The organism is Phenylobacterium sp. (assembly GCF_036821595.1).
GTDB lineage: Bacteria > Pseudomonadota > Alphaproteobacteria > Caulobacterales > Caulobacteraceae > Phenylobacterium.
Window position 1 is genome coordinate 1 of record NZ_DAISJG010000019.1, and the last position, 54,983, is coordinate 54,983.

At 71.0% G+C, this 54,983-nt stretch carries 56 protein-coding genes (1 of these 56 running past the window's edge); 33 read left to right on the plus strand and 23 right to left on the minus strand.

Annotation, left to right across the window (positions count from 1 at the left end; genetic code table 11):
- Positions 1–87: 87 nt before the first annotated feature.
- The 3 genes from V7Z97_RS10910 to V7Z97_RS10920 all read right to left on the minus strand — a co-directional run bounded on the left by V7Z97_RS10910 (position 88) and on the right by V7Z97_RS10920 (position 4,072).
- On the minus strand, positions 88–546 hold the full coding sequence (locus V7Z97_RS10910) for a DNA polymerase III subunit chi (protein WP_334163451.1): 459 nt from the start codon (positions 544–546) through the stop codon (positions 88–90).
- 37 nt (positions 547–583) lie between these two features.
- Positions 584–2,446: an ATP-binding protein gene (locus V7Z97_RS10915; protein ID WP_334163452.1), complete on the minus strand. Its 1,863-nt coding sequence runs from the start codon at positions 2,444–2,446 to the stop codon at positions 584–586.
- A 177-nt stretch (positions 2,447–2,623) separates the two neighbouring features.
- A complete protein-coding gene (locus tag V7Z97_RS10920) occupies positions 2,624–4,072 on the minus strand; it encodes a leucyl aminopeptidase (RefSeq protein ID WP_334163453.1) in 1,449 nt (482 codons plus the stop codon).
- A 147-nt stretch (positions 4,073–4,219) separates the two neighbouring features.
- Here V7Z97_RS10920 and lptF point away from each other — a divergent pair, with 147 nt between their 5' ends.
- The 6 genes from lptF to rsmA all read left to right on the plus strand — a co-directional run bounded on the left by lptF (position 4,220) and on the right by rsmA (position 12,155).
- Positions 4,220–5,356 carry an LPS export ABC transporter permease LptF gene (gene lptF, locus V7Z97_RS10925; protein ID WP_334163454.1) on the plus strand — a complete coding sequence of 379 codons (1,137 nt, stop codon included), beginning with the start codon at positions 4,220–4,222 and terminating at the stop codon, positions 5,354–5,356.
- Entirely contained in the window at positions 5,353–6,456 is a 1,104-nt protein-coding gene (gene lptG / locus V7Z97_RS10930; protein ID WP_334163455.1) for an LPS export ABC transporter permease LptG, read from the plus strand. The genes lptF and lptG overlap by 4 nt, the downstream gene beginning before the upstream one ends.
- A 96-nt stretch (positions 6,457–6,552) precedes the next feature.
- Positions 6,553–8,892 carry an LPS-assembly protein LptD gene (locus tag V7Z97_RS10935; protein ID WP_334163456.1) on the plus strand — a complete coding sequence of 780 codons (2,340 nt, stop codon included), beginning with the start codon at positions 6,553–6,555 and terminating at the stop codon, positions 8,890–8,892.
- Positions 8,893–8,947: 55 nt separating this feature from the next.
- Positions 8,948–10,321, plus strand: coding sequence for a peptidylprolyl isomerase (locus tag V7Z97_RS10940; RefSeq protein WP_334163457.1), 1,374 nt, complete (start codon positions 8,948–8,950; stop codon positions 10,319–10,321).
- Positions 10,318–11,325 carry a 4-hydroxythreonine-4-phosphate dehydrogenase PdxA gene (gene pdxA, locus V7Z97_RS10945; protein WP_334163458.1) on the plus strand — a complete coding sequence of 336 codons (1,008 nt, stop codon included), beginning with the start codon at positions 10,318–10,320 and terminating at the stop codon, positions 11,323–11,325. The genes V7Z97_RS10940 and pdxA overlap by 4 nt, the downstream gene beginning before the upstream one ends.
- Positions 11,325–12,155 (plus strand): 16S rRNA (adenine(1518)-N(6)/adenine(1519)-N(6))-dimethyltransferase RsmA, encoded by an 831-nt coding sequence (rsmA, locus tag V7Z97_RS10950; protein ID WP_334163459.1) that lies wholly within the window; start codon positions 11,325–11,327, stop codon positions 12,153–12,155. Before pdxA ends, rsmA begins: the two co-directional genes overlap by 1 nt.
- On the opposite strand, the gene V7Z97_RS10955 is transcribed toward rsmA, so the two are convergent.
- Positions 12,152–12,286, minus strand: coding sequence for a hypothetical protein (locus V7Z97_RS10955; protein WP_334163460.1), 135 nt, complete (start codon positions 12,284–12,286; stop codon positions 12,152–12,154). The genes rsmA and V7Z97_RS10955 overlap by 4 nt on opposite strands.
- Positions 12,287–12,375: 89 nt before the next feature.
- Here V7Z97_RS10955 and V7Z97_RS10960 point away from each other — a divergent pair, with 89 nt between their 5' ends.
- From V7Z97_RS10960 to V7Z97_RS10975, 4 genes are all read left to right on the plus strand, one after another.
- On the plus strand, positions 12,376–13,044 hold the full coding sequence (locus tag V7Z97_RS10960; protein WP_334163461.1) for a DUF969 domain-containing protein: 669 nt from the start codon (positions 12,376–12,378) through the stop codon (positions 13,042–13,044).
- Positions 13,041–13,991, plus strand: coding sequence for a DUF979 domain-containing protein (locus V7Z97_RS10965; protein ID WP_334163462.1), 951 nt, complete (start codon positions 13,041–13,043; stop codon positions 13,989–13,991). Before V7Z97_RS10960 ends, V7Z97_RS10965 begins: the two co-directional genes overlap by 4 nt.
- Positions 13,975–14,991, plus strand: a complete 1,017-nt coding sequence (locus V7Z97_RS10970) for a DUF2891 domain-containing protein (RefSeq protein ID WP_334163463.1) — start codon at positions 13,975–13,977, stop codon at positions 14,989–14,991. Before V7Z97_RS10965 ends, V7Z97_RS10970 begins: the two co-directional genes overlap by 17 nt.
- A gap of 72 nt (positions 14,992–15,063) precedes the next feature.
- A complete protein-coding gene (locus V7Z97_RS10975; protein WP_334163464.1) occupies positions 15,064–15,897 on the plus strand; it encodes an SH3 domain-containing protein in 834 nt (277 codons plus the stop codon).
- Here V7Z97_RS10975 and V7Z97_RS10980 read toward each other — a convergent pair.
- Positions 15,894–16,160 (minus strand): hypothetical protein, encoded by a 267-nt coding sequence (locus tag V7Z97_RS10980; RefSeq protein WP_334163465.1) that lies wholly within the window; start codon positions 16,158–16,160, stop codon positions 15,894–15,896. The genes V7Z97_RS10975 and V7Z97_RS10980 overlap by 4 nt on opposite strands.
- 238 nt (positions 16,161–16,398) lie before the next feature.
- Between V7Z97_RS10980 and V7Z97_RS10985 the strand changes: the two genes are divergently transcribed.
- From V7Z97_RS10985 to V7Z97_RS10995, 3 genes are all read left to right on the plus strand, one after another.
- The gene (locus V7Z97_RS10985; protein ID WP_334163466.1) at positions 16,399–16,602 is read left to right on the plus strand and encodes a hypothetical protein; all 204 of its coding nucleotides are present in this window, start codon (positions 16,399–16,401) and stop codon (positions 16,600–16,602) included.
- Between the two features lie 229 nt (positions 16,603–16,831).
- Positions 16,832–17,296, plus strand: coding sequence for an Lrp/AsnC family transcriptional regulator (locus tag V7Z97_RS10990; RefSeq protein WP_334163467.1), 465 nt, complete (start codon positions 16,832–16,834; stop codon positions 17,294–17,296).
- Between the two features lie 266 nt (positions 17,297–17,562).
- Positions 17,563–20,592: a TonB-dependent receptor plug domain-containing protein gene (locus tag V7Z97_RS10995; RefSeq protein WP_334163468.1), complete on the plus strand. Its 3,030-nt coding sequence runs from the start codon at positions 17,563–17,565 to the stop codon at positions 20,590–20,592.
- 64 nt (positions 20,593–20,656) lie between these two features.
- Here the strand turns inward: V7Z97_RS10995 and V7Z97_RS11000 are convergent, their stop codons facing one another.
- The gene (locus V7Z97_RS11000; RefSeq protein ID WP_334163469.1) at positions 20,657–21,703 is read right to left on the minus strand and encodes an alpha/beta hydrolase fold domain-containing protein; all 1,047 of its coding nucleotides are present in this window, start codon (positions 21,701–21,703) and stop codon (positions 20,657–20,659) included.
- A gap of 30 nt (positions 21,704–21,733) precedes the next feature.
- Between V7Z97_RS11000 and V7Z97_RS11005 the strand changes: the two genes are divergently transcribed.
- The 4 genes from V7Z97_RS11005 (at position 21,734) to V7Z97_RS11020 (ending at position 26,359) form a co-directional block, all read left to right on the plus strand.
- On the plus strand, positions 21,734–22,132 hold the full coding sequence (locus tag V7Z97_RS11005) for a helix-turn-helix transcriptional regulator (RefSeq protein ID WP_334163470.1): 399 nt from the start codon (positions 21,734–21,736) through the stop codon (positions 22,130–22,132).
- A gap of 135 nt (positions 22,133–22,267) precedes the next feature.
- Positions 22,268–23,383 (plus strand): helix-turn-helix transcriptional regulator, encoded by a 1,116-nt coding sequence (locus V7Z97_RS11010; protein WP_334163471.1) that lies wholly within the window; start codon positions 22,268–22,270, stop codon positions 23,381–23,383.
- Positions 23,384–23,554: 171 nt separating this feature from the next.
- Complete coding sequence (locus V7Z97_RS11015; RefSeq protein WP_334163472.1) at positions 23,555–25,399, plus strand: FG-GAP-like repeat-containing protein; 1,845 nt, start codon at positions 23,555–23,557, stop codon at positions 25,397–25,399.
- Positions 25,400–25,423: 24 nt separating this feature from the next.
- Complete coding sequence (locus V7Z97_RS11020) at positions 25,424–26,359, plus strand: calcium-binding protein (RefSeq protein WP_334163473.1); 936 nt, start codon at positions 25,424–25,426, stop codon at positions 26,357–26,359.
- Positions 26,360–26,450: 91 nt separating this feature from the next.
- Here V7Z97_RS11020 and V7Z97_RS11025 read toward each other — a convergent pair whose 3' ends face one another.
- Positions 26,451–26,633 (minus strand): hypothetical protein, encoded by a 183-nt coding sequence (locus tag V7Z97_RS11025; protein WP_334163474.1) that lies wholly within the window; start codon positions 26,631–26,633, stop codon positions 26,451–26,453.
- A gap of 88 nt (positions 26,634–26,721) precedes the next feature.
- Complete coding sequence (locus V7Z97_RS11030; protein WP_325458499.1) at positions 26,722–27,033, minus strand: polyhydroxyalkanoic acid system family protein; 312 nt, start codon at positions 27,031–27,033, stop codon at positions 26,722–26,724.
- An 80-nt stretch (positions 27,034–27,113) separates the two neighbouring features.
- Here V7Z97_RS11030 and V7Z97_RS11035 point away from each other — a divergent pair, with 80 nt between their 5' ends.
- Positions 27,114–27,518 carry a hypothetical protein gene (locus tag V7Z97_RS11035; RefSeq protein ID WP_334163475.1) on the plus strand — a complete coding sequence of 135 codons (405 nt, stop codon included), beginning with the start codon at positions 27,114–27,116 and terminating at the stop codon, positions 27,516–27,518.
- Here the strand turns inward: V7Z97_RS11035 and V7Z97_RS11040 are convergent.
- Complete coding sequence (locus tag V7Z97_RS11040) at positions 27,515–28,174, minus strand: BON domain-containing protein (RefSeq protein ID WP_334163476.1); 660 nt, start codon at positions 28,172–28,174, stop codon at positions 27,515–27,517. The two genes, V7Z97_RS11035 and V7Z97_RS11040, sit on opposite strands and share 4 nt — an antisense overlap.
- Positions 28,175–28,287: 113 nt before the next feature.
- Here V7Z97_RS11040 and V7Z97_RS11045 point away from each other — a divergent pair, with 113 nt between their 5' ends.
- Together V7Z97_RS11045 and V7Z97_RS11050 are read left to right on the plus strand one after the other, a co-directional pair.
- Complete coding sequence (locus tag V7Z97_RS11045; protein ID WP_334163477.1) at positions 28,288–29,301, plus strand: lysylphosphatidylglycerol synthase transmembrane domain-containing protein; 1,014 nt, start codon at positions 28,288–28,290, stop codon at positions 29,299–29,301.
- 85 nt (positions 29,302–29,386) lie between these two features.
- Complete coding sequence (locus V7Z97_RS11050; RefSeq protein ID WP_334163478.1) at positions 29,387–29,605, plus strand: hypothetical protein; 219 nt, start codon at positions 29,387–29,389, stop codon at positions 29,603–29,605.
- On the opposite strand, the gene V7Z97_RS11055 is transcribed toward V7Z97_RS11050, so the two are convergent.
- From V7Z97_RS11055 to fabD, 10 genes are all read right to left on the minus strand, one after another.
- Positions 29,602–29,961 carry a response regulator gene (locus tag V7Z97_RS11055; protein WP_334163479.1) on the minus strand — a complete coding sequence of 120 codons (360 nt, stop codon included), beginning with the start codon at positions 29,959–29,961 and terminating at the stop codon, positions 29,602–29,604. The genes V7Z97_RS11050 and V7Z97_RS11055 overlap by 4 nt on opposite strands.
- Positions 29,962–30,472: 511 nt before the next feature.
- Positions 30,473–30,865 (minus strand): c-type cytochrome, encoded by a 393-nt coding sequence (locus V7Z97_RS11060; RefSeq protein ID WP_334163480.1) that lies wholly within the window; start codon positions 30,863–30,865, stop codon positions 30,473–30,475.
- 1 nt (position 30,866) lies between these two features.
- Positions 30,867–32,459: a flavin monoamine oxidase family protein gene (locus tag V7Z97_RS11065; RefSeq protein ID WP_334163481.1), complete on the minus strand. Its 1,593-nt coding sequence runs from the start codon at positions 32,457–32,459 to the stop codon at positions 30,867–30,869.
- Between the two features lie 146 nt (positions 32,460–32,605).
- Positions 32,606–33,211, minus strand: a complete 606-nt coding sequence (gene gmk / locus V7Z97_RS11070; RefSeq protein WP_334163503.1) for a guanylate kinase — start codon at positions 33,209–33,211, stop codon at positions 32,606–32,608.
- A gap of 66 nt (positions 33,212–33,277) precedes the next feature.
- Positions 33,278–34,159: a YicC/YloC family endoribonuclease gene (locus V7Z97_RS11075; RefSeq protein ID WP_334163482.1), complete on the minus strand. Its 882-nt coding sequence runs from the start codon at positions 34,157–34,159 to the stop codon at positions 33,278–33,280.
- Positions 34,160–34,161: 2 nt separating this feature from the next.
- Positions 34,162–35,214, minus strand: coding sequence for an endolytic transglycosylase MltG (gene mltG / locus V7Z97_RS11080; protein WP_442958026.1), 1,053 nt, complete (start codon positions 35,212–35,214; stop codon positions 34,162–34,164).
- Entirely contained in the window at positions 35,211–36,500 is a 1,290-nt protein-coding gene (gene fabF / locus V7Z97_RS11085; RefSeq protein WP_334163483.1) for a beta-ketoacyl-ACP synthase II, read from the minus strand. Before fabF ends, mltG begins: the two co-directional genes overlap by 4 nt.
- A gap of 86 nt (positions 36,501–36,586) precedes the next feature.
- Positions 36,587–36,826 carry an acyl carrier protein gene (locus V7Z97_RS11090; RefSeq protein WP_012522113.1) on the minus strand — a complete coding sequence of 80 codons (240 nt, stop codon included), beginning with the start codon at positions 36,824–36,826 and terminating at the stop codon, positions 36,587–36,589.
- Between the two features lie 123 nt (positions 36,827–36,949).
- Positions 36,950–37,690: a 3-oxoacyl-[acyl-carrier-protein] reductase gene (gene fabG, locus V7Z97_RS11095; RefSeq protein WP_334163484.1), complete on the minus strand. Its 741-nt coding sequence runs from the start codon at positions 37,688–37,690 to the stop codon at positions 36,950–36,952.
- Between the two features lie 11 nt (positions 37,691–37,701).
- A complete protein-coding gene (gene fabD, locus V7Z97_RS11100; protein WP_334163485.1) occupies positions 37,702–38,646 on the minus strand; it encodes an ACP S-malonyltransferase in 945 nt (314 codons plus the stop codon).
- Between the two features lie 97 nt (positions 38,647–38,743).
- Here fabD and V7Z97_RS11105 point away from each other — a divergent pair, with 97 nt between their 5' ends.
- The 8 genes from V7Z97_RS11105 (at position 38,744) to V7Z97_RS11140 (ending at position 48,330) form a co-directional block, all read left to right on the plus strand.
- Positions 38,744–39,811, plus strand: coding sequence for a zinc-binding dehydrogenase (locus tag V7Z97_RS11105; RefSeq protein WP_334163486.1), 1,068 nt, complete (start codon positions 38,744–38,746; stop codon positions 39,809–39,811).
- Between the two features lie 633 nt (positions 39,812–40,444).
- Entirely contained in the window at positions 40,445–40,996 is a 552-nt protein-coding gene (locus V7Z97_RS11110) for a DUF4402 domain-containing protein (protein WP_334163487.1), read from the plus strand.
- A gap of 66 nt (positions 40,997–41,062) precedes the next feature.
- Positions 41,063–41,587 (plus strand): DUF4402 domain-containing protein, encoded by a 525-nt coding sequence (locus V7Z97_RS11115; protein ID WP_334163488.1) that lies wholly within the window; start codon positions 41,063–41,065, stop codon positions 41,585–41,587.
- Positions 41,584–42,498, plus strand: a complete 915-nt coding sequence (locus tag V7Z97_RS11120; protein WP_334163489.1) for a fimbrial biogenesis chaperone — start codon at positions 41,584–41,586, stop codon at positions 42,496–42,498. Before V7Z97_RS11115 ends, V7Z97_RS11120 begins: the two co-directional genes overlap by 4 nt.
- Before the next feature lie 226 nt (positions 42,499–42,724).
- On the plus strand, positions 42,725–45,253 hold the full coding sequence (locus V7Z97_RS11125; protein WP_334163490.1) for a hypothetical protein: 2,529 nt from the start codon (positions 42,725–42,727) through the stop codon (positions 45,251–45,253).
- A 57-nt stretch (positions 45,254–45,310) separates the two neighbouring features.
- Complete coding sequence (locus tag V7Z97_RS11130) at positions 45,311–46,315, plus strand: DUF4402 domain-containing protein (RefSeq protein ID WP_334163491.1); 1,005 nt, start codon at positions 45,311–45,313, stop codon at positions 46,313–46,315.
- 98 nt (positions 46,316–46,413) lie between these two features.
- Positions 46,414–47,721, plus strand: coding sequence for a calcium-binding protein (locus V7Z97_RS11135; RefSeq protein ID WP_334163492.1), 1,308 nt, complete (start codon positions 46,414–46,416; stop codon positions 47,719–47,721).
- Between the two features lie 72 nt (positions 47,722–47,793).
- A complete protein-coding gene (locus tag V7Z97_RS11140) occupies positions 47,794–48,330 on the plus strand; it encodes a peroxiredoxin (protein ID WP_334163493.1) in 537 nt (178 codons plus the stop codon).
- Between the two features lie 4 nt (positions 48,331–48,334).
- Here the strand turns inward: V7Z97_RS11140 and V7Z97_RS11145 are convergent, their stop codons facing one another.
- Positions 48,335–48,469, minus strand: coding sequence for a hypothetical protein (locus tag V7Z97_RS11145; RefSeq protein WP_334163494.1), 135 nt, complete (start codon positions 48,467–48,469; stop codon positions 48,335–48,337).
- A gap of 179 nt (positions 48,470–48,648) precedes the next feature.
- On the opposite strand from V7Z97_RS11145, the gene rpsF reads away from it, so the two are divergent.
- From rpsF to rplI, 3 genes are read left to right on the plus strand one after another with little or no spacing between them, the layout of a single operon-like run.
- The gene (gene rpsF, locus V7Z97_RS11150; protein WP_334163495.1) at positions 48,649–49,023 is read left to right on the plus strand and encodes a 30S ribosomal protein S6; all 375 of its coding nucleotides are present in this window, start codon (positions 48,649–48,651) and stop codon (positions 49,021–49,023) included.
- Positions 49,023–49,307 (plus strand): 30S ribosomal protein S18, encoded by a 285-nt coding sequence (gene rpsR, locus V7Z97_RS11155; RefSeq protein ID WP_334163496.1) that lies wholly within the window; start codon positions 49,023–49,025, stop codon positions 49,305–49,307. Before rpsF ends, rpsR begins: the two co-directional genes overlap by 1 nt.
- Before the next feature lie 13 nt (positions 49,308–49,320).
- Positions 49,321–49,908, plus strand: coding sequence for a 50S ribosomal protein L9 (rplI, locus tag V7Z97_RS11160; protein ID WP_334163497.1), 588 nt, complete (start codon positions 49,321–49,323; stop codon positions 49,906–49,908).
- A 71-nt stretch (positions 49,909–49,979) separates the two neighbouring features.
- Here rplI and V7Z97_RS11165 read toward each other — a convergent pair whose 3' ends face one another.
- The 3 genes from V7Z97_RS11165 to V7Z97_RS11175 are packed head-to-tail and all read right to left on the minus strand — an operon-like array spanning position 49,980 to position 53,564.
- Positions 49,980–51,431, minus strand: a complete 1,452-nt coding sequence (locus tag V7Z97_RS11165; RefSeq protein ID WP_334163498.1) for an NAD(P)H-hydrate dehydratase — start codon at positions 51,429–51,431, stop codon at positions 49,980–49,982.
- Between the two features lie 14 nt (positions 51,432–51,445).
- Positions 51,446–52,015 (minus strand): histidine phosphatase family protein, encoded by a 570-nt coding sequence (locus V7Z97_RS11170; protein WP_334163499.1) that lies wholly within the window; start codon positions 52,013–52,015, stop codon positions 51,446–51,448.
- A 4-nt stretch (positions 52,016–52,019) separates the two neighbouring features.
- Positions 52,020–53,564, minus strand: coding sequence for an acetyl-CoA acetyltransferase (locus V7Z97_RS11175; RefSeq protein WP_334163500.1), 1,545 nt, complete (start codon positions 53,562–53,564; stop codon positions 52,020–52,022).
- A 236-nt stretch (positions 53,565–53,800) separates the two neighbouring features.
- Here V7Z97_RS11175 and V7Z97_RS11180 point away from each other — a divergent pair, with 236 nt between their 5' ends.
- Both V7Z97_RS11180 and glnA read left to right on the plus strand, forming a co-directional pair.
- A complete protein-coding gene (locus V7Z97_RS11180; protein WP_334163501.1) occupies positions 53,801–54,139 on the plus strand; it encodes a P-II family nitrogen regulator in 339 nt (112 codons plus the stop codon).
- A gap of 41 nt (positions 54,140–54,180) precedes the next feature.
- Positions 54,181–54,983, plus strand: part of the annotated coding region (gene glnA, locus V7Z97_RS11185; protein WP_334163502.1) for a type I glutamate--ammonia ligase (this coding region is incomplete at its 3' end). The annotated region continues 353 nt past the right edge of the window; 803 of its 1,156 annotated nt are in view.

Consider the following 54,983-nt stretch of genomic DNA (forward strand, 5'->3'; position numbering starts at 1 on the left):
GGGCGGCCACGGGCGGCGGCGGGCCCTCGCCAGGAGGCGCGGCGCAGGCCGTCACGAGGAGCGCGCCCAGAACCGCCAGCCTGATCCTCATGCCTGCTTCTCCCATCCGCGGGCCTGCTGCTTCCAGTAGGAGACCGGCAGGCCGGTCGCCTTGATCCGGCTCCACTGCGCCCGGGCCATGGCGAGCTGGGCCTCGTCGGCGCCGTCGAACAGCACCACGCAGCGCGCGTAGCCGGCCAGGTCGCCGGGCTCGGCGCCGTCCACCAGGAAGAGCGCGTCGGCGTCGTTCGGGTTCTCGAAGCCGGTGGTCAGCAGCACCGGCTGGCGGGCCGCGCCGGGCTCCTCGGCGGGCGCGTGCGGCAGGAAGCTGTCCTCGCGGTAGCTCCACAGCCAGCCGTCGAGGTGCTCCACGCGCTCGGGCGCGGGGGTGCGGACCACCGCGCGCCAGCCGCGCTGCAGGGTCTTCTCCAGGAGCTCCGGCAGGGCCTGGTCGAGCCCGGTGCGTTCCAGGTGGTAGAACCAGACTTCGCAGGGGTTTTCGGCCATCGCCCCCTCTTAGCGCCGTTTCCGGCGGCTGGGGAGATCAGGCGGCGCGCACGCGGCCCTTGCCCGGGCGGGCCACCGCGCGGCGGATGGCGGCGAACAGCTGCGGAGCCTGCAGCGGCTTGGGGGCCATGTCGGCGAAGCCCAGGGCGCGGTACTCGCCCGCGTTGCGGGAGACCACGTCGGCGGTCAGCGCGATCACCGGGGTCGTCCGGTTCGGGCCGTCCGCCTGGCGCAGCGCCTTCAGCGCCTGGGGACCGCTCATCCGCGGCATGTGGACGTCCATGAGGATCACGTCGAACGGCTGGGCGGCGGCGAGCTTCAGGCCCTCCGCGGCGCCGGCGCACGTCACCTTGTGGCCGCGCTGGCCGAGCAGTTCGCGCAGGACGGCGAGGTTGACCGCATGGTCGTCGAGCGCCAGCACCTTCAGCGGCCGCAGGTCCGCGGCGGAATCGTCGGCGTCGGGGGCGCGCGGCCCCGCCTTGGCCACCTCGAGCACGAGCTCCAGGTGGAAGGTGGAGCCGAGGCCCTGGACGCTCTCCACCCCCAGGCGCCCGCCCATCAGCTCGGTGAGCTGCTGGCAGACGGCGAGGCCGAGGCCCGAGCCGTCGGCGCGGTGAGAGGCGCTCCCCCCGCCCTGGCTGAAGCGGTCGAAGATCTGCGGCAGGACCTTCTCGGAGATCCCCGCCCCGGTGTCGGTGACGGCGATGGTCACCCGGGTCCGTCCCTGGCGAACGGGACCGGCCGACGCGCTGATCGTGATCGAGCCGGCGTCGGTGAACTTCAGCGCGTTGCCGATCAGGTTGAACAGCACCTGGCGCAGGCGGACGGCGTCGACCTTGACGAACTGCGGCACGGACCCGTGCACCTGCAGGTCGAGGGCCAGGCCCTTGGCCTCCGCCTGGGGACGCCAGAAGGCGGCGACCTTCTCGAGGAAGCGCGGCAGCTCCTCGGGCTCGAACACCAGCTCCAGCCGGCCGGCCTCGATCTTCGACATGTCGAGAATGTCGTTGAGGATCGACAGCAGGTACTCGCCGGAATCGGTCAGGGTCTGCAGGCGGGCGAGCTGGACCGGGTCGGTCTCGGCCCGGCGCATGGCCTCGGCCATGCCGAGCACCCCGTTCATCGGCGTGCGGATCTCGTGGCTCATGGTGGCCAGGAAGTTGGCCTTGGCCTGGCCGGCCCTGCGGGCGGCCTCGCGGGCCTCGTCGGCGGCGACCCGTTCGGCGAAGGCGCGGTCGCGGGCGACTTCCAGGTCGCGGATCATCTCCACCGAGGCGTTGTGGGTCTGGCGCCAGACGTCCAGCGAGGCGCCCCAGGTCAGGGACACCATGGCCAGAACCCAGACCGTGGCGGCGAGCGCGATCAGCAGGGCGACGGCGGGACCGAAGCCCAGGAGGTCCACCGTGGCCAGGCCGAAGGCCAGGATCGGCGGGATGGCGAAGCCCCAGAACACCTTCGGCGAGAAGGCCCCGTACGACAGGGCCACGGCGATCAGGGAATAGCCGCCGACCACCGCCAGGAAGAGGATGTCGGCCACCTCGCCGGTGCGCATGGCGGCGGCGAGCGGGGCGGAGGTGTAGAGGGCGGACCGGAAGACGGCGAGCAGCGCCATCTTCCACGGCACGCTCGGGTCGGCGACCTTCAGCGCCTGGGCGCTCCAGCGGGCGAGGATCTTCTGGCCGGCGATGTCGCCGGCCCAGGAGGCGGCGAGCCAGGCCAGCGCCATCCAGGGGTGGCCGAGCAGGGCCAGGCAGAGCGCGCGGACGGCGGACAGCAGGCAGAGGCGCCACGCCGGATAGGTCATGCCGGCGAGCGTCAGATGGTACGGATTGAACAGGTTCGCCCGGTCCGGCTGGACGCGCGGCGCCCATCCCATCCGAGGTCCCCGGCTGTCGCTCATGGACGCGCGATCCCCTTTCGGCGGGGATAAGAGACCGAAATAGTGAATTTTCCGGGAACGCCGTTCGGCAAACCGCCGGAATTCAACCGGGCATTGCGCCCGGCCGGGCAGGTTCCCCGCCGCGCCGCCGCCCGTGGGTTGTGCGGAGGACGCCCGGCGCCCTCCGCACGGCCGGCCTCAGCCTTCGTAGCGGTCCTGCACCATGCGGTTCAGCAGCCGCACGCCGTAGCCGGTGGCGCCTTCCGGCAGGGTCGGCACGGTGGAGCCCTTCTTCCAGGCGGTGGACGCGATATCCAGGTGCGCCCAGGGCAGGCCATTGACGAACTTCTGCAGGAACAGCGCCGCGGTGATCGAGCCGGCCGGGCGGCCGCCGGTGTTCTTCAGGTCGGCGATCGGCGATTCGATCTGCTTGTTGTAGGCCTCCGGCAGCGGCAGCCGCCACAGGGGCTCGCCCTCCTTGCCCGAGGCGTCCAGCAGGTTGTTGGCCAGCTCGTCGTTGTTGGAGAAGCAGCCGGCGTAGTCGTTGCCGAGCGAGATGATGATCGCGCCGGTCAGGGTGGCGAGGTCGACCATGAACCTCGGCTTGAAGCGGTCCTGGCAGTACCAGAGGGCGTCGGCCAGCACGAGGCGGCCCTCGGCGTCGGTGTTGATCACCTCGATGGTCTGGCCGCTCATGGAGGTGACCACGTCGCCCGGACGCTGGGCGTTACCGTCGGGCATGTTCTCCACCAGGCCCAGGATGCCGATGGCGTTCACCTTGGCCTTGCGGCCGGCGAGCACGTGCATCAGGCCCGTGACGGCGCCCGCGCCGCCCATGTCCCACTTCATGTCCTCCATGCCGTCGGCCGGCTTGATGGAGATGCCGCCGGTGTCGAAGCAGACGCCCTTGCCGACGAAGGCCACCGGCTGGGCGTTGGGGTCGGACGCGCCGTTCCAGCGCATGACGACGAGCTGGCTCTCGCGGATGCTGCCCTGCCCCACGCCGAGCAGCGAGCCCATGCCGAGCGCGGCCATCTCCGGCTCGCCGAGCACCTCGATCTCCAGGCCAAGGCGCTCGAGCTCCTTCACCCGGCGGGCGAACTCGGCCGGATAGAGGATGTTGGCCGGCTCGGAGACCAGGTCGCGGGTGAAGCTCACCGCGTCGGCCAGGGCGGCCAGCGGCGGGAAAGCGGCGAGCGCGGCGTCCGCGTCGGCGGCGGTGACCTGGGTCTTGACCACCGAGGGCTTCTTCTCGGCGGCTTCCTTGGTGCGGTACTTGTCGAAGCGGTAGCAGGCCAGCCGCACGCCGAGCGCGGCGCGGGTGGCGATTTCCGGGCTGGCCCCCGGCAGCTCCACGCGCAGGGTCTCCAGGCCGGAGAGCTTCACGGCGTTGTAGGCGCTGGCGCCCGCATGCTCGGCGGCCAGGGCGTCGAAGGCTTCGGACTTGCCGGCGCCGACCAGCACCAGCCGGTCTCCGCCGCCCTCCGGGGCGAGCACGTCGAGGGTCTGGCCCTTGGCGCCCGTGAACCGGCTGGCGGCGACGGCGCGGGCGAGCGCGCCTTCCTGGGCCTGCCCCTCGAAGACCACGCGGGCCACGGCCGTCCGGGGGGCCAGCGGGGCGTCGGCGGCGACGAACTCGATCTCCATCGGAACTCTCTTCTTCTCGCGTCTCAGGCTTGGCGCGGCCACGCTGCGGCCGCTCGTGCGACGGTTGTGCGTCGCGGCGACGCATGGTTTAGAACAGCTCCGCGGCCGGGGCGCGCCAAATCTCCGGGTGAGCCGTAAATCTTACCGATGCGCCTGATCGACCGATACCTGCTGCGCCAGCTCGCCGGCCCCACCCTGCTCGCCACCCTGGCGCTGACGGGCGTCGCGCTGCTGAGCCAGAGCCTGGCGGGCCTCGACCTGATCGTGAACCAGCGCCAGAGCGGCCTCGTGTTCCTGAAGATCACGCTGCTCTACATGCCGCAGCTCATCAACATCATCCTGCCGATCGCCGTGTTCGTGGCGGCCCTGGTGGCGCTCAACCGGCTGCACACCGAGCAGGAGATCGTGGTCTGCTTCGCCGGCGGAATGAGCCGCTGGCGGGTGATCTCGCCGGCCATGCGGCTGGCCTGCACGATCGCGTTCGCGGCGCTGGTGATGAACCTCTTCGTCCAGCCCGCCGCCTTCCGCGCCCTGCGCCAGGAGCTGTTCGAGGTGCGCACCGACCTGGCCTCCACCCTGGTGCGCGAGGGCGAGTTCACCGAGCCGGTCCCCGGCCTCACGGTCTACGCCCAGACCGTTGAAGGCGATGGGGATTTCGGCAACCTGTTCATCCACCAGGAAAAGCCCGACGGCTCCTCGACCGTCTACACCGCCGACGCGGGCCGGATCGACCGCCGGAGCGGCCGCACCGTGCTGCTGATGGAGAACGGCACGACCCAGGAGTTCTCCGAGCGGGGCGTGCTGAACTACCTGACCTTCAACGAGTACGCCTACGACCTCCAGGCGATCACCAATTCCGACGAGCTGATCCACTACAAGCCCTCTGACCGCTACCTGCATGAGCTGTTCTTCCCCGACCTGACGCAGGACTGGGAGCGCAGGAACCGGCTGAGCCTGCTGGCCGAGGGCCACGCCCGGATCACCACCCCGCTCTACAACATCGCCTTCATGGCGCTCGCGCTGTCGGCGATCATCGGCGGCGGCTTCTCGCGGCTGGGCTACGCGCGCCGGATCGCCACCATGGGGGCGGTGGCGTCCGTGGTCCGGATCCTGGGCTTCGTGGTGCAGGCCGCCTGCGAGGACTCGGCCTGGCTTAACGTCCTGCAGTACGTCGTGCCGCTCGCGGCCACCGCGGTCGGCCTGCGCAGCATCTTCCGCCAGCGCGTCAGCCGGTTCATCGATATCCGCCGCCGGCCGGCGGCGGCCCTGGGCGCCGCGGCATGACCGGCGTCGGGCGCCTGGAGCGCTATGTCCTCTACCGCACCCTCGCGGGCGTCGGCGCGGCCCTGGCGGTGATCGCCGCGGTGATCCTGCTGATCCAGTTCGTGGACCTCTCCCGCTCGGTGGGGACGCGGGCCGACGTGGGCGCGACGACCATCTTCAGCCTGACCCTCCTGCGGGCGCCCTCGCTGATCCAGGTGCTGCTGCCCTTCGTCTTCCTGTTCGGCGGAATCAGCGCCTACGTCGGGCTGAACCGGAGGAGCGAGCTGGTGGCCATGCGCGCGGCCGGCGTCTCGGCCTGGCGTTTCATCCTGCCGTTCGCCGTCGCGGCCTTCGTGGCCGGGGTGCTGGCGGTGACGGTGCTGAACCCGGTGGCCGCGGCGCTCAACGCCCGCTTCGAATCCGACCGCGCCCGGCTGATGGAGAACTACCTGGGCGACGCGCCCGAGGACATCTGGCTGCGCCAGGGCGACGAGCGGACCCAGATCGTCATCCACGCCCGCGCCCGCGACACGGTGGACGGCATGGTCCGGCTGCGGCGGGTGTCGCTGTTCGTCTACCAGAAGGACCCCAACGGCCGGCTCGAGTTCAAGCGCCGGCTGGAGGCCGCCGAGGCCAGGCTGATGCCCGGGTTCTGGCAGCTGCGCGACGTGCGCGAGGCCACCGCCGGCGAGAGCTCGGTGCGCTCCGAGAGCCTGTCAATCCGCTCGGCGCTCGATTCGCGCTCGGCCATGGAGCGGTTCGCCTCGCCCGAGGCGATCGCCTTCTGGCGGCTGCCCGACGCCATCCAGCTGACCGAGCAGGCGGGGTTCTCGGCCTACGCCTACCGCCTGCGCTTCCAGCAGCTGCTGGCGACGCCGCTGCTGTTCGCGGCCATGGCGGTCCTGGCGGCGGCCTTCTCGCTCAGGCTGGCGCGGCTGGGCGGGCTGGCCGGGCTCGCAGGGGCCGGCGTGGCCCTGGGCTTCGTGGTGTTCTTCTTCAACCAGTTCGCCGGCGCCCTGGCCCGGGCCGACATCATTCCGCTGTTCGCCGCCGCCTGGGCGCCGGCGGTGGTGGCGCTGCTGTCGGGCCTCACCCTGCTCTCCTATACTGAAGACGGTTGAATCCTGGCCGCGCCCGGCTATGCATCGCCGCAAGCCTTATCGATTGTCGCGCCCGCGCGAGAGGGGATCTGAAGCGTAATGAGTCCGCGCCGGCGCATGCCGTCTGCCGCAGCCAAGCGCGCTCTCCTCGCGGGAGCGGCCATCGCGGCCCTGTGGGCGCCCGCGTCGCTGGCCCACGCCCAGGCGGCGACGGCCCCCGCGCCGACTCCGGCCGCGCCCGGGCCCGACGGGCTGCAGCCCGGCGAGCTCTACATGGAGGCCGACGAGGTCATCCGTGACGACAAGGCCAAGATCACCACCGCGGCCGGCAACATCGAGGTCCGCTACGAGAACCGCACCCTGCGCGCCGACCGGCTGATCTACGAGGAAGCCAAGGAAGAAGGCGGCCAGGGCGTCATCCGCGCCCGCGGCAACGTCGTGATCATCAACGACGACGGCACCAGCGAATACGCCGACGAGTTCGTGCTGGACGACGAGATGCGCGCCGGCGTGGCGCTCGGCTTCTCGGCGCGCCTGCAGGAGAACGTGAAGATCGCCGCCGCCAGCGCGGCCCGGCGCAACGAGAACGTCCAGGAGCTGAACCGGGCGATCTACACGCCGTGCGAGATCTGCGCCGCGGACGGCACGCCCAAGACCCCGACCTGGTCGATCGCGGCCGACCGGGTGGTGCAGGACAAGAAGCGGCGGCTGGTCTACTACCGCAACGCCCGCCTCCGGGTGTTCGGCGTCTCCCTGCTCTACCTGCCCGTCTTCTGGCACGCCGACCCGCAGTCGCCGCGCGCCTCGGGCTTCCTCGTGCCGCGCGCCTCGGCCTCCGACCGCCGGGGCCTGTCCTACGAGCAGCCCTACTACTGGGCGATCAGCCCCTATTCGGACCTGATCGTCAGCCCGCAGGTGAACACCGACGTCAATCCGTTCCTGAACGGCCAGTACCGCAAGCGCTTCTACTCGGGCGATGTGGACCTGCGCTTCGGCTACACCTACGAGCAGGACTTCGACGGCCGGGGCGACCGGTTCGGGGAGAGCACCCACCGCAGCTACATCCTCGGCCGCGGCGCCTTCCGGGCCGGCGAGAAGTGGCGCTGGGGCTTCACCGCCGAGCGGGCCTCGGACGACCTGATCTTCGACAAGTACGAGATCGGCGACGTCTTCGAATCGCGCGGCCCCTACGTCGCCGACGACCGGCGGCTGATCTCCCAGGCCTACGCCATCCGCCAGGACACCCGCTCCTACGCCTCCATCGCGGCGCTGAGCATCCAGGGCCTGCGCCGGGGCGGAGACGAGACCACCAGCCTCGACGACGACAACGACCGCACCTTCCCGACGGTCGCGCCGCTGGTGGAGACCCACTACGAGCCGGTCGCCACGGTGATGGGCGGCCGCCTGCGCGTCCACGGCAGCGCCGTGGCCCTGACCCGCGAGCAGTCGCAGTACTTCCCCACCACCCGCCTGCCCGGCCTCGACAGCCGCCGGGCGACGGGCGAGGCGGACTGGCGGCGCACCTTCACCTCGGCGGCGGGGCTCCGGCTCGAGCCGTTCGTCAACCTGCGGGCCGACGCCTACAGCCTGGGCGACATCCTGACCGGCAACGGCGCGGAGACCACCTCGCGCTCGACGTCGCGGGCGCTGGCCACGGCCGGCGCGATGGTCTCCTACCCGGTCTACCGCCGCTTCAAGGACGCGACGGTGGTGCTGGAGCCGCTGGCCCAGGTGGCGGTCTCGCCCGACGCCAAGCAGGTGGTGATCAGCCGCAACGCCGACGGCACGCCGGTCTACCTCAACGAGGACAGCGTCGCCTTCGAGTTCGACGAGACCACCCTGTTCCGCGCCAACAAGTTCCCGGGCTTCGACCTCTACGAGGACGGCGCGCGGCTGAACGTCGCCGGCCGCGCCTCGGTGCTGTGGGACGGCGGTCGCCGCGCCAGCCTGCTGGTCGGCCGCAGCTTCCGCACCCAGGAGAACGACGTCTTCCCCGAGCGGTCGGGCCTGCGCAACAAGGCCTCCGACTGGGTCGTGGCCGCCGACGCCCAGCCGGTGACCGGCGTCTCCCTGTTCACCCGCGCCCGGCTCGATTCCGACAGTCTGGACATCCATCGCCTCGAGGCGGGCGCCAACGTCAACCGCCGCTGGGGCTCGGGCTTCGTCCGCTACCTCACCGACGACTTCGACATCAACGCCGAGCGCCGGGAGAACCTGGACCTCGGCGGCGAGCTCTATGTGGGCAAGAACTGGGGCGTGTCGGCCTACGGCAACCGCGACATGCGGCAGCAGGCCTGGGTCATCCGCGACGTGGGCGTCTTCTACCGCGACGACTGCATGCGGGTGGACGTGGTCTACCGCAAGGAGGACACCGTGGTCGGCCGCCTGGGGCCGCGGGAGTCGGTCAGCCTGCGCCTAACGCTCGCCACATTGGGCGGACCACTTTATGCGAGATAGGATAACGGGCCGCGGACCGGGCACGGAGCGACCCCTCGAAGGAATGACCTCGTCCATGAATCACCTGCGTAACGTCACGGGCCGTGCGGCGCGCGGCGCGGCTGTCGCCGCGGCCCTGCTGGCGGCGGGACAGCCCCTGACCGGCCAGGCCCAGGAACTCCGCGGCCCGATCGGCGGGCGCGCCGAGACCGCTCCGCCCCAGGCTGCGCCGGCCCAGCCGGCCGGACCCCGGGCGATGTCCGAATCCGTGGCCGCCATCGTCAACGACGAGATCATCTCCACCTACGACCTTGGCCAGCGCATGCGGCTGCTGATCGCCACCTCCGGCGTGCAGCCCACCGAGCAGACCCTGCCCCAGTTCCAGCGCGAGGCGCTGATCTCCCTGGTCGACGAGCGCCTCCAGCTGCAGGAGCTGCGCCGCCAGGAGCGCGAGCAGAAGATCGACCTCGTCGCCAGTGATGAGGAGGTCAACCAAGAGCTGGCCGAGATGGCGCAGCAGAACAACATGCGCGCCGAGCAGTTCGTCGCCGCCCTGCGCGGCCAGGGGATCGGATCGGAGACGCTCCACCAGCAGATCCGCGCCCAGATCAGCTGGCAGCGCTGGATCCGCGGCCGTTACGGCTCGCGCCTGCGCATCGGCGAGGACCAGATCAGCGCCACCCTGCAGCGCCTGCAGGCGGCGGCCAGCAAGCCGCAGTACCAGGTCTCGGAAGTGTTCATCGACGCCAACCGCGTGGGCGGCATGCAGACCGCGGTGCAGGGCGCCGCCCAGCTCGTGCAGCAGATGCAGCAGGGCGCCCCCTTCCCCGCCGTGGCGCGGCAGTTCTCGGCCTCCGCGACCGCCGCGGCCGGCGGCGACGCCGGGTGGATCAGCCCGGGCGAGATGCCGCCGGAGGTGGACGCAGCGCTCGAGCAGCTGCGCCCCGGCCAGCTGTCGCAGCCGATCCCGGTCCGCGACGGGGTCTACATCGTCTACCTGCGCGACAAGCGCTCCGGCGGCGCCGCCACCCTCGTCAACCTGAAGCAGGCGGCCGTTCCGCTGGCGGCGGGCGCCACGGCCGGCGACGAGGCCGCGGCCAAGGTGAAGCTGGAGGCCATCCGCGCCGCCGCCACCGGCTGCGGCGACCTGGAGACGGTCGCGGGCCGGACCCAGGGCGTGGTGGCCGGCGACCTCGGCGAAGCCGAACTAGCCGACCTCGCGCCGGCGTTCCGCCAGGCCGCCGAAGGGCTGCAGGTGGGGCAGATCTCCGAACCGATCCGCACCTCGGCCGGGCTGCACCTGCTGGCCGTATGCGGCAAGCGCGGGGCGGGCGAGGAGGCGATCGACCGCGACCAAATCGAGAACCGGCTCTACGGCCAGCAGCTCTCGATGATCGCGCGGCGCTACATGCGCGACCTGCGCAACTCCGCCACCATCGAGACCAGGTGAAGACCGGCCCGCTCGCCCTGACCCTCGGCGATCCGGCCGGCGTCGGCCCAGAGATCGTCGTCAAGGCCTGGAGCGAGCTGCGCGCCACGGGTCCCGCCTTCATGGCCGTGGGCGACTTCCAGTCGCTGGCGTCCGCGCCCGGCGCCGTCGCCGGCAACCTGCGCCGCGTCACGACTCCGGCGGAGGCCCAGCGGGCCTTCGCCGAGGCCCTGCCGGTGCTCGACCTGCCGCTGCGCGCCCCGGTGGTGGCGGGCCAGCCCGCGGCGGCGGCGGCGGCGGCCATCATCCAGTGGATCGAGACCGCCGTCGGCCTGGCCCTGCGCGGCGACGTCGCGGGCGTGGTCACCGCCCCGATCGCCAAGGCCCCGCTCTACGAGGCCGGGTTCCGCTTCCCCGGGCACACCGAGTTCCTGGGCGAGCTGACCCAGTCGGCGAGCTACGACGGGGCGCGCGGGCCGATCATGATGCTGACGGCGGCCGACCTGCGGGTGACCCTGGTCACCGTCCACGAGCCGGTCGCCCGGGTCGCCGGCCTGCTCAGCGTCGAGAAGATCGTCAATGCGGGCCTTGTCACCGCCCAGGCCCTGCGACGGGACTTCGGCATCCGCGAACCCCGGCTGGCCGTGGCGGGGCTGAACCCGCACGCCGGCGAGAGCGGCGGCATCGGGCGCGAGGAGGTGGAGGTGATCGAGCCCGCCATCCGCGCCCTGCGCGACCTGGGCGTCGACGCCGCCGGCCCCTACCCCGCCGACACCATGTTCCCGGAGCCGATGCGGGCGCTCTACGATGCGGCGCTGTGCATGTACCACGACCAGGCGCTGATCCCGGTGAAGATGCTGGACTTCTGGGGCGGGGTGAACGTGACGCTCGGCCTGCCGATCGTGCGGACCTCGCCCGACCACGGCACCGCCTTCGACATCGCCGGCCGCGGCGTGGCGCGGCCCGACAGCCTGATCGCCGCCATCCGCCTGGCCGACGAGATCGGCCGCCGGCGGGCCGCCTGATGGACCTCGCCGACCTGCCGCCGCTGCGCGAGGCGCTCGCCGAGCACGGCCTGATGGCGAAGAAGTCCTTCGGCCAGCACTTCCTCCTCGACCTCAACATCACCCGCAAGATCGCCCGCCTGGCGCAGGTGGGCGACGGCGACACGGTGATCGAGGTGGGCCCGGGCCCCGGCGGCCTCACCCGCGCCCTCCTGGAGACCGGGGCGAAGGTGATCGCCGTGGAGAAGGACGAGCGCTTCCGGCCGCTGCTGGAGGACGTGGCGGCCGCGTCCGGGCGCCTGACGCTGGTGCTGGGCGACGCGCTGGCCGTGGACGAGGCCGAGCTGGCCCGGGGCGGCCCGGCCCACGTGGTCTCCAACCTGCCCTACAACGTCGGCACGCCGCTCTTGATCAAGTGGCTGACCGGGCCGTGGACGCCCGCCTCCCTGACCCTGATGTTCCAGAAGGAGGTGGCCGACCGGATCGCCGCCGCGCCGGGCGCCTCGGCCTACGGGCGGCTGGCGGTGATCGCCCAGGCCACCAGCCACGCCCAGCTGGTCATGGACGTGCCGGCGCGGGCCTTCACCCCGCCGCCGAAGGTGGACTCCGCCGTGGTGCGCCTGACGCCCCGCGCCGACCGGCCGTCGCCGGAGCGCCTCGACGCCATGCAGAAGCTCACCGCCGCCGCCTTCGGCCAGCGCCGCAAGATGCTGCGGGCCAGCCTCAAGGCCCTGGGCGGGGAGCCGCTGATCGCCGCCGCCGGCCTCGATCCGCAGGCCCGCGCCGAAACGGTCGACGTGGCCGGTTTCCTGCGCCTGGCCGACGCCTGGCTGGCGCGCCGGACCGGCTAGTCCTCCTCGTCGGGCCTGCGCTCACGGCCGGGGGGATCCCAGGCCGGCGGGTCGCTGGCCGGGAAGGATTCGACGCCCGCCTCCTCGACGATGTCGCGGGGCTCGTCGTCGTCGTCGCGCGGTTCACTCATCGCCTGGTCTCCTCCCCGCCAACCTACGGCGTTGCCGAAGGCCGCTCCAGACGCTCCTATGGCCCCACAGCGGATTCTGAGGAGCCTGGATGCTGACCCTGCTGGGCGTGGCCGTCGTCGTCCTGGGCTTCGCCGCCCGCTTCAATCCGCTCCTGGTGGTGGTCGCCGCGGCCTTCGTCACCGGCCTGGCCGCGGGGCTGGGGCCGGTGGAGGTGCTCGCCGCCTTCGGGAAGGCGTTCAACGAGAACCGCTACGTCAGCGCCGCCCTGCTGGTCCTGCCGGTGGTGGGCGTCGTCGAGCGCGCCGGCCTGCAGGAGCGGGCCCGCACCCTGATCGCCCGGTTCCGGGGGGTCTCGGTCGGCCCCTTCCTGATCGGCTACCTGGCCTTCCGGCAGATCACCTCGGCGCTGGGCCTGACCTCGATCGCCGGCCAGGCGCAGAGCATCCGGCCGATGGTCGCCCCGATGGCCGAGGGGGCGGTGGAGGCGCGCAGCGGCGAGCTGACGCCCGAGACCCGCCAGGCGGTCCGCGCCCAGGCGGCGGCGACCGACAACATCGGCCTGTTCTTCGGCGAGGACATCTTCATCGCCATCGGCTCGATCCTGCTGATGGTGGGCTTCCTGGCCGCCAGCGGCATTACGCTCGATCCGATCCAGCTCTCGGTCTGGGCGATCCCGACGGCGATCGTCGCCTTCCTGATCCACGGGGGCCGACTGATCCTGTTCGACCGCCGGCTGGGCCGGGAGGCCGCCCGGTGATCAAGCTCGGCGCCGTCTACCTGCTGGCCGGCCTGGTGTTCGGCGCCTTCTCGCTGCTGAGCGCCACCGACCGCAACAATCCCAAGCGCTTCGGCAACGCCGCCTTCTGGGGGTTGGTCTCCCTCAGTTTCCTGGCCGGCGACCACCTGGGCGACGTGGGCAACGGGCTCCTGGTCGTGGGCCTGGCGCTGATCGCGGGCTTCGGCTGGCTGGGCCGCGGCCAGCCGGCCACCACCTCCCCGGAGGCGCGCCGCGTGCTCGCCGAGCGCTACGGCGAGAAGCTGTTCGTCCCCGCCCTGACCGTGCCGGTGGTGGTGATCTTCGGCGTCCTGGTGCTGAAGCCGCTGACGGTGGGCGGTCAGCCGCTGCTCGACCCCAAGCAGGCGACGCTGCTCTCGCTGGCCCTGGCGGCCGTCGTCGCCACGATCGTGGGCCTGGTCCTCCTGCGCCAGCCGCCGCTGAGTCCGCTGCAGGAGGGCCGGCGGCTGATGGACACGGTGGGCTGGGCGGCCCTGCTGCCGCAGGCGCTGGCGGCGCTGGGCGCAGTCTTCGCGATCGCCGGCGTCGGCCAGGTGATCGGCGACCTGGTCACCGCCTGGATCCCGATGGACACCCGGCTGGCGGCGGTGGCCGTCTACTGCCTGGGCATGGCCGGTTTCACGGTGATCATGGGCAACGCCTTCGCGGCCTTTCCGGTGCTGACCGCCGGGGTCGGCCTGCCGATCCTGATCCAGCGGTTCGGGGGCGACCCGGCGGTGGTCTGCGCCATCGGCATGCTCTCGGGCTTCTGCGGGACGCTGATGACGCCGCTGGCGGCCAACTTCAACCTCGTGCCGCCGGCGCTGCTGGAGCTGGACGACCGCTATTCGGTGATCAAGGCGCAGATCCCCACCGCCATCCCCCTGCTCATCGCCAACATGGGTCTGATGTATGCCTTCGCCTTCTGAGCGGCTGACGATCGAGCAGGCCTCGCTGTTCGCCCGGCTGGCGCTGGGCCACGTGACCCGCGAATACCCCAACAAGCTCGACCACGTGCTGGAGGGGCCGCAGGACGCCCGGGGGCCGCGCGACCTGCACCCGATCTTCTACGGCAGCTTCGACTGGCACTCCTGCGTGCACGGCTACTGGACGCTGGCGACGGTCCTGCGGCGTTTCCCGGCGATCCCGGAGGCGGCCGCCATCCGGGCGCTGTTCGACGAGGCCTTCACGGACGGCAAGGTGGGCCGCGAGTGCGCCTATCTGGCCCGCCCCTCGGCCCGGAGCTTCGAGCGGCCGTACGGCTGGGGCTGGCTCCTGAAGCTGCAGGCCGAGCTCCTGGCCCACGACGCGCCGTGGGCGCAGGTGATGACGCCCCTGGCGCACGCCTTCGCCGACCGCTTCCGGGACTTCCTGCCGCGCGCGCCCTACCCGATCCGCACGGGCGTGCACTCCTCGACCGCCTTCGGCCTGGCGCTGGCCAGCGACTACGCCCGGGCCGCGGGCGACCGGGCGCTCCTCGACCTGTTCGGGGAGAAGGCGCGGGAATGGCACCTGGCGGACAGCGACGCCCCGGCCTGGGAGCCATCGCTGGACGACTTCCTGTCGCCGACCCTGATGACCGCCGAGTGCCTGCGCCGCCTGCTGCCCGCCGACGAGTTCGCGTCCTGGCTGGCCGACTACCTGCCGCATCTGGCGCACCGCAAGCCGGCCAGCCTGTTCGCCCCGGCCGTGGTCAGCGACCGCACCGATGGCAAGATCGTGCATCTCGACGGGCTCAACCTGTCGCGGGCCTGGTGCTGGCGCGAACTGGCCGCGGTGCTGCCGCCGGGTGGGGCCCGACAGGCCGCCGAAGAAGCCGCCGCCGCCCACCTGGCCGCCAGCCTGCCGCACGTGGCCGGCGACTACATGGGCGAGCACTGGCTGGCCTCGTTCGCCCTCCTGGCGCTGACGGCCGGCGAGACCCCCTAGCGAGGCTCCGGGGGATCGGACCGCAGCCGGGCGCGTTTGGGGCCGCGGGACGCCGAAAGGAGCTCAACGACCATGCGCACGCATGCCCTCGCCATGGCGGCCGCCGCCGCCTCACTGACCGTCGCCGCCGCGCCCGCGCCGGCCGCCGCCCAGGGACTGGGACTGGGTTCGCTCTTCAAGTGCGACAACGGCGGCGGCAAGACCGGGGCGATCGTCGGGGGCCTGGCCGGCGCCCTGGCCGGCAGCCAGGTGAGCAAGAACGAGCGCACGCTCGGCGCCGTGGTCGGCGCGGGCCTCGGCGCCTGGGCCGGCAACCAGGTCGGCTGCCGCATGAACGATTCGGGCCGCGACCGGGCCGAGACGGCCTTCGAACGGGCCCTGAACACCGGCCGCACCCAGACGTGGTCCGACCCGCGCACCGGCGCATCCGGCCGGGTGGAGGTGGTGTCCGGCGGCTTCGACAGCCGCCAGGCGGCCTACGCCGGCGAGTATTCGCGCCCGGTGTCGGCCACCGACCTGCGCTATGCGCGCGGCGTGCAGCGGGTCCGGACCGGCCTGCGCCCCGCCGCCCCGGTCTATGAATCCCCCGGCCGCGTGAACGTCCGGTCCGCGCCGGAGATGAACGCCCCGGTGGTCGATCGCCTCCGGGCGGGAGAGCAGATCCGGGCGGCCGGCATGACCGGCGACGGCTGGCTGGCGGTCGAGGCGGACGGCCAGGTGCGGGGCTATGTCTCCGCCTCGGCCCTGCGCGCCGTGCCGGCGGTGACCTACGTCCGCAACATGGACAGCCCCTACGAGTGCCGGATCGTTCAGCAGACCATCAGCCAGCGCGGCTACCGCGCCGAGCCCCAGCGCTTCAACGCCTGCCGCGACGCCGGCGGCGAATGGCGCCTGGAGCCGGTCTAGGACCAGGCGGACCCGGCCAGGAGCTCGCGCGCCTGGCCGGTGAGCGCCCAGCGGCTGGCGCAGGCGGTCCCGCCCGGCGGCTCGCCCTCCCAGCCCATGAAGCTCAGCCAGCCGCGCTCGCCGAGCGCGAAACAGCGCCTGTCGCGGTCGAAGCCGACCTCCACGCGCGCGCCGTCCGCATAAAGCACGTTGATCAGGTGGCCGGCGGGCAGCGCCTGCATCAGTAGGGCCCGGCTGACCGGCGAGAGGCTGTCGACGTTCATGTCGTCCACTCCGAGATGCGGGCAGAAGGAGGCGCCGAGTCCGGCGCCGGCGCAAAGCCCCCGGTGCGCGGTTCTGTGGATGACCGCCTCCCCACATGGGGACGACACGGCCAAGCCTGTGCACGGCGATCCGCCCTCGCCGGATATGCGCGCCGCACGGCCCCAGAACGCCGCCAAAATGCAGGCCGCTCAGACTACGCTTTCCCCGGGGAGCGGAGGAATGCTGTCGGAGACGCCTATGAAACTTTGCGGCCAGATCTCGGTCGAGCTGACCGTCGGCGACTATGTCGAGGCGGCGGAACATCAGCGGCGGCTGCAGGAGATCCTCAGGCAGGTGCGCGACGCCTATCCCGAGGCGACCCTGGCGGTGCGCGAACGCCGGCGGCGCAAGCCCACCCTGCCCCGTCTGCCGCACGGCGCCCCGGGCACGCCCCAGACGTGAGCGGCAGTTCACGCGCACAGACGTAACAATCCACGGGAGATGTTACAGGCCCGGACCAGGACAACTCGGGCCCATCCGAAGCTGAAGCGCCCCGCGACATCTGATCGAAACAAGTCCAGCCGCTGGCGAATACGCATTCCGCCGCCACGCCGGGCCGGATGAACGCGAGTTAATTGTGAGCGCGCCGATTCCTGTGGTTCGTTCCCCGGGCTGCCGGGAGCGCGACGTCATGGCCTACCCTCTCGATCGTCTCGACATACAGATCCTGGCGGCGCTGCAGGAGAACAACCAGGCCACGGCCCAGGCGCTCGCCGAGCGCGTGCCGCTCTCGCCGTCCGCCATCCTGCGCCGGATCCGCCAGTACCGGGAGGAAGGGGTGATCGCCGCCGACGTCTCGATCCTCGCCCCGTCCACCGTGGGCGAGCGCATCTCGGTGCTGATCATGGTGCAGCTCGAGCGCCATTCGCCCGCCGACGTGGCGGCCTTCCGCGCCCACCTGAGCCGTTCGCCACACGTGCAGGTCTGCGTGGAGATCTCCGGGGTCTACGACATCTCCTGCATCGCCATCTTCCGCGGCATGGAAGAGTTCAACGCCTTCACCGACAGCGAGATCGCCGAGCACCCCGCCGTGCGGCGCTACGAGGCCAGCTTCATCAAGAAGCGGGTGAAGTTCACCACCGCCGTCCCGCTCTGACGCCCCGGCCACGGCGATGAGCGATCACCCATGCGCAGTTACATGCTTCCTCGACTATGGTTTAGGCGATAGCGAATACAGTACTGTTTGTGTCTATAACGAGACAGTTTCTCGGTAACTCGAGAACTCTCTGCTTCGTCGTTTGACCTTCCTTTCAGCTCCCCAGTAACTCCACTGTAACCGCGCCCCTTCCGGGGTTCGGGACCTGAACCTTTGTGGGGAGCAGGCCGGCGCCTTCCGGGCGCGGCTGCTGGAGGATGTAGACCTTGAAAATCAAATCCATGCGGGAGCGCCTGCTGGCCTCCTCGATGATCTGCAGCGCGGCCATCCTCGGCCTCGCCGCCACCCCGGCGCTGGCGCAGGACGCGGAGGGCGAAGTCTCCGAAATCGTCGTCACCGGCACCCGGATCCCGTCCCCGAACCTGGAGAGCGTGAGCCCGGTCACCGCCATCGGCGCCGCCGACATCAAGGCCCAGGGCATCACCCGGGTCGAGGACATGGTCAACAGCCTGCCCCAGGCCTTCGCGGCCCAGGGCGCGGCCCTGTCCAACGGCTCGACCGGCACCGCCACCGTGAACCTCCGCGGCCTGGGGGCCACGCGGACCATGGTGCTGATCGACGGGCGGCGGCTGATGCCGGGGACGCCCAACACCCTGGGTCCGGCCTACGCCGCCGACCTCAACTTCATCCCCTCCAGCCTGGTCGAGCGGGTGGACGTGCTGACCGGCGGCGCCTCGGCCGTGTACGGCGCCGACGCCGTGGCCGGCGTCGTCAACTTCATCATGCAGCGCGACTTCGAGGGCGTTCGCCTCGACGCGCAGTACGGCATCTACCAGCACAAGAACGACAGCCCGATCGCCGACGTGGTCCGCGCCTCGGCCGCCGCCTCCGCGACGCCCGAGTTCTTCGGCCTGCCCGACGAGAACGTCCGCGACGGCGAGAGCTCGGAAATCACCCTGATCCTGGGCGTGAACGCCCCCGACGGCCGCGGCAACATCACCGCCTACGCCGGCTACCGCCACGTGGAGCCGATCCTCCAGATCAACCGCGACTTCAGCGCCTGCACGCTCAACTCGGGCGACAGCTTCGCGGAGGCCGGCTGCGGCGGCTCGGGCACCGCCTTCCCGGCGCGCTTCGGCCCGCTCAACGGCGGCCTGATCGTCGACCTCGACGGCCCGGGCAACACCTTCCGGACCTCCACCGGGGCCGACGTCTACAACTTCGGCCCGCTGAACTACTACCAGCGGCCGGACGACCGCTACGTCATGGGCGCCTTCGCCCGTTACCAGGTGGCGGACTGGGCCGAGGCCTACGCCGACATCATGTTCATGGACGACCGGTCGACCTACCAGATCGCGCCGGGCGGCATCTTCGCGGGCACCTTCAGCGTGAACTGCGCCAACCCGCTGCTGTCGGCCCAGCAGCGCGCCCTGCTCCCCGCCGTCGGCGGCGGCAGCTGCGCCGACAATCCGGCCGGCACCTTCACCGGCACCGTCGCGCGCCGGAACATCGAGGGCGGCGGCCGCCAGGGCAGCACCGAGCACGTCCAGTACCGCTACATCCTCGGCCTGCGCGGCCAGCTCGGCGAGAACTGGAACTATGACGCCTTCCTGCAGTACGGGCGGGTCTCCTACAACCAGGTCCAGACGGGCTTCTTCCGCACCACGGCGATCCAGAACGCGCTGAACGTGGTGATCAACCCGGCGACCGGCCAGCCGGTGTGCGCCTCCGTCCTGTCCGGGACCGACGCCGCCTGCGTGCCCTACAACATCTTCCAGATCGGCGGGGTGACCCCGGCGGCGCTGAACTACCTCGAGACCCCCAGCTTCCAGACCGGCAATCTCCACGAGCGGGTGGCCAACATCTCCCTCGGCGGCAACCTGACCGAGTACGGCCTGAAGAGCCCCTGGGCGGCCGACGGGGTGGGCGTCTCGGTCGGCGCGGAATACCGCCGCGAGCAGCTCGACTTCGCCGCCGACTTCGTGGCCTCCGCCGGCCTGCTGAACGGCTCCGGCGGCGCCAACCCGCCGGTGGACGGCAGCTACGACGTCTACGAGCTGTTCGGCGAGGCCCGGATCCCGCTGATCCAGGACATGCCGTTCGTGCGTTCGCTGACCGCCGAGGCGGCCTACCGCTTCTCGGACTATTCCTCGAGCGGCATCACCCACACCTACAAGCTCGCCGGGGACTGGGAGCCCGTCGAGGACCTGCGGCTGCGGGCCAGCTACCAGCGCGCCGTGCGCACGCCCAACGTGCTCGAGCTGTTCAGCCCGCAGAACGTGGTCCTGAACGGCACCACCGACCCCTGCGCCGGCCTCGCCGCCGGCGACTCGCTGGTGGCCCGCTGCGCCCAGGCCTTCGGCCTCAGCACGGCCCAGGTTCTGGCCATCGAGGAGAACCCGGCCAACCAGTACAACGGCCGGGTCGGGGGCAATCCGAACCTCGATCCCGAGACCTCGGACACCTATTCCGTGGGCTTCGTCTACCAGCCGTCGTACCTGCCGGGCCTGAACCTCTCGGTCGACTGGTTCGACATCAAGGTGAAGGACTACATCCAGCAGGGCATCAACCAGGACCTGGTGCTGACGCGCTGCCTGGACAGCCTGGACCCCTTCTTCTGCGGCCTCGTGAACCGCGACGCCCAGGGGTCGCTGTTCCTCTCGCCACAAGGGTTCGTGGAGGCCTCCTGGCTGAACTCGGGCGCCCTGCGGACCTCCGGCGTGGACATCAACGCCGGCTACCGCACGGACCTGGACCGCTTCGGCCTCGACAACATGGGCGGGATCTCCTTCAGCTTCGTCGGCACCTGGCTCGACGAGCTGTCGACCCAGCCCCTCCCCGGCGACCCGTACTACGACTGCGCAGGGCTCTACGGCGCGATCTGTTCGTCGGCCAACGCGCCGAACCCGAAGTGGCGTCACAAGGCGCGGCTCACCTGGAACACCCCGCTCACCGTGGGCGACTGGGTGAACAGCCTGGGCGTGTCGGTCCAGTGGCGGCACTTCGACAGCATCTCGCTGGACGCCTTCGACAGCGACCCGCAGCTCAGCAACCCCGACGTGGCCTACGAGAGCGACCGGGTTCTGGCCTCGCGGGACTACTTCGACCTGACCGCGACCTGGACCATGAAGGACAGCGTCAACTTCCGGCTGGGCGTGAACAACGTGTTCGACAAGGACCCGCCGCTCACCGGCTCGTCCAACTGCCCGACCGGGCCCTGCAACGGCAACACCTGGCCGCAGATCTACGACGCCTTCGGCCGCTACATCTTCCTGGGCATGACCGCCGACTTCTAGGCGGGCGTCCGGAGGGCCTTCAGGGGGCGGCGGAGCGATCCGCCGCCCCTTTTCCTTTTTCCGACTAGCTCACCGCGGCCGCGTCCAGGCGCCGGCGGATGAAGTCGGCGGCCAGCAGGATGGACTGCCTGGCCTTGGCGGTGTGCATCCGCTCCCAGACGTGGGTCTCCTCGGTCCACAGCCGGACCGTCAGGTCGCCGCCGCCGTCACGGACCTTCTCGGCCAGCCGCACGGCGTCGTCGTAGAGGATGTCCCCCTTGCTCGCGTGGATCAGCATGGGCGGGAAGCCGGCGAACGAGCCGAACAGCGGCGAGGCCACCGGGTCCGTGGCCGAGCGGCCGTCGAGGTAGAACCGCGCCACCAGCGCGAGGCTCTCCATGGTGTAGGGCGTGGTGCCGGTCAGCGACGCCGCCGTCACCGACCAGCTCTGCAGCGACAGGTCCACCCAGGGCGAGAGCAGCACGATGCCGCCGGGCAGCGGCGCGCCCTGGGCCCGGGCCTGCTGCAGGGCCGCCAGCAGCACGGCGGCCCCGGCCGACTCGGCCAGCGCCACCACCGGCTCGCCGGGCCAGGTCTCGTGGAACCAGGTCCAGGCGGCGACGATGTCGTCCACCGCCGCCGGACAGGGATGCTCCGGCGCGAGGCGATAGCTGGGCGCGAAGACCCGCGCCTCGGCGGTGGCGGCGAAGCGGGCCACCAGCTGGGTGATCCGGGGCGACCGATCGGCGACGAACGAACCGCCGTGGACATAGAAGACGAAGCCGCGGCCCGCCTTCCGGCGCGGCGCGAACCATTCCGACGGCGACGGCGGCGCGGCCAGCCCCGGCCCCGGCCCGCCCTGGCGGACCGCCTCGGCCTCGACCATCGGCAGGATGGGGGCGTCGAACCGAGCGTGCAGGCGGCGCTGGCGCTCCACATAGGCGAGGAAGGCCTCGGGCCCCTCCGCATGCGCCTTCACGGCGGCCCGCATGGAGCCGGTCACCAGGCGCTGCATGGTCCGGTTCGCCAGGCGCCGGGCCAGGGTCTTCAGTCCAAGCCCGCCGGCGCCGTCCATGTGGCGGACCTCGAGGCGGCCCGCCAGCGGCTGGTCAAGGCTACGCGCAACACTCATTGTCTACTCGACTCCGACTAGGGCGTGACCATGAGCGACGAAGACCCGTTCGACCAGCGTCTCCTGAAGACGGCCCAGACCTATGCGCGCACCTATCCCAGCGTGCTCGTCCGGCTGCGCGCCGCCTACGAGGCGGGCCATCCTCTCGTGCGGCAGGTGGCGCGGGCCATGGACGCGGCGCTCGACCGCTCGGAGGCCGAGCGGGAGCGGCGCCTTCGCCACGAGCACGGCCTGAGCCCCCAGGAGACGCGGATCGTCCTGCATCTGGTGGACGGCGGGACCGTGCAGACCTGCGCCGCGACGCTGGAGGTGGCGGAGAGCACGGTTCGCAGCCACCTGAAGTCGATCTTCCTCAAGACCGGGGTGAAGCGCCAGGCGCACCTGCCGACCCTGCTCAGCGGACCGGCGGAGGCGCGACGGTCCGACTAGGCCGCACTTGCCGCCGATCCACGTTCGGGTATCGTCCGTATCCGGTAGAGTTGGCGTCAGTTTCGGGGGTTGGTTGCTTAGTCTGGGGCTTGCGGGGCGCGTGGGGACGCGGCCCGTCACGCGGCGCGCCGCCGCATGATCGTCAACAACGAGCACTGGCTGGCGGTGGCCGACCTGTTCAGCGCAGCGGCGCTGGACGGCGACTGGCCGGCGGCCCTCAACGCCTTCGCGGACGCCTGCGGCGCGGAGCGCGGCGAGCTGATCGGCATCGGCGCGGACAAGGCCGTGCCGTTCAACTGGACGCCCCGGCTCGACCCGGCGGCGCTGGACGAGTTCGTCGCCATCGGCGGCGGCGATCCCGGGCTCAACCCGCGTGTGCGCATGGGGCTGCGCGCGCCCCTGCTGCGGTCGTGGCACGACGTGGCCTGCTCCACCGAGGCGGAGCTGCGGCGCAACTTCGTCTACGCCGACTACTGCCGCCGCCACGACATCCCGTACGGCAGCCAGACCAACCTGATGCATGACGACAGCATGCTGATCGGCCTGGCGACCCTGCGGAGCGAGCGCCGGGGCGCCCCCGAGGCCGAGGACCGGCGGGCCTTCGAGGTGCTGGCGCCGCATGCCCGGGCGGCGGTGCGGATGCAGCTGGCGCTGGAGGGCCGCGGCGCGGACATCGTGAGCGGCGCGCTCGACGGACTGGAGATCGCCGCCTTCATCTGCGACGGGACCGGCCTCGTGCGGGCGCTCACGCGGGCCGCGGAGGCCGCCCTGGCCCGGGGCGTCCTGCGGCTGCGCGGCCGCCGCCTCGGGGCGACGGACGCCGAGGAGTCGCGGGGACTGGAGGCAGCCGTCGCCGGCGCAGCGGGCGGGCGATTCGCGCCCGGCGGGGAAACCGTCCGCACGGTGCTGGTGCGGCAGGCAGACGGGCCGGCCGCCTTCGAGGTGGTGGACGTGATCGCCCTGCCCCCGCGGCCCTATGCCTTCGGATTCGAGCCGCGCGCGATCGTGGTGGTGCGCGGCGGCCAGCGGAGCCACCGCGAACTGGCGGGCCTCCTGGGCCTCGCCTTTGGCCTCACACCGGCCGAGGCCGACGTCGCCGTGCGCCTTGCCGAAGGACATACCCGCGAAACCATCGCCGAGGAGCGCCGCGCCTCGCTGGAGACGGTGCGCAGCCAGATCAAGACGGTGTTCGCCAAGCTCGACGTCCGTCGGGAGACCGAGCTCAGCGCCCGCCTGAACCGTATGCGCTGACGCCGGTGTCGCATCCCCCATTTGGGGGAAGCGCCGCTCCGCCGGACCCTTCTAGGGTCGCCCCGACTGTTCCGGGAACCTGCAAGTGGCTGTTTTTCAGATCGTTTCGATCATCTCGCCCGCCTGTGCGGGCTCGCCTGCGGGCAAGCCGACTCCAGGGGCCTGACGGACGTGCCCAGCTACTACGCCTCCCAGAGCTTCGCCGTTCCGGTCCGCGCCGGCTACGAGAACGCCTCCCTGCACGAGGTGGCGGTCGGCGACTTCGACGGAGACGGCAAGCTCGACGTCCTGCAGACCTACTTCCTCTATCCCCTGGAGGACCGCGGCACGCCGGTGCGCTTCTTCTCGGGCGACGGGGCCGGAGGCTTCACGGACCGCACGGCGGCCATCACCGGCGGCGCGCCCACTACGGTGCACGCCCGCGAGGTGGTCGTGGGCGACTTCAACCGTGACGGCCGGCCCGACGTCTTCGTGGCCGACCACGGCTATGACACCAACCCGTTCCCCGGCGCCCAGAACGCGCTGCTGCTCTCGAGCGGCCCCACGGGGCTGAGCAACGCCACGGGGCAGCTGCCGCAGGTCTCCGACTACAGCCACTCCGCGGAGGCCGCAGACATCGACGGCGACGGCGACCTCGACATCTATGTGGGGAACGGCGGCGGCGGCACGGCCTGGGTCCGCCCGTTCTTCCTGATCAACAACGGCTCCGGCGGCTTCACCCGCACCGATTCGAACCTGCCCGGCTCGCTGCGCGCAGCCGGTGGGCCGAACCACTGGGCCGAGGCCTTCATCGACGTGGACGGCGACGGCGACCAGGACCTCTTCCTGGGGTCGAGCACCAACACCGGCTCGCGTCTGCTGCTCAACGACGGCCAGGGGGTGTTCACCGACTCCGGACGCAGCCTTCCGCGTGGCCTCCCCAACGCCGACGCCGTGGACATCCAGGCGTTCGACGCCAACGGCGACGGCCGCCTGGACCTCGTCGCCAACTACACCGTGCCCACCGGCGGCGAGATCCACCGCCAGATCCAGCTGCTGCTGAACGACGGCGCCGGCGGCTTCACGGACGCCACGGCGACCAGCCTGCCGGCCTCGATGAACACAGGCGTCTGGGTGCGGCGCGTGCACCTCGCCGACGTCAACGGCGACGGCCTGCTGGACATGGTGCTGTCGGACCGTTCCAGCGCGCCGTTCTACCTGAACGACGGCATGGGGAACTTCATCCAGATGCCCTCGCTGCTGCCCGGCAACGAGTATGACCAGATCACGCCGGCCGACGTGAACGGCGACGGGCGGACCGACTTCATCGCCTGGCGTGGCAAGTGGGACGGCCAGGAACAGCTCCGCGTCGACCTGGGGACCGATCCGGGGACCAGCCAGCAGGGCGCGCCGGCCGCCGAAGGCTTCATGGGCGACAACGACGCCGAGACCATCAACGGCGGCGGCGGCGACGACGTCATCGTCGGCGGCGGCGGCGAGGACTACCTGCGGGGCGACGAGGGCGACGACCGGATCGCGGGCGGCGACGGTTTCGACGACACCCACGGCAACATGGGTAACGACACCGTCTCGGGCGGCCGGGGTCCCGACTGGGTCGTCGGCGGCAAGGACAACGACCTGCTGTTCGGCGACGCGGACCACGACGTGGTCTACGGCAACATGGGCGACGACACCTGCTCCGGCGGCGACGGCAACGACGTGGTCCGCGGCGGCCAGAACGACGACGACGTCCGCGGCGACGCCGGCGACGACTACGTCTCGGGGGACCGGGGGGACGACACCGTCACGGGCGGCGCCGGGGCCGACCTGTTCCACACCTTCGGCGCCGCCGACATCGACCGCGTCCTCGACTTCAACCGGGCCGAGGGCGACCGCGTCCTGCTCGATCCCGGCACCACCTACACCACGGCCCAGGTCGGGGCGGACGTGGTGATCACCATGGGCGGCGGCGGCCAGATGATCCTGGTCGGCGTGCAGCTCGCCAGCCTCACGGGCGACTGGATCATCGGCGCCTAGCCCCTTGTCAGTGGAGTAACTCGCATGACCACCCTCACCGCCGGCGTTTCCGGCACGGACTTCGAGACCCTCAAGATCAGCGACCTGCTGCTCGGAGACCCGATCACCGAGACCGCCACCAGCTACATCCTGAAGGACGGCGACTGGACCTACGAGTTCACCGGCCAGTTCACCTACACCTCCGGCGAGATCTCCGGCGGGACGGTCACGGGCTGGCGCGAGACCTTCAAGGGCGAGATCACCTTCGACGCCAGCGGCTTCTCCGTCCCGGTCGCCACCATGGTGGGCTGGGCGCAGACGGACGCCAACGAGACGGCGCGCAGCACCCTCCTGGCGGGCGACGACACCCTGATCGGCTCCGCCGCCGCCGACCGCATGTACGGCTACGCCGGCAATGACACCATCGAGGGCGGGGCCGGCCAGGACTACCTGCGCGGTCTCGACGGGGACGACGTGATCCGCGGCGGCGCGGACTTCGACGACGTCCACGGGAACGCCGGGAACGACACCGTCTACGGCGGGCTGGGCGACGACTGGGTGGTCGGCGGCAAGGACAACGACGTCCTGTACGGCGACGAGGGCTGGGACATCGTCTACGGCAACCTCGGTTCCGACACCGTCAGCGGCGGGGCGGACTCCGACTGGGTCCGTGGCGGCCAGGACAACGACAGCGTCAGCGGCGGCGCGGGCGACGACTGGCTGGCCGGCGACAAGGGCGACGACACCATCTCCGGCGGAACCGGCGCGGACATCTTCCACACCCACGGCGAGGCCGGACTCGACCGGGTGCTGGACTTCAACCACGCCGAGGGCGACCGCGTGAACCTGCTGGCGGGCACCACCTACACCACCGCCCAGGTGGGCGCCGACGTGGTCATCACCATGGGCGGCGGCGGCCAGATGGTCCTGGTGGGCGTCCAACTGGCCAGCCTGACCGGCGACTGGATCTTCGGGGCGTGAGGCGGCGCTACGAGGTGCGCTGGTCGCGGGCCATCGAGATCCTGGCGCTCCTCGTCTCGCTGGCGGCGTTCGTCGCCTGGCTGCGAATGCTCTAGGCGTCCTCGACGGCGCGGCGCATCACCAGGCGGGAACCGAGCCACAGCTCGGCCCGTCCGGCGGGCAGCGGCAGGGCCAGGAACCTGGCCTTCGCCGCGGCGTCGTCCGGGCAGTTCAGGGTCGCCCCGACCACCAGCCCGCCCCTGTCGTCCAGCACCTGCACGCGATACGCCGCCAAGGAACCCGCCCCTTCTCCGAAGGGAGGACCCTAGACGAGCCGCCGGCGAGTCCTTTGTCCCGCAGCCGACAGACTGGCCGCGGGGCGGCTATTTCTTCTCCAGCAGGATCTGGCCTTCCTTCTGCAGCCGGCCCTTCAGCTTGCCCGCGATCATGGCCAGCAGGTTGGGCAGCAGGACCTCGAGCTTCACGGCCGTCTCGGCCACCTCGATGGAGCCGGAGATCGCCTGGCCCATGGCCTGCAGCGAAAAACGCAGGACATCGCCGTCCCAGCTCTTGGTGAAGGCGCCGGCGGCGGCCCCCATCTGGCTGGAGAAGCGGCTGAACCCCTCCTCGATCCGGCGGCGGGCCTCGGCACGGCCGAGCTCGTGGGGGATGTTGACGGTGATCGCCTTGCTCATGCTTCCTCAACGCCCGGGGCGCGCCGGGGGGTTCCGCACGGACCGGATCGCCCCTAGAGCGTAGGCCCAGGAGGAGGCCGATGAGCGAAGACCGCAGCCTGTTCGGAGACGGACGCTATCCCGAAGCGGGGCCGCTGGCTGTCCTGGCCCGGCTGTCGCTGCTGGGCGCGGGACTGGCCATCGTGGTCGCCAAGTTCCTGCCGCCGGAGCTGGTGCCCGACTTCGTCCGCTCGCCCAACCTGCAGCACTTCGCCGCCTTCTACGTCCTGGCGCTTTGCGCGCTGGCGGCGATGCCGCGCGCACGGCTGCGCACGGTGGCCGTCGGCGTAGCCGGCTTCGCCACCGTGCTGGAGGCCCTGCACCTGCTCAGCGGCGCCCCGCTCGGTCCCCTGACCGACAACTGGGTGGCCGACCTCGGCGGCGTCAGCGCGGCGTTCGCGCCCCTGATCGTCGAGCGCTTCCGCCGGCGGTTCCCGCGCGGCTAGATGAAGGTCCAGCCGCGGTCGCGGACGCGTAGGTTGTTCTGCACGTGCCGGACGCCGTCGATGTCGGCGATGTCCTCGATCCGGCGGCGGTCCTCCTTGCGGCGCACCGTGCCGTTGAGGGTCACCTCTGCGTCCTCCACCACCACGTCGACGTCGCGCAGGTCGAGCCGGCGCTCGTCCTCCAGCCGCTCCACGATCACCGCCCAGAGCACCCGGTCGGACGGACCACGCCGGCGGGCCGGGCGCTCGTCGGTGCGATCGCGGCCGCCGAAGAAGCCTCCCGCCCGCTCCATCCAGGACCGGCCGCCGTCCGTCCGGTCATGGTCGCGCAGGTCGCGGCGTTCGTCGTCACGGCGGTAGTCGCCAGCGTCCATGCGCCGGCCGTAGTCGCGGTCGTAGTCCCGATCGTCTTCCGAGAACCGGCGGTAGGCGCGGCCACGCTCCTGATCGTAGGCGTAGTCGCTGGAATAGTCGGCCTGGCCGTAGTCGTCCGAACGGAAGCTCGCCGCCTCGTCGGCCCGGTAGCCGGCCCGCCGGCGGGGGTCGTAGCCGTAGTCGGTGGAGTAGTCCGCCTGGCCGAAATCGTCCCGGTCGCGCACCCGTCCGAAGCGCTCCCGGCGCTCGTCGTCCCGCTCCCGCCAGTCATCGCGCGGCATGGCCATTCTCCTCCTTGGAAAGGGATCCGGGGCTTGAAACCTGCGCCGTGGGCATCGGTTCCCGCCAGCCACGCAGGCGTGACGGCCCCCGCGACTCCTGAGACACCAGGGCCGTGCCGACCTCGCACCCGCCGCCGCACGCACAGACCTCCGCGGACCACCCGCTGGAGGACGAGTTCGCCCAGGCCCTCCCCGACCGCCGCACGACCCTGCCGGCCCTGATCCGCCGCTGGGCGCTGCGGCTGATCCCGGTGATCCTGCTCGGCGCGGCCGGCTATGTCCTGTGGCGCGACTACCATGACCTCGCTTTCGCGGACGTCGCGGCGGAGGTTCGCCGCTGGGGCCATCGCGCCATCCTGGGGGCGCTGGCGCTCTCGGCGGTCAGCTTCCTGCTGATGGGGGTGGTGGAGAAGGTGGGCCTGCGCTGGATGGGCGCTCGGCTGCCCTGGGGCCCGACCCTGGCGACCGCCTTCATCGCCAACGCCATCGCCCATTCGCTGGGCGCCAACCTGCTGGTCTCGGGGGCGGTGCGCGCGAGGCTCTACGACCGTTACGGGGTCGGCCTCACCCAGGTGGCGGGGGCGACCCTGTTCCAGGGGTTCTCGTTCGCCGTGGGCATCGCCACCCTGGCCGGCGTCGGCCTGCTCATCGCCACCCCACAGGCGCTCGCCGCCTCGGCGATCGCCACGCCGGTGGCGCGCACCACCGGCACGGTGCTGCTGGCGGGCGTCGTCACCTACCTCCTGACCTGCGCCCTCCACCGCTCGCCGCTGCACGCCTTCGGCCGAACCCTGGCCCTGCCCTCGCCCGGCAAGGCGCTGGTCCAGCTCTCGGTGGGCGCGGCCGACAACGCCACCGCCGCGGCGATCATCTGGATCCTGCTGCCGCCCGGGACGGTGGACTACCTGGCCTTCGTGGGCGCCTACGCCATCGCCTGCGTCGCGGGGCTGGTCTCCACCGTGCCGGCGGGCGCCGGCGTGTTCGAGGGGACCCTGTCGGCGCTGCTGCCGCGCGCCCCGGCGGCGTCGCTGGCCGCCGCCTTCCTGGGCTACCGGCTCGCCTACTTCCTGCTGCCTCTGGCGATCGCCCTGATGGCCCTGGTCGGCGACACCCTGCGCCGCCGCTGATCCGCCGGACGGGGGAACTGCAGCCATTCACATTTGTTGTGGCGGACTGGGACTGGGCGGGCTCCACGACCGCGGGAGGCGGCGCATGGACCTCAACACCGCAAGCCTTGCGGCGCTGACCAAGCTCGTCGGCCTGGAAAGCGCCTACGACCTGATGCTCTGGCGGCCCTACCTCAACTGGGACGAGGTGGCCTGCGTGCCGGGGTTCGACCCCGGTCGCGTCGCCGAGCTGCGCGCCGCGGGCGCGCACATCCGCCTCCCCGGGGACCCGCGGACCCTGCGCGACGTGGAGGCCCGCTTCTAGCTGGCGAGCAGCATCCGGACCTGATCGGCCAGCTCGGTGGCGGAGAACGGCTTGGGGAACATCAGGGCGTCCTCCACCCCGTGCTTGGACAGGTGGGCGGCGTGGCCGGTGATGTAGATGACCTTGATCTCGTCGTTCAGCTGTCGCGCCTTGCGGGCCACGTCGAAGCCGGTGACGCCGACGCCGAGATTGATGTCCGTCACCAGGGCCGCGAAGCTCCGCGCCTCGCCTTCCAGCGCGGCGAGGGCGGCCCGGTCGTCCAGGGCGACCTTCACGTCGAGGCCCACGTCGGCCAGGGCCTCCTCCACGAGTTCGGCCACGTCCGGCTCGTCTTCGACTAGGAGAACGCTGGTCATCCACTCACCTCGCGGGAGGCGCGGCGCGGCCGAGGTCCACGGATCGACCCGGATCGCCGCCGGCCTGCGGCAACGGCCGCCGGAAAAGACGAGGCCCCGTCGTCCACAGGGACAGACGGGGCCCTGCTGCGGCTACCGGCTCGGGGGGAGCGCCTGCCGCTGCAAGGTGGGTAACCGCCGACCTCGCCCGCAGGTTCCCACCCGGGCGAGCGAGAGCGATACCGCCTGGAACCAGAGCCGACGAGCGTCCCCTGCGCGCGCCTCCGGATCGCCCATGGGCTGCGGGTGACGGAATGTCGCGGCCCGGCCCCCCCTGTTCTGACCCAAAGTGGGCTTCCCACAGGTTGTGGCAACTCTCCCTTGGGGCGAAATTCACCTCGCCGATTTACCTCCGAAGGGTGTTCGGCTCGGTAAGCGGGACAGAGCCGAAGACATCGCCCGCAGCCCGGCTACGTCCCCCTGGACAGGGAGCCGGCCGCCCCCGGGGAGCGTCATGCCCCGTCTTTTTCCCTCAGTGCGGCCGCATGGCCTCGACCTCCGCGGCCGTGACCGGCTCGCGGTACTCGTTGCCGAAGTGGGTCCGCAGATAGGTGACGAGGTCGGCAACCTGGACCGGCGTCAGGGCGCTCCGGAAGCCGGGCATTCCGCCCTTGCCGTTCTCCACCATGTAGATCGCGTAGGCGGCGGTCCCCAGCCGCTCGTTGCGGGCGAGCGCCGGGAAGGTCCCGGCCCCGCTGGCGCCCGCGGCGTCGGCCATGTGGCACGCCTGGCAGTACATCCGGTAGACCTCCTCGCCGGTCTTCGGCACGGGCGGCTTCGAGCCGCCCGGACCGGGCTCGTCGGCGAGGCTGGGCGCCGCCACGGCCAGGGCGAGGACGGCGAAGGCGAACAGGCGGACTCGCATCTCAGGCCTCCAGGGCGCGCTTGTGCAGGCGGGTGATGGCGTCGAGGGCGGAGAGCAGCGAGCCCTCCATCCAGCAGCCGACGTAGGAGGCGTGCTCGCCGGCCAGGACCACGCGGTCCTCCAGCGCCACCAGCTCCTGGTAGTGCTCGCGACGGGTGTCCTCGTTCCAGCGGGCGCAGCAGCCCATCACCCAGGGCGTGCGGCTCCAGGCGACCGAGGCGCCGCTCAGGAACTCCCGGCGGTAGCTGTCGGGATGGAAGACCGCGCCTTCCCGCAGGGCGACCTCGATCCGCTCCTCCGGCGTCATGCCGCTGAGGTTGTAGCCGCCGGGGCCGTTGGCGAAGGCGCCCAGCAGCACCGCCGGACCGTCCTGGAAGAAGTTGTTGTTGGGATAGGAGACGAGGCCGATCTGCTGGTTGGTGAAGGAATGGCCGCCGTAGATGTCGGAGTCCTCCTCCCAGAACCGCCGGCGCATCTCGAGCCCGATCTTCACCGAGTTCGAATAGGGCACGGCCTGGATGGCGGCGTTCTTCTTCGCCGAAAGGTTGTTGTCGATCTGGCTCAGCACCGTCAGCGGGATGGTGCAGACGCAGAAGTCGGCCTTGGCCTCGGTCACCGCCCCCGTGCCGGTGTCGGCATAGGTCACGGTGACGCCGGAGCGGTCCTGGCGGAGCTTCGTCACCTTGGCGTTGTAGGTGATCAGGTGGCCTACCTGCCGGGCGAAGCCCTCGCCGATCTTCCCCATGCCGCCGACCGGCTGGAACATGGTGGTCTGGAACTCGTCGTTCATGAAGAACGACATCTGGGCCCAGACGCCGGACTTAAGCACCTCGTCGAAGGGGAAGAGGTCGGAGGGCCGGGGCGCGCCGCCCACGCCGCCGCCGGGCGGCAGGTCGAAGCCCCGGTGGCTGGAGGACCGGGGTCCCTTCACATAGCGCATGTCCCCGTCGAGCATGCCCCAGCCGCGCAGCGCCTCCTTCAGGCGGTCCACGTCCTCGGGGGTGAGCCGGGTGTCGAGCGCCTTCTGGTCGATCGCCTTGCCGAGCAACTCGGCGACGTTGCCCTCGAAGTCGGCGGCCAGCGACCGGAACCTCTGGGGAGCCCCGCCGAACGCCTCGGTCGAGTGGACATAGGCGTTGTGGTTGAACTGGATGAAGGGCTCCAGCGCCACGCCGAAGGCCTTGCAGTAGTGCAGCAGGGTCCGGTGGTGGTGCGGGATCCGCCAGGGGCCGGGGTTCAGGTAGTTCCCCTTGGCGAACCGCACTTGCTGGGTCGCCCCGCCCATCTCGGTGTAGGTGTCGCCCCCGTGCAGCGACCAGTTCCGGCCGCCGGCGCGGTTCTGGTACTCGAGGATCCGGACCTTGTAGCCCGCCCGGGTGAGCTCGTGGGCGGCGAGCATCCCCGCCAGGCCCGCGCCCAGCACGATGACCGAGGCGCCCTTGCGCGCGCCCGAGAGGTCCGGCGGGCCGTCGAAACGAGTCTCCGCCGCGTGACCGAAGGTGCTCATCATCTGGTAGATCGCAGCCGTGCCGCCGATCATCCCGATGGCCTGGAAAAGCTGGCGCCGTGTCGGCGCCTGTCGTTCGGAACCCATCCCCAACCCGCCCGCTGCTGAACTGGGCTCAGGCTAGTGAACGGCGATCAGGCCGCGCGACGGGCGAGCGCCCGCGGCGGCGCAGAATCCTCAGGATGGACGGAACTCCACCGCCCGCTGTCTAGCGGTTGGGCAGAGAGCCCCGCCTAGATGGTCTCGTCCAGCAGGCCTTCGACGAACTCCGGCAGCCAGGGGTTGCGGCCGGGCTTGAGCCGCTCGGCGCGGTAGATGTGGCTCAGGTCCGCATAGGCGCGGTCGAAGTCCTTGTTGACGATGACGTAGTCGTACTCGCCCCAGTGGGTGATCTCCCGCTTGCCCAGCTCCAGCCGCTGGTTGATCACCTCGACGCTGTCCTGGGCGCGGGCGTGCAGCCGGCGCGCCAGGTCCGGCCAGGAGGGCGGCAGGATGAACACCCGCACCGAATCGGCCGGCGTCTGCTCGGCGATCTGACGGGCGCCCTGCCAGTCGATGTCGAACATCACGTCCTTGCCGGCTTCGAGCGCGGCCATCACGGGGGCTTTCGGCGTGCCGTAGAGCTGGCCGTTCACCTCGGCCCATTCCAGCAGCTCGCCGGCGGCGATCATCGCCTCGAACTCGTCGCGCGACTTGAAGAAGTACTCGCGCCCCTCCTCCTCGCCCGGCCGCGGCTTGCGGGTGGTGGCGGAGATCGAGAGCGTCATCCCGGCGAAGTCCGCCACCAGGCGGCGAGACAGCGAGGTCTTGCCGGCGCCGGCGGGGCTGGAGACCAGCATCAGGAGGCCGCGGCGGACCGTCTCCCACGGCTTGGCGTGATGGTCGTCGTGGGTGCTCAAGACGCCCTACTCCACATTCTGGACCTGCTCGCGGAACTGCTCGATCACGGCTTTGAGGTCGAGCCCGACCGTGGTCAAGGCGGCGATGGCCGACTTCGAGCACAGGGTGTTGGCCTCGCGCATGAACTCCTGGGTCAGGAAATCGAGCCGGCGGCCCACGGCCCCGTCCCCGCCGACCAGGGCGCGCGCGGCGGCGATGTGGCCAGACAGGCGGTCGAGCTCCTCGCGCACGTCGGCCTTCACGGCCAGCGCGGCGGCCTCCTGCAGCACCCGCTCCTCGGGCACCACGTCGCCGGCCAGCTCGGCCATGCGCCGCTCGAACCGCTCCTTGATCGCCAGGGGCTGGGCCGCGGCGTGCCCCTCGGCGGCGCCCACCAGTTCGGCGATCCGGTCCATCAGCCCCGCGAGCACGCCCGCGAGCGCCCCGCCCTCCTCCCGGCGTGCGGTCAGGAGCCCGTCGAGGGCCGCGCCGATCGAGGCCGCCATGGCCGCCTCCAGCGCCGCCTGGGCCTCGGTATCGTCCAGGCCGTCGGCCGCCTCGATGACGCCCTTCAGGCCCAGCAGGCCGTCCAGCCTGGGTGGGGCGACCATGCCGGTGGCGACGTAGGGCCCGCCGGCCGAGAGGTAGCGCTCGAGCTGGTCGACGTTGACGCGGACGGCGCCCGCGCCCTCGGTCCGGCGGGCCTGCAGGCCGACGGTGAGCTGGCCGCGCTGGAAGCGGGCCTGCGCTCCCTCACGGGCGGCGCGCTCCAGGCCCTCGAAGCCCGGCGGCCCGCGGAACCGGACCTCCAGGTTGCGGCCGTTGACCGAGCGGGCCTCCACGGCCCAATTCCAGGCGCCCAGGGCGCCCTCCGCCCGGCCGAAGCCGGTCATCCCCGATATCGCCATGCCTACCGCCCCGTCCCCGCCTGGGCCGCGCGCTCACGCTCCACGCGCCGCCACTGGGCCACGTTGCGCTGGTGCTCCTCGAAGGTCGAGGCGAAGACGTGCCCGCCGGTCCCGTCGGCCACGAAGAACAGCTCCGTGCTGCGCGGCGGGTTCAGCACCGCCTCGATGGACGCCCGGCCCGGATTGGCGATCGGCGTCGGCGGCAGGCCGTCGATCCGGTAGGTGTTGTAGGGCGTCGTCGCGGCCAGTTCCGACGCCAGGATGCCCCGGCCCAGCGGCCGGCCCCGGGAGATGCCGTAGATGATGGTGGGGTCGCTCTCCAGGCGCATGCCCTGGCGCAGCCGGTTGACGAACACCGCCGCGATCCGGGGCCGTTCGGCCGCGATCCCGGTCTCCTTCTCGACGATGGAGGCGAGCGTCAGGGCCTCTTCCGGCGTGTCGAAGGGCAGGCCCGGCTGACGCTTGGGCCAGAGCTCGGCCATGAGCCGGTCCTGGGCCTCGGCCATCCGCTGCAGGACGGCGGCGCGGCTGTCGCCGCGCTGGACCTGGTAGGTGTCGGGCAGGAGCGCGCCCTCGGCCGGCGTCGGGGCCTCCCCGGTCAGCACCGGCTGGCGCTGCACCGCCTCCCAGGCCATCTCGCTGGTCCAGCCCTCGGGCACCGTGATCAGGTGGCGCACGACCCGGCCGGCGCGGATGTCGTCCAGCACCCGGGCCATCGAGGTCCCGCTGCGGAATTCGTACTCGCCGGCCTTGAGGCTGGCCGCCGCGCCGCTGAACCGGGCCGCAGCCATGAACAGAGCCCTGGAGCGGATGACGCCCGTCTCGGAGAGTTTGCCGGCGATCTGGGAGAGGCCGGAGCCGCGCTCCAGCACCACGGTGGTGGCCGCCCCCCGCGGCGCCTGCGGCCCGGGCCCGCCGTAGGACCAGGCCACCCACGCCCCGGCGACGACCAGGACGGCGGCCAGCGCCGCGAGCACGCCGCCCAACCTCCGCAGCGGCCCCGGCGGGGACTTGCGCGGGACGGCGCGGCGGCGCGGGCGCGGGCGTCGGGTCACGCGACCTTCTTGAAGACCACCGAGGCGTTGGTGCCGCCGAAGCCGAAGGAGTTCGACATGGCGACCTTGATCTCCCGCGGCACGGCCTTGTGCGGCGCGAGGTCCAGGGGGGTCTCCACCGACGGATTGTCGAGGTTGATGGTCGGCGGCGCGATCTGGTCGCGGATCGCCAGCACCGTGAAGGCGGCCTCGATGGCGCCGGCGGCGCCCAGCAGGTGGCCGGTGGCCGACTTGGTCGAGCTCATCGTCACCCGGGAGGCGGCGTTGCCGAGCAGGCGCTCGACCGCGCCCAGCTCGATCTCGTCGCCGAGCGGCGTCGAGGTGCCGTGGGCGTTGATGTAGTCGATGTCGGCGGGCTCCACGCCCGCGTCCTTGATCGCCGCCTTCATGGCCCGGAAGCCGCCGTCGCCGTCATCGGCGGGCGCGGTGATGTGATAGGCGTCGCCGGCCATGCCGTAGCCCGCCACCTCGGCGTAGATCTTCGCCCCGCGCGCCTTGGCGTGCTCGTACTCCTCGAGCACCAGGATCCCGGCGCCCTCGCCCATGACGAAGCCGTCGCGGTCCTTGTCGTAGGGACGGCTGGCCTTCTCGGGGGTGTCGTTGAAGCTGGTGGACATGGCCCGGCAGGCCACGAAGCCCGCGATGCCCACGGGCACCACCGAGCCTTCCGCCCCGCCGGCGATCATCACGTCGGCGTCGCCGTACTTGATGATCCGCGCCGCGTCGCCGATGGCGTGGGCGCCGGTGGCGCAGGCCGTCACCACCGAGTGGTTCGGCCCCTTGAAGCCCCAGCGGATCGACACCTGGCCGCTGGCCAGGTTGATCAGGGCCGAGGGAATGAAGAACGGCGAGATCCGCCGGGGGCCCTTCTCGTGCAGCTCGATCGCGGTGTCGGCGATGGCGCCGAGGCCGCCGATGCCGGAGCCGATCATGACCCCGGTGCGCTCCCGACCCTCACGGTCGTCCTCGCCCGGCATCCAGCCCGAGTCGCGGACCGCCTCGTCGGCGGCGGCGATGGCGTAGAGGATGAAGTCATCCACCCGCCGCTGGTCCTTGGGGGCCAGGGTCTTGTCGGGATCGAAGGAGCCCGGCACGTCCGGGCCGCCGCCGCCGCGGCCGTCCACCCGGGGCACTTCGCAGGCCACCTGGCAGGCGTAGGCGGCGGGGTCGAAGGCGCTGATGCGGCCCGCGCCGGACTTGCCGGCGAGGATTTCTTTCCAGGTGTGCTCGGTTCCGGTCCCCAGAGGGGTGACGAGGCCGATTCCGGTGACGACGACTCGACGCATGGCGGGTCCTCAAACGAGAACCGCCGCGGCTTCGGGTGGGACCCTCGGCGACGCGGCGGTTAAAATTCCAAGCAGATTGAGGCGCTTTAGGCGCCCAGACGCTCCTGGATGAACTTCACGGCGTCGCCGACGGTCTGGATGTGCTCGGCGGCGTCGTCGGGAATCTCGATGTCGAATTCTTCTTCGAAAGCCATGACGAGCTCGACGTTGTCGAGGCTGTCGGCGCCCAGATCATCGATAAAGCTGGCCTTCTCGGTGACCTTCTCGGGATCGGCGTCGAGGTGTTCGATGACGATCTTACGGACGCGTTCAAGGACGTCGGACATTAGGTAGGTCCCTCAGGCTTAGTCGGTCATTTGCATTCGGCGACAGCGACGCTGGTGTCAACTGTCGCCGAGGTGGATTGGTTCGGGCCGCCCGGTAGCATGTTCGTTTCCGGGTGGCGAGGGCTAGATCATCACCATGCCGCCGTTGACGTGCAGGGTCTGGCCGGTGACGTAGGCGGCCTCCTCGCTCGCCAGATAGACGCAGGCGGTGGCCACGTCGCGGCCCGCGCCCAGCCGGCCGGCGGGGATGGTGGACAGGATCTGGCCCCGCTGCTGCTCGTTGAGCGCGTCGGTCATCGGGCTCTCGATGAAACCTGGCGCCACGCAGTTCACGGTGATCCCGCGGCTCGCCACCTCCTGGGCCAGAGCCTTGGAGAAGCCGATCATGCCGGCCTTGGAGGCGGCGTAGTTGGCTTGGCCCGGATTGCCCATGACGCCCACGACCGAGGTGATGCCGATGATCCGGCCCGTCCGGCGGCGCATCATCCCCTTCACCGCGGCGCGGGACAGGCGGAAGTAGCTCTCCAGGTTCACCTTGATGACGGCGTCCCAGTCCTCGTCCTTCATCCGCAGGAGAAGGCCGTCCTTGGTGATGCCGGCGTTGGCCACCAGGACGTCGATCGGCGCGCCGGCCGCCGCCTCGGCGGTCTCGATCAGGGCGTCCACGGCGGCGGCGTCGGAGAGGTTGGCGGTGACGGTCGAGACGCGCTCGCCCATGCGGGCGGCGGTGTCCTGCAGCACCGCCTCCCGGGTGCCGGAGAGAACCACGTGGGCGCCCTGCTCGTGCAGCGCCCGGGCGATCTCGGCCCCGATTCCGCCGGTAGCCCCGGTGACGAGGGCGGTCTTTCCGGTCAGGTCGAACATGGGCGTCCTCTCTAAAGGGTCTTGGCGAAGGCTTCGAGGTCGGCCGGGGCGTTCAGGGGAACGGCCTCGGCGTCCGGGGCGATCCGCTTGACCATCCCCGAGAGCACCTTGCCGGCGCCCGCCTCGGCGAAGCGGGTCACCCCGCCCTCCCCGGCCAGCCACAGGACGCTCTCGCGCCAGCGGACCCGGCCGGTCACCTGCTCCACCAGCAGCCGGCGGATCGCCTCCGGGTCGTTGGTCGGGCGGGCGGTGACGTTGGCCACCACCGGCGCCTTGGGGGTCAGGATGGTCGCTTCCGCCAGGGCCTGGGCCATCTCGTCGGCGGCCGGCTGCATCAGCGGGCAGTGGAAGGGCGCCGAGACGTTCAGCGGGATCGCCCGCGCGCCCAGCTCCTTGGCCTTCTCGATCGCGCGGTCGACCGCGGCCTTGGCGCCGGAGATCACCACATTGCCCTGGTTGTTGTCGTTGGCCACGACGCAGACGCCCAGCTCGGCGCCGGCCGCGGCGGCCTGCTCCGCCAGGGCCACGTCGGTCTTCGGGCCGATCAGAGAGGCCATGGCCCCCGCGCCCACCGGCACCGCCCGCTGCATGGCCTGGCCGCGCAGCTTCAGGAGCCGGGCGGTGTCGGCCAGGCTGATGGCCCCCGCCGAGGCGAGCGCCGAATATTCCCCGAGGCTGTGGCCGGCCACGAAGGCGGCCCGCTCCATGCCGACGCCGAACTCGCGCTCGAGGGTGCGGGCGACGGCTACGCTGACCGCCATCAGCGCCGGCTGGGCGTTCTCGGTGAGGGTCAGCTGGTCCTCGGGACCTTCCTTCATGAGCCGGAACAGGCCCTGCCCAAGGGCGTCGTCCACCTCCTGGAACACCTCGCGCGCGGTGGCGAAGGCCTCGGCCAGCTCGGCCCCCATTCCGACCGCCTGGCTGCCTTGGCCCGGGAAGATGAAGGCGAGGCTCATGGGCCGCTCCGTCAGGTCTCAAGAATCCGAGCGGCGAGGGTTAGGGGATAAGGCTATCGTGGGCAAGCAGCAGGGGGAGGACGCCATGAGAGCGGTCGTGCGACGCAACAGGCAGCTGGTCTGCGACGAGATCCCGGACCTCGAGCCGGCCGAGGGCCAGGTGCTGGTCCGCACCCTGGCGTGCGGCATCTGCGGTTCGGACCTGCACGCGCTCCACCACATGGAGCACATGATCGAGCTGTCGCGACGGGCCGGCGGCCTCGACAACGGCTTCGACCCGACGGCGGACACGGTGTTCGGCCACGAGTTCTGCGCCGAGGTGCTCGACTTCGGCCCCGGGACCAGCCGGACCCTGAAGCCCGGCGCGCGGGTGGTCAGCGTGCCGGCCACGATGACGGCCTCCGGCGTCGAGCTGCTGGGCTTCTCCAACCGCCTGCCCGGCGGCTTCGCCGAGCGGATGCTGCTCACCGAGGCCCTGCTGCTGGAGGTTCCGAACGGCCTGCCCACCGACCAGGCGGCCCTCACCGAGCCGTTCGCCGTGGGCCTGCACGCCGTGGCCAAGGCGCGCATGGATCCGAACTCCGTGGCGCTCGTGGTCGGCTGCGGGCCGGTGGGCCTGGCGGTGATCGCCGCCCTGAAGGCGGCGGGCCACGGGCCGGTGATCGCCGCCGACTATTCCCCTCGCCGCCGGGCCGCCGCCGAGCGGCTGGGAGCCGACATCCTCGTCGATCCGGCGGTCGAGTCGCCGCACGACCGGTGGGAGGCCCTGGGCGTGCCGAAGGCGCGCGCCGCCCAGCAGATGGTGCGGATGATGGGCGGCGGCTTCGGCCGGCCGGTGATCTTCGAATGCGTAGGCGCCCCCGGCGTGCTGCAGGGGCTGATCGAGGCCGCGCCGGCCGGGGCCCAGATCGTGGTGGCCGGCGTCTGCATGGAGACCGACCGGATCGAGCCCTCCATCGCCATCACCAAGGAAGTCGAGCTCACCTTCGTGTTCGGCTACACGCCCGAGGAGTTCGCCCAGACCCTGCGCCACCTGGCCGAGGGGGTGATCGATGTCTCGGACCTGGTCACCGGCCAGGTCGGACTGGAGGCCGTGGCCGGCGCCTTCGAGGCGCTGGGCGATCCCGAGGCCCATGTGAAGATCCTCGTCACGCCCGGCCACTGACGATCGGCGAACAAAGCTCTGCCGTCAGGGCAGAACTGGCTGGAACTCGCCCGCGGAAGCTTAGCTACAGGGTCGCAGAGGCGTCACAATTTGACGCCGCTCAAAAGAAGACCTGCGCGCGTGTGTCAGATTGCCACGGCGTGAATACTTCCGATTTCAATTCGCAGTCGACCACAACCCGGATTCCGCGAACTGCGTTCGCCCATTCACTATACTTCTACACCAACGGGTTGTCCGGCTGATGTGCGGCGCTACCAAAAGGAGAGTGAACAAGTAACCCGCCCCGCCTTCCCCACCGCCTAAAGTCGGCAAGGTCTCAGGGAAAACAAACCTGCTCCTGTCCTTCCCGAGCACAGCTCTTGCAAAACCTGGATTGCTCCAGGGCCGGTGTTCCAGTTCGGGACTTTGACCTTGGAGCCCCTCTAGTGTGGTTACCGCAGACCACCAATCTTGACAGTAGGCGGCGACACCTCTAGAGGGCGCATGGATAATCGTCGGTTAAAGTGGCGACTTGCAACCAGAAGTTTCGAAGGTAACCGCCGCGGTAGATGGCGGTCCCCGAGAAGTCTTCAAAGTCTCCCGCAGACCAGTCAACGCGTTCAACAGATCAACCTCAGCACGCCAGGGGCTAAAATGAACACCCTTCGGAATATCCTCGTTGCCGCCGGCAGCGCCGCCATCCTGGCGGGCATGGCCACCGCGGCCAGCGCCCAGTCGACCGCGTCGGACAGCGCCACGGTCAACGCCAGCATCATCCAGCCGATCGCCATCACGAAGAACAACGACGTGAACTTCGGCACGGTGGCCCGCCCGAACACGGCGAGCACCTCGACGATCGACCTGGACCCGACCCTCGGGGCCAACCCGATCACGATCAGCGGCGGCACGGCGGTCGTGCAGGTTCAAGGCAGCCGCGGCCAGTTCACCATCACCGGTGACGGCGGCCGCTCCTACGCCCTGACCGGCTCGACGACGGCCTTCAACCTGACCCGCGCGGGCGGTTCGGAGACCATCTCCTTCACGCCGGAATTCGCCGTGGACAGCGGCACGGTCGGCGGCCTGCCGGGCGCCGCCTACTCCGCGGCCACCCAGCTGCTCTACGCCGGCGGCGCGTTCGACATCACGAACACGACCGTCCCGGGCGCCTATTCGGGCACGATGACCCTCACGGTCACCTACAACTAAGCCTGCGCTTTCCGGAGCTGGACGCCCCGCGCGTTCAGCTCCGGTAAACCGCTGCGGGCCTAGGTGATGACCATGAAAAGAGCGCCTCTCCTGATCGGCGTCGGCCTTGCAGCGCTCGCGTGCTGCGCCCAGGCGTTCGCGCTCAGCCGCGCCGACGGGATGGTTTCGGCCCAGATCACCCAGGGCGCTGGAATCGAGATCGTCAGTCCGCTCGTCCTGCCCAGCGTGACCGCGACGGCCGTCGCGCCGAACGCCCGCCCGTCGGCGGTCGCCGGCGGCGCAACCTCAGGTGCAGCCCCCTTGAGCAACGCCACTTTAACCATTAGTGGTCAGGCTGGGGATGCAGTGTCGATGGCCGTGCCTCAGAGCTTCACGGTCGTCCGCACCGGGGGGACCGAAGCCTTGACCGTCAAGACCAACACCAACGCCGAATTCGGCCTGTCGAGCGACGGCGTCGTGCTCGCGGGCTCGATCATGGGCGGCAACACCATGAGCGTGAACGTCGGCGGAGCGATCTCGCTCGCGTCGTCCGAACGCCTGGCCCCCGGCGCCTACGAAGGCCTTCTCGTCGTCGTGGTCCAGTACAATTGACCCGCGCCGCCTTCCCCGCCGTCCTCGCCGCCGTGGCTCTGCTCGGCGCGCCTGAGGCCTTCGCCCAGCCGGCCGCCCCCGCGGCGCCGCCGGCCCCCACGATCACCACGGTCGGCGCGAACCTCAACATCTCGCCCAAGCGGGTCACGTTCGACCGGAACCGCCGCTCGGCGACCGTCTACATCTACAACCAGGGCAACGCCGCGGCGACGTTCGACGTCGCCCTGGTGGACCGCGCCATGCTGCCCGACGGGCAGATCGTGGCGGTCACCGACGGGACGCAGCGGCCGGAAGCCGCGCCCTTCATCGAGAAGGTGAAGTCCGCCCAGGGCATGCTGCTGATCTCGCCGCGCCGCGTGACGCTGGCGCCGGGCCAGGGCCAGACCATCCGCCTGCGGGTCACCAATGCGCCGGAAGGCGCGCCGGGCGAGTACCGCAGCCACCTGACCATCACCACCATCCCGCCGCGCGACGCGGGCCTCACCGCCGAGGCCGCCGCCGGCATCGGGCCCAACGAGCTCCGCTTCCAGATCAACTCGGTCTTCGGCCTGAGCATCCCGGCGATCATCCGCGTCGGCGAGACCGACGTGCGCGCCTCCATCGAGAATGCGCGCCTCGAGTACGCCGACCTGCCGCAGGAGGGCCAGAGCGCGCCGCGCCGCACGCCGATCATGGCGTTCGAGGTGGTCCGTCAGGGTGCGAACTCGCTGTTCGGCAACATCGAGGTCCGGCCGGTGGGCAAGACCGAGGTCGTGGGCATCGCCCGCGGCGTCGGCGTCTACCCGGAAGTGGACCGTCGGACGATCCGGATTCCGCTCACCCGCGCGCCGGCGACCGGGGAGAAGCTCGAGATCACGTTCACAGACGACGACACGTCTCCGGGCAAACTCCTTGCGAAACAGGCGCCGTAGGTGCGTTGCGTGGTCTGCCACCGCCGCACTTGCCATTCTCCGCGCGACCGGCGCGGCCGCTGAGGCCGCTCCGCCCGTTGCTGCGCCGGCGCCTGCCCAAGCTTCCCCCGACCCCGTAGACCAGCCGGCCGCGATCGATCCGGCCACCCTGCTGCTGTTCTCCGTCGAGCTCGACGACCTCACCCTGACTGACGGACTGGCCGCGTACGACGCGCCGGACGACCCATTGCTGCCGGTGGGTGAGCTCACCCGGCTGCTGGAAATGGACGTGGAGGTCCTGCCCAACGAGCGCCGGATCATCGGCCGCCTTGGCGAGGAACGCCGCTCACTCGTGGTCGACCTGGCCAGCGGCACCGCCAAGGACGGCGGCCGCAATGTCGCGCTGTCGCTCGCCGACGTGGCCGTCACCGACACCGAACTCTACATCCGCGCCTCGGCCCTGCAGCGCCTGCTGCCGATGACCTTCGAGGTCGACCCCGAGTCCCTGGCGATGAAGATCACGGCCAAGGAGCTGCTGCCGGTCCAGGGCCGGATGCAGCGCATGGCGCGGCGGCGCGACAGCCTCCAGAACTTCCAGCAGAAGGACGAGATCTTCAAGGTCGAGACGCCCTACCGGCTGTTCAGCATGCCGGCCTTCGACGTGGCGTACGGAATGGGCCTGGAGAACTCGGAGAACCGCACGCCCGTGCGCTACGACGTCCGCATCGGCGCGGACCTGCTCTACACGGGCTTCCAGGGCTATGTCGGCTCCGACGAGCGGGGGGAGCCCTCCACCGCCCGTTTCGTGCTGGAGCGCCGCTCGGTGGAGGGACGCCTGCTCGGCCCCCTCAGGGCGCGCACCGTCAGCGTCGGCGACGTCTTCACGCCGGGCCTGGCGGTGGGGCCCCGCAGCATCGGCGGACGCGGCGCGATCATCTCCACGATCCCGCTCGACCAGACCAACATCTTCAACCGCATCGACCTGCGTGGCGAGCTGCCGCTCGGCTACGACGTCGAACTCTACGTCAACGACATCCTGCGCAGCGGCCAGAACACCCCGGCCCAAGGCCGCTACGAGTTCCTCAACGTGCCCCTGTCCCAGGGCATCAACGTGGTGCGCGTGGTCACCTATGGCCCGCGCGGCGACCGCAGCGAGAACACCCGGATCATCAACGTCGGCGGCGGCGTGCTCCGCCGCGGCGAGGCCACCCTCGAGCTGGGCGTCGTCCAGCAGGAAGAGCCGCTGGTCGTGCTGCGCCCGCCGAACCCGGAGGAGCAGATCAGCCCGGCGCGCGGCGGCTGGCGGGCGGTGGGCTCGGTCAACTACGGCCTGACCTCCACCCTGACGCTGAGCGCCGCGGCGGCCCTGATCCCCACCGGGGCGCCCGACAGCTACCGCCAGCTCTACAACGTCGGCGTGCGGACCTCGCTCTTCGGCTTTGCGACCCAGGTGGACCTGGCCTACGACGACGACGACCGCTCGGCGGTGGCCCTGGGCCTCGCGGGCCAGGTGTTCGGCGTCTCCACCGTGTTCCGCCACGCCGAGTTCCAGGGCGGCTTCATCGATGAGAACGGCCCCGGCGCGGATCTGACGCGGGCGATGGCGCGCCGCACCGAACTGACCTTCGACGGCAACCTGGAGATCGCCCGCCGGGTGGTGCCGCTCTCGGTGCGGGGGCTGCGCAACGAATATGCCGACGGGCTGGTGGACTTCGCCGCCTCTGCCCGGGCCTCCACCACCGCGGCCAGCATCCTGGTCTCGACCGGGCTCGAGTACCAGCGCACCACCGGCCTCGGGAACACGGTGCAGCGCCTGAACGGCTATTTCGCGGGCTCCACCTTCCGGGGCTACAAGTGGCAGCTCCGCTCGACGGTGGACTTCGAGATCCTGCCGGAACTCAGGGCCCGCTCGCTGGCAGTCACCGCCGACCGCGACATCTCCGAGACCGTGTCCCTGCGCCTGGGTCTCGGCCAGGCCCTGAACGACGCCTCCAGCTTCAGCCTCACGGCGGCCGGCATCTTCAAGCTGCGGATGGCCGACCTCTCCGTGAACGGCGACTACAACAACAGCGACCAGAGCTGGCGGCTCGGCGCCCAGGTCAACTTCGGCCTGAACTACAATCCCGTCGCCGGCGGCTACCGGATCACCCGCCCCGGCCCCGGCTCGGGCGGCAGCCTGCTGTTCGAGGCCTTCCTGGACCGGAACGGCAACGGGGTGTTCGACGGCGACGACCAGCCGGTGCCGAACGTGACCCTCGAAGGGGCGGAGGTGAAGGTCCGCACCGGCGCCGACGGCCGGGCCTTCGTCACCGGCCTGGGCGCCGGGCCCACGGGCCGCCTGCTGGTCGGTCTCGACGAGGTGGAGAACACCCAGGTGCAGACCCCGCCCAGCACGATCCAGTTCTCCCCCCGGGCCGGCAGCTTCACCACCGTGCGCTATCCGATGAAGCCCACCGGCGAGGTGATCGTCACCATCCAGCTGCGCCGGCCGGACGGCGCCATGGTCGGCCTGTCCGCCGCCCAGATCCGCCTCGTGGGCGACAACGGCTTCGTCGCCGACGCCAGCACGGAGTTCGACGGCTCGGCGGCGTTCCAGAACCTTCCGGTGGGGACCTACCGGCTGGAACTCGACCCGGACCAGGCGCAGCGGCTGCGCATGAGCCTGACGGCGCCGGCCACGGTGACGATCACGGGCGACGGCGGATTCGCCCCCGACATCATGGCCGAAGTGAAATTCGCGCCGCGCCCGCAAGAGAACGGCGAGCAAACCGAATAGATCTGACGCGACTTGTTTGGGTGCACTTGCTGCACAGAAGGTGTTATGAGCCCCCCTATGCGTCCGACGACGAGTATAGCGCAACTCTCGATTGCAGCATTCCTGCTGGCTAACGCCGGCGGGGCCGCCGCCCAGACCCTGGGCGTGGGGGTGTCGGGCAGCACGCCGAACCTGGGCAAGGTGGCCTCCGCCGCTTCGGGCGACACGGTCTTCCGCATCACGCCCTCCACCGGCGCGATCACCAAGCAGTCCGGCGCCGGCGCGCGCGTGACCACCGGAACCTCCCGGGCGACCGTCACCGTAAGTTGCGGAAACCAGAACAACTGCAACACCAAGCAGGTGAACGTCCGCATCGGCTCGGGGACCTGGGGGGGCCGCGGGCGGCAGCTCTCCAACTTCAAGGTCTCCATGGGCACGGCCACCCAGGCCGTCGCGCCGACCGGGACCGACCCGATCAACTTCCGCATCGGGCCGATCGGCAAGAACTCCTCGAAGACGTTCTACGTGGGGGCCGACTTCCCGATCGCCGGCGACAACTCCGGCTCCACGACCGGCTCAGCCTATTCGGCCTTCTACGTGTGGGTCGCGGTGGCGCCGGGCACGCCCGACGGCTCGGTGTCCGGCTCGGGCACAGCGGTGGCCAACGTCTTCCGCTCGATCTCGCTGGCGAAGACCTCCGATCTCTACTTCGGCCGGATCGTGCGGCCGCTGAGCGGCACGGCGACGGTGGGCCTGGCCGCCTCCAACGGCGCCAAGAGCTACCCCGCCGGCGTCGCGTGGATGAACCTGCCGCAGCCGACCCGCGCGGGGTACACGGTCACGGGCGAAGGCGGCCAGACGCTGTCGATCAACATCCCGTCGACGTTCAACATGACCGGCCCGTCCAGCTCGACGCTCACCGTGACCACGAACAACAACCTGACGGCCACCCCGACGCTGAGCTCCATCCTGGGCAATTCGGGGACCTACAACTTCTTCGTCGGGGGATCCTTCCCGATCAGCTCGACCACGCAGTCGGGGGTCTATTCAGGGACCTTCGCCGTGACGGTGGCGTACAACTAGCCTGGCGGCGCATCTCTTGCTCCGCCGCGAACCAGACCGTCCTTACCGCCATCATGCGGCTGGGGCTGTCATGAAATGAGACACCTGGGGGACGACCCATGCCGATCACGATCCAGTTCGAAAACATCCCGGCCGGACTGTTCCCCACCTACGCCGAGCAGGGCTTCACCTTCTCCACCGCCGTCACCCAGAACAACGGCTACTCCGACGCCTTCTGGAACCAGGCTTCGATCAACGACCTGGGCACCGGCGGCTACCTGATCAACCAGTACGCCACCGACACCGTGATGGTGACGGCCGCCAGCGGCGCGGCCTTCGGCGCGACGTCGATCGCCGTGAACGGCTTCAGCTTCACGGGCTGGGACGGCACCACGCCTCTGACGGGGACGTCCATCGTCGAGTTCTACTTCACCGGCGTGAAGGCCGACGGGACCCTGGTCACCTACCAGTTCACCACCGACGACATCGACAGCTTCCAGACCGTGGCTCTGCCGGCCGGCTTCGCCGCGGGCCTGGTGGAGCTCAACTGGTTCACGAACCTGGGCACCGGCTGGGGCGCCTTCGACAACCTGACGCTCAACCTGAACAATCCGCCGGACGCCGATCCCTTCACCGGCCAGACCACGGGCGGCCAGACCTACACCGGCAGCCTGGTGGCCACCGACCCGGACGGCCAGGCGCTCACCTTCCTGCCGCTCGGCGCCCTGCCCGCGGGAGTCGTGCTGGACGCCGACGGCACCTTCTACGTCCAGCCGCAGCCGGGCGACGAGGACCTGACGTCCCCGCGGGTCGTGAGCTTCCAGTACCGCGCGTTCGACGGGTCTGAGTACTCGCCGGCCGAGACGGTGACGGTGACGCTGAACCCCGTGGGCCTCGGCCCGGACATCCGCGGCGGGAACCATCCCCAGAACCTGACCGGCACGGCCCAGGGCGAGCGGATGTTCGGCGGCAACAGCGGCGACACCCTCTGTGGCCTCGGCGGCCCGGACACGCTGGACGGCGGCAACGGAACCGATTCCCTGTGCGGCGGCGACGGCAAGGACAAGCTGCTCGGCGGCAACGGCAGCGACTGGCTGGACGCCGGCGCGGGCGACGACCGGCTCGACGGGGGCAACAGCCCCGACACCCTGGCCGGCGGCGCGGGCGCCGACACGATCACCGGCGGCAACAGCCCGGACCGCTTCATCTTCGGCGCGGACTTCGGCCGCGACGTGATCACCGACTTCGACCCGAAGAATGAGGTGATCCAGATGTCTCCCGCGATGTTCGGGAGCTTCGCCGACCTGATGGCCAACGCAGCGCAGGTGGGGAAGAACGTGGTCATCACCTATGACAGCGACAACATCCTGACCCTGCAGAACGTGAAGCTGTCCTCGCTCGGGATCGACGACTTCCTGTTCGCCTAGGCTCGCTTCTCCGCATCCGCCGGGCTAACCTCGCCGTATAAGGGCAGGTGAAGCCTCCGGGAGAACGTCGTCATGAAGCGTCTTGCGTCCACCCTCGCGCTCGCCGCGCTCGTCGCCACGCCGGCCTCCGCGGCCCTTAAGGCGGGCGACAAGGCGCCCGATTTCACCGCCCCCGGCTTCCAGGCCGGCAAGCCCCTCACCTTCTCGCTCGCCCAGGCGCGCAAGAAGGGGCCGGTGGTGCTCTATTTCTTCCCGGCGGCGGACACCAAGGGCTGCAACCTGGAAGCCAAGATGTTCGCCGACGCCATGCCGCAGTTCGCGGCGGCGGGCGCGACCGTGATCGGCGTCACCGCCGGCAACCTGGACAAGCTGCAGCAGATCTCGGCCGACAGCGACAAGTGCTCGGGCAAGTTCCCCGTGGCCGCCGACCCCGGCGCGAAGATCGCCAAGACCTACGACGCGGTCCTGGCGGCCAAGCCCGACTGGTCGGACCGCACCTCCTACGTGATCTCGCCGGCCGGCGAGATCGTGCACGCCTATTCGAAGCTGGACCCCAGCGAGCACGTCGCCCAGACGCTCGGGGCGGTGAAGTCCATCAGGAAGAAGTAGCCCCTCAGGTCACGAGCGCCTTCACCACGAGGTAGAGGCCCGCCCCCAGGGCGACCGAGAGGACGGCGGCGAGAATCCGGTTGCGGCGCATGGGGAGCCTCCTTGCGGCGAGCCTCGGCCATGCCGTGCGGCGCCGCAAGGGCGAAGACCCTTGCTCGCACAGCGTTTTTCGCCTATTTGCCCGCCTCTTCACGGAAGGCGGTCTCACGCGGAACGCGAATGGGTCGGGAAACTCCCGGCCGCCGCGCAGAGAGCCATCGTTTCCGGCGGACTTCCGCCGCCGGACGCGCCGCCCTCCACCAACGGAAGAAGGAACCTATGGCCCTCTACGAACACGTGGTCATTTCGCGGCAGGATATCTCGCCGCAACAGGCCGAAGCCCTCAACGACACGCTCAAGGCCCTCATCGAACAAGGCGGCGGCAACGTCGCCAAGATCGAGTACTGGGGTCTGCGCAACCTGACCTACCGGATCAAGAAGAACCGCAAGGGTCACTACTCCCTGCTCGCCATCGACGCCCCGGCCGACGCCGTGAAGGAGATGGAGCGCCAGCTGTCGATCAACGAAGACGTGCTGCGCTACATGACCGTCCGCGTGGAGGAGCTGGACCTCGAGCTGTCCCCGATCCTCGCCCGCCGCGATCGCGACCGCGAACGCCGCGATGACACGCCCGCTCGCGAAGGGGCCTTCTGATGACCGACGTGACCACCGACGCCCCGGCCGCTCCGGCCGCCGGCGCTTCCGCGGGCGGCCAGCGCCGTCCGTTCTTCCGCCGCCGCAAGGTGTGCCCGTTCTCCGGCGCCAACGCCCCGAAGATCGACTACAAGGACGTCAAGCTCCTGCAGCGCTACGTTTCCGAGCGCGGCAAGATCGTGCCGTCGCGGATCACCGCGGTGTCCGCCAAGAAGCAGCGTGAGCTGGCCAAGGCCATCAAGCGCGCCCGCTTCCTGGCCCTGCTCCCCTACGTCGTGAAGTAAGGAGCACAGGCACATGAAAGTCATTCTGCTCGAACGCGTGGAAGGCTGGGGCGGCCTCGGCGACGTCGTCAACGTCAAGGACGGCTACGCCCGCAACTACCTCCTGCCGCGCTCCAAGGCGCTGCGCGCCACTTCCGCGAACCTGAAGGTCTTCGAAGGCCAGCGCGCCGACATCGAGGCCCGCAACGCCAAGGCCAAGGCCGCGGCCGAGAAGTCCGGCGAGAACCTGGACGGCACGTCCTACATCCTGATCCGTCAGGCGGGCGAGTCCGGCCAGCTCTACGGTTCGGTCGCCGGCCGCGACGTGGCCGACGCGATCAACGCCGAAGGCGGCACGAAGGTCGAACGCGCGATGGTCGTGCTCGACAAGCCGATCAAGACGCTGGGCGTCCACGAGGTGAAGGTCCGCCTCCACGCGGAAGTCACCGTGACCGTCACGCTCAACATCGCCCGCAGCCAGGACGAAGCCGAGCGCCAGGCGCGCGGCGAGAACGTCATCAGCTCGCAGTTCGAAGAAGAGCGCATGGCGGCCGAAGAAGCCGCGGCCGACCTCCTCGAAGGCGGCGCCGGCTCGATCGAAGGCAACTACGTCGAGGCCTGATCCCCGACGGCCCTCGAGGCAAGGAAACGACGGCGCGGAGAGCGATCTCCGCGCCGTCTTTCTTTGTGGGTCTACCGCTCGTCGTGGAGCCGGCGCAGGACGGCGGGGGCGAGGCCGGGCAGGTCTTCCGAGATCAGGCCCGGGCCGTGCAGTTCGGCGGCCTCGGAATGGATCCAGGCGGCCGCGCAGGCGGCCTCGAAGCTCTCCATGCCCTGGGCGATGAGCCCGCCGATGAAGCCGGCCAGCACGTCGCCGGAGCCGGCTGTCGCCAGCCAGGGGGAGCCGTTGAGGTTCACGGCCGCCCGGCCGTCCGGAGCGGCCACGACGGTGTCGGCGCCCTTCAGCAGGACGACGGCCCCTGCCCGCTCGGCGGCGCGGCGGGCGGCGGTGATCCGCTCGGGCCCGGCCGCCAGCAGGCCGGGGAACAGCCGCTCGAACTCCCCCGGATGGGGCGTCAGCACGTCGTCCCGGTCCAGCACCGAGAACAGCTCCTCCGGATCGTCGCGGAAGACGGTGATGGCGTCGGCGTCCAAGACCAGGGCCGCGCCGGTGCGCGCCAGGGCCAGCACGTTCAGCAGGGTCGTCTCGCCCACCCCGGCCGCGGGCCCGATCACCGCGGCGTCCACCTCGGCGGCGGCCTGCTCCAGCTCCAGGTCGGTCTCGAACGGCCGCAGCATGACCGCCTCGAGATGGGCGGCGTTGGGGGCCAGCGACTCCGGCGGGGCATGGATGGTGACGAGGCCGGCGCCGATCCGCAGCCCGCCGCGCGCCGCCAGCCGGGCAGCCCCGGTGCTCCACGCCTCCCCGCTGACCACGATCAGCCGACCCCGGGCGTGCTTGTGCGACAAGGCGTCGGGCCAGGGAAAGCGCTCCAGCCATAGCTCGGGGCCATTCTCGAACAGCTGGGCGTGGGTCTCGCCGAGCCCGATGTCCGCCACCACCACCTCGCCGCAGGCGCCCCGGCCCGGCTCCAGGACGTGGGCGGGCTTGCGCCCGTGGAAGGTGACGGTCAGCGCCGCGCAGAACGCCGCCTCGCCGAGCGGCCGGCCGGTGTCGCCGGAGATCCCGCTGGGCACGTCGATCGCCACCACCCGGTCGCGCAGGCGCTGGCTGGCCCGCGCCAGGCGCGCCGCCTCGCCCTCCAGCGGCCGGGCCAGGCCGGCCCCGAACAGGCCGTCGACGAAGAGCTCGGCGGCGCGGCCGGACTGCCCGAGCGGCAGGGTCTCACCGGTCCAGGCCGCCGCCGCGGCGCGGGCGTCGTCGGTCGCCGGCGCGGCGAGTCGCTCGACCCAGACGTCCCAGCCCCGGGACTTCAGCACCCGGGCCACGACATAGCCGTCCCCGCCGTTGTTGCCGGGCCCGGCCAGCACCGCCGTCGGCTTGGGCCGGAAACGCGCGCAGATGGCGTCGGCCACGGCCGTGCCGGCCCGCTCCATCAGCACCGCGCCCGGCGTGCCGGCGGCGATCGCCGCCCGGTCCGCCTGGGCGGTCTCGGCGGTCGTGAGAATCTGGCGCGCCGGCAAGCCCGACTCCGTGTCTAGAGGACCCCGGTCGTGGCTTCGCGCCCCTTGGCCACCAGCGTCAAGCGTTCGCCGTCGGTTTCCAGCACGGTGACCGAGGCGTGGTCCGGCCGGAAGGTGACCACGCGGGGGTCCTCGGTGAGGTGCGAGACCACCGCATTGATCGCCACGAAGTGGGAGAAGACCGCCGTGTCGCCCCGGCGGTGCAGGGACGCCACGATCTCCCGGCGCCAGGCGTCGTAGTCGAGGTCGCCCTGGATCTCGCCCCAGGTCCCCTGGAAGGCCTGGCGCAGCCAGTCCGGCCGCTCGCGGGCGGCGAGCGCCTGCGGCGTCGGGATCTCGCCCACCATGGGATCGACCTCCACCGTCACCCCGAGCGCCCGCGCGGTGGGCGCCGCGGTCTCCTGGCAGCGGCGCAGGGGCGAACTCACCACCCGCTCCGGCCGCTCGCCCGGCGGCAGGGCCAGCAGCCAGTCGCGGGCCGCCTCGGCCTGGGCCCGGCCGGCGTCGTCGAGTCCCGGATCGTCGTCGGCCCCGCCCCAGGTGGAGGCCGGCTTGCCGTGGCGGATCAGGTAGAGGCGCGGCATGGGCTCAGTCCGGGACGAAGAGGTTGGTCTGGCCGTCGTCGGCCTGACGGACGGTCCCGGTGCGGCCGACCTGCTCCTGGGCCTCGAAGGCGGCCAGGAAGCCGGGGTCGTCGGGGGTGTTGGCGGCGAAGCGGCGGCCCGCCTCGTCACGGCCCACCACGATGCCCAGGAACGGTCCCTCCCGCTTGTGGACGACGGTGTAGGTCTCGATCGTCCCCCGCCCGCTCGGCCGCTCGACGATCTCCGGATGCGGCAGGGCGTCGATCTCCCGCTGCAGGACCGCCGGGTCCTCGCGCTCGAAGGGCTTGTCCGGCCGCTTCGTGGAATAGATGCCGGTCGACTGCTTGGTCAGGTACCAGCCGTTGCCGGTGATCAGGCCGTAGGCTCCGGGCCGGGCCCGCAGCTTCTGCAGCATCACCGCCACCGAGTGCATGACGTAGTTGTTGCCCGGCCCGCCGGCGTACGGCAGCCCGCCGGTGACCGTCAGCCCCCGCGGGTCGTCGAGCGACAGGCCGAGTTCCTCGGCGCCGATCTCCACCGCCACCGGGAAGCAGGAGTAGAGGTCGATCAGGTCCACCTGCTCTAGGCCGATCCCGGCCATGGCAAAGGCCTTCTGGCCGGTGCGGCGCATGGCCGGGCTGGAGTGGAAGTCCTGCCGGTCCAGCGGGTGCCAGAGGTCGGCGGCGTCGGCGCAGCCGTGCAGATAGACCCAGCGGTCCTCCGGCACGCCCAGCTCGCGGGCCTTGCGCTCGCTGGCGATGATCACCCCAGCCGACTGGTCCACCTCCATGATGGCGTTGAGCAGCTTCGGATAGGGGAAGCCGATCATCCGGTTCTTCTCGGAGACCGTCACCAGCTCTTCGGCGGTCCGCCTGGTGGGGAACCAGGCCTCGGGATTGTCGACGGCCACTTCCGAGAAGCGGGCGAACAGCTCGCCCATCCGGCGCTGGTGCTCCGGGATGGAGCGGCCGTCGCGGGCGCGGAGCGCATTCTCGAAGATCGGATAGATGTTGATCGGCCGCGAGAGCCCGTGGCGGATCTCGTAGGCCGTGGAGCCGGCGCGGGGGTCGCCGATCCGCTGCGGCGCCGGCAGGTCCTCCGGCTCGTCGGCGATCCAGTCGTCGAACGAGAGCCCCTTTCCCAGCCGCTTCATGGCCGAGCCCAGGAACTCGCAGCCGACGGTGAGCGCCAGGTCCGCCTCGCCCCGCGCGATGCGCTCGCAAAGGGTGTTGATGAGGTACTGGGGCGTGTTGCCGCCCATCTCGGAATAGACGCTCCAGCGGGGGTCCGCGCCGATCTGGCGGGCGAGGCTGGCGGGCGGGTTGACCGAGTGCGGGATCATCCCGCGCTTCGAGCCGGGGCTGTCGATCGTGTAGCCCACCACCGCCAGCGCATCGACGCCGGCCAGGCCCGCCGGCCCGATGCCGGCGTCCAGGGCGGCCCGTTCCGCCGCAATCTTCAGCAGGGCGGTCGGCGACGGCGAGGCTGCCGGATCGCCCCGATACGTGAATTGGCCCGCCCCGATCAGAACTGGGGTGTTTTCACCCATCTCAACCCGCCTCCCGACACACTTGGTCCGCGATCCTAGGGGCCGAAACCCGCCTCACAAGGCGATTTCCGGCGTGATCGATTTTTGATCCGATGGCGCCTGTTTCTTAGGCGCCTGCTCATTTTCACAGGTGGCCGCGACGGCAAGCAACCGGATCGGCTTGTGGCGCGGACCCGCGCCGTGCTCCGTCCGCGGCGAGCGCCGGGGCGGCGCATCCCAGTCTGACGCCGGGGCCCATGAAAAAGATCGAAGCCATCATCAAGCCGTTCAAGCTCGACGAAGTGAAGGAGGCCCTGCAGGAGCTGGGCGTCCAGGGCATGACGGTGATCGAGGCCAAGGGCTACGGCCGCCAGAAGGGCCAGACCGAGCTCTACCGCGGCGCCGAGTACGTCGTGGACTTCCTGCCCAAGATCAAGATCGAGGTGGTCATCGCCGACGACCAGCTGGACCGCGCCATGGAGGCCATCTCCACGGCCGCCCGCACCGGCCGCATCGGCGACGGCAAGATCTTCGTCAGCGACGTCGTCGACGTCATGCGCATCCGCACCGGCGAGACCGGGCCCGCGGCCGTCTAACCCAGAACCATCGAGACCGGACCAAAAAGGGGATCACGAACATGGCTTCAGCCAAGGACATCCTGAACCAGATCAAGGAAAAGGACGTCAAATACGTCGACGTGCGCTTCACCGACGTGCGCGGGAAGATGCAGCACGTGACGTTCGACATCGACCTCGTCGACGAGGACTTCCTCACCGACGGGACCATGTTCGACGGCTCCTCGATCGCCGGCTGGAAGGCGATCAACGAGTCCGACATGAAGCTGCGGCCCGACCTCGCCTCGGCCCACATCGATCCGTTCTACCAGCAGACCACCCTGGTGCTGTTCTGCGACGTGGTGAACCCGGATACGAACACGCCGTACAACCGCGACCCGCGGTCGATCGCCAAGCAGGCGCTGAACTACGTGAAGTCGGCCGGCATCGGCGACACGGTGTTCTTCGGCCCCGAGGCCGAGTTCTTCGTGTTCGACGACGTGCGCTGGGACACCGCCCCGCACAACACCTTCTACTCCTACGAGTCGACCGAACTGCCGGTGTCGTCCGGCAAGGCCTATCCGGAAGGCAACATGGGCCACCGGCCCGGTCCGAAGGGCGGCTACTTCCCGGTGAACCCGGTGGACTCCGGCCAGGACCTGCGCGGCGAGATGCTGGCGGTCATGGGCGAGCTGGGCATGCAGCCCGAGAAGCACCACCACGAGGTGGCGCCGGCGCAGCACGAGCTGGGGCTGAAGTTCTCGGACCTGATCACCATGGCCGACCGGATGCAGCTCTATAAGTACGTGATCCACAACGTGGCCCACGCCTACGGCAAGACCGCGACCTTCATGGCCAAGCCGATGTTCGCCGACAACGGCTCGGG

What these genes read in the sequence shown, in the direction of transcription:
- rsmA (WP_334163459.1), top strand. Translation starts at nt 11,325, where the DNA reads ATGGACCTCGCCGACCTGCCGCCGCTGCGCGAGGCGCTCGCCGAGCAC.
- V7Z97_RS11065 (WP_334163481.1), bottom strand. Translation starts at nt 32,459, where the DNA reads ATGGGTTCCGAACGACAGGCGCCGACACGGCGCCAGCTTTTCCAGGCC.
- V7Z97_RS11040 (WP_334163476.1), bottom strand. Translation starts at nt 28,174, where the DNA reads ATGCCGCGCGATGACTGGCGGGAGCGGGACGACGAGCGCCGGGAGCGC.
- V7Z97_RS11030 (WP_325458499.1), bottom strand. Translation starts at nt 27,033, where the DNA reads ATGAGCAAGGCGATCACCGTCAACATCCCCCACGAGCTCGGCCGTGCC.
- V7Z97_RS11175 (WP_334163500.1), bottom strand. Translation starts at nt 53,564, where the DNA reads ATGGGTGAAAACACCCCAGTTCTGATCGGGGCGGGCCAATTCACGTAT.
- V7Z97_RS11050 (WP_334163478.1), top strand. Translation starts at nt 29,387, where the DNA reads ATGGACCTCAACACCGCAAGCCTTGCGGCGCTGACCAAGCTCGTCGGC.
- V7Z97_RS11060 (WP_334163480.1), bottom strand. Translation starts at nt 30,865, where the DNA reads ATGCGAGTCCGCCTGTTCGCCTTCGCCGTCCTCGCCCTGGCCGTGGCG.
- V7Z97_RS11180 (WP_334163501.1), top strand. Translation starts at nt 53,801, where the DNA reads ATGAAAAAGATCGAAGCCATCATCAAGCCGTTCAAGCTCGACGAAGTG.
- V7Z97_RS10935 (WP_334163456.1), top strand. Translation starts at nt 6,553, where the DNA reads ATGCCGTCTGCCGCAGCCAAGCGCGCTCTCCTCGCGGGAGCGGCCATC.
- V7Z97_RS10910 (WP_334163451.1), bottom strand. Translation starts at nt 546, where the DNA reads ATGGCCGAAAACCCCTGCGAAGTCTGGTTCTACCACCTGGAACGCACC.
- rplI (WP_334163497.1), top strand. Translation starts at nt 49,321, where the DNA reads ATGAAAGTCATTCTGCTCGAACGCGTGGAAGGCTGGGGCGGCCTCGGC.
- V7Z97_RS11055 (WP_334163479.1), bottom strand. Translation starts at nt 29,961, where the DNA reads ATGACCAGCGTTCTCCTAGTCGAAGACGAGCCGGACGTGGCCGAACTC.
- V7Z97_RS10990 (WP_334163467.1), top strand. Translation starts at nt 16,832, where the DNA reads ATGGCCTACCCTCTCGATCGTCTCGACATACAGATCCTGGCGGCGCTG.
- V7Z97_RS11010 (WP_334163471.1), top strand. Translation starts at nt 22,268, where the DNA reads ATGATCGTCAACAACGAGCACTGGCTGGCGGTGGCCGACCTGTTCAGC.
- V7Z97_RS11020 (WP_334163473.1), top strand. Translation starts at nt 25,424, where the DNA reads ATGACCACCCTCACCGCCGGCGTTTCCGGCACGGACTTCGAGACCCTC.
- V7Z97_RS11130 (WP_334163491.1), top strand. Translation starts at nt 45,311, where the DNA reads ATGCGTCCGACGACGAGTATAGCGCAACTCTCGATTGCAGCATTCCTG.
- V7Z97_RS10920 (WP_334163453.1), bottom strand. Translation starts at nt 4,072, where the DNA reads ATGGAGATCGAGTTCGTCGCCGCCGACGCCCCGCTGGCCCCCCGGACG.
- fabD (WP_334163485.1), bottom strand. Translation starts at nt 38,646, where the DNA reads ATGAGCCTCGCCTTCATCTTCCCGGGCCAAGGCAGCCAGGCGGTCGGA.
- V7Z97_RS11035 (WP_334163475.1), top strand. Translation starts at nt 27,114, where the DNA reads ATGAGCGAAGACCGCAGCCTGTTCGGAGACGGACGCTATCCCGAAGCG.
- V7Z97_RS10970 (WP_334163463.1), top strand. Translation starts at nt 13,975, where the DNA reads ATGCCTTCGCCTTCTGAGCGGCTGACGATCGAGCAGGCCTCGCTGTTC.
- V7Z97_RS10980 (WP_334163465.1), bottom strand. Translation starts at nt 16,160, where the DNA reads ATGAACGTCGACAGCCTCTCGCCGGTCAGCCGGGCCCTACTGATGCAG.
- V7Z97_RS11170 (WP_334163499.1), bottom strand. Translation starts at nt 52,015, where the DNA reads ATGCCGCGCCTCTACCTGATCCGCCACGGCAAGCCGGCCTCCACCTGG.
- lptF (WP_334163454.1), top strand. Translation starts at nt 4,220, where the DNA reads ATGCGCCTGATCGACCGATACCTGCTGCGCCAGCTCGCCGGCCCCACC.
- V7Z97_RS10975 (WP_334163464.1), top strand. Translation starts at nt 15,064, where the DNA reads ATGCGCACGCATGCCCTCGCCATGGCGGCCGCCGCCGCCTCACTGACC.
- gmk (WP_334163503.1), bottom strand. Translation starts at nt 33,211, where the DNA reads ATGCTGGTCTCCAGCCCCGCCGGCGCCGGCAAGACCTCGCTGTCTCGC.
- V7Z97_RS11140 (WP_334163493.1), top strand. Translation starts at nt 47,794, where the DNA reads ATGAAGCGTCTTGCGTCCACCCTCGCGCTCGCCGCGCTCGTCGCCACG.
- V7Z97_RS10940 (WP_334163457.1), top strand. Translation starts at nt 8,948, where the DNA reads ATGAATCACCTGCGTAACGTCACGGGCCGTGCGGCGCGCGGCGCGGCT.
- fabF (WP_334163483.1), bottom strand. Translation starts at nt 36,500, where the DNA reads ATGCGTCGAGTCGTCGTCACCGGAATCGGCCTCGTCACCCCTCTGGGG.
- rpsF (WP_334163495.1), top strand. Translation starts at nt 48,649, where the DNA reads ATGGCCCTCTACGAACACGTGGTCATTTCGCGGCAGGATATCTCGCCG.
- V7Z97_RS11110 (WP_334163487.1), top strand. Translation starts at nt 40,445, where the DNA reads ATGAACACCCTTCGGAATATCCTCGTTGCCGCCGGCAGCGCCGCCATC.
- V7Z97_RS10915 (WP_334163452.1), bottom strand. Translation starts at nt 2,446, where the DNA reads ATGAGCGACAGCCGGGGACCTCGGATGGGATGGGCGCCGCGCGTCCAG.
- V7Z97_RS11000 (WP_334163469.1), bottom strand. Translation starts at nt 21,703, where the DNA reads ATGAGTGTTGCGCGTAGCCTTGACCAGCCGCTGGCGGGCCGCCTCGAG.
- V7Z97_RS11135 (WP_334163492.1), top strand. Translation starts at nt 46,414, where the DNA reads ATGCCGATCACGATCCAGTTCGAAAACATCCCGGCCGGACTGTTCCCC.
- rpsR (WP_334163496.1), top strand. Translation starts at nt 49,023, where the DNA reads ATGACCGACGTGACCACCGACGCCCCGGCCGCTCCGGCCGCCGGCGCT.
- V7Z97_RS11090 (WP_012522113.1), bottom strand. Translation starts at nt 36,826, where the DNA reads ATGTCCGACGTCCTTGAACGCGTCCGTAAGATCGTCATCGAACACCTC.
- V7Z97_RS10955 (WP_334163460.1), bottom strand. Translation starts at nt 12,286, where the DNA reads ATGAGTGAACCGCGCGACGACGACGACGAGCCCCGCGACATCGTCGAG.
- fabG (WP_334163484.1), bottom strand. Translation starts at nt 37,690, where the DNA reads ATGTTCGACCTGACCGGAAAGACCGCCCTCGTCACCGGGGCTACCGGC.
- V7Z97_RS11115 (WP_334163488.1), top strand. Translation starts at nt 41,063, where the DNA reads ATGACCATGAAAAGAGCGCCTCTCCTGATCGGCGTCGGCCTTGCAGCG.
- V7Z97_RS11075 (WP_334163482.1), bottom strand. Translation starts at nt 34,159, where the DNA reads ATGGCGATATCGGGGATGACCGGCTTCGGCCGGGCGGAGGGCGCCCTG.
- V7Z97_RS10985 (WP_334163466.1), top strand. Translation starts at nt 16,399, where the DNA reads ATGAAACTTTGCGGCCAGATCTCGGTCGAGCTGACCGTCGGCGACTAT.
- V7Z97_RS10960 (WP_334163461.1), top strand. Translation starts at nt 12,376, where the DNA reads ATGCTGACCCTGCTGGGCGTGGCCGTCGTCGTCCTGGGCTTCGCCGCC.
- V7Z97_RS11005 (WP_334163470.1), top strand. Translation starts at nt 21,734, where the DNA reads ATGAGCGACGAAGACCCGTTCGACCAGCGTCTCCTGAAGACGGCCCAG.
- lptG (WP_334163455.1), top strand. Translation starts at nt 5,353, where the DNA reads ATGACCGGCGTCGGGCGCCTGGAGCGCTATGTCCTCTACCGCACCCTC.